This window comes from Curtobacterium sp. NPDC087080 (assembly GCF_044745105.1).
Taxonomy (GTDB): Bacteria; Actinomycetota; Actinomycetes; order Actinomycetales; family Microbacteriaceae; genus Curtobacterium.
Genome location: NZ_JBIUZP010000001.1, coordinates 804,170 through 858,264 on the forward strand (window position 1 = coordinate 804,170; position 54,095 = coordinate 858,264).

Here is a 54,095-nt window from a genome sequence, read left to right on the forward strand (position 1 = left end):
ATCGCCACCGGTGCCGCGATCCCCGCCCCGGCCCCGATGCCGTCGGTGTTCCCCGGGACGCCTGCTCCCGCTGCCGGGACCACCGCCGGCACAGCAGCCACGTCGCCCGCACCGGGCGCCCCCACCGAGCCGACCGCAGCCGGAGCGCCGGCGGGACGCCGCAGGTCCGGCTCCCGCGGCCGGACCCGTGCGTCGGAGCCGGCCACGGCGCGGACCGGCGCCGGAGCCGAGGTGGGCGAGCGCGACGGAGGCGAGGAGCGCCTCCAAGCCGGACGCGGAGCCACTCGCGACCGCAGCCGCACCGCGATCGGCGTGACGCCGGCGGCCGTGCTCGGGGCCGTGACCGGTGTCGCGACGATCGCCCTCGCCGCGTGGTGGTTCACCGCGCCGGCGACGGTGCACGCCACCGGACTGGTGCTCGGGGTGCTCGCGCTCGCACTGTCGGGGACCGCGTTGCGGAGCCCCGCGGCGACGTGGCAGCGGCCGGTGGCGCTCCTCGGCACGGTGCTCGGTGGGGTCGGGACGCTCGTGCTCCTCTGGGCGGTGGCCGCGGCGCTGCTGGCGCCGGCGGGCGTGACGCTGCCCGACGTGACGGGGACGGGCACGACGCCGACCCTCGCCCCGTAGCGCTCAGACGGCGCGGACGACCCCGCGGGACAGGATCGCGCTCGTCAGGGCGTCGATCGGCTCGCGCTGCACCGTCGGGTTCGCGATGAGCACGTAGTCGACAGCCGGCAGGTCCGGCAGCGAGAGCCGCTGCGACACCTTCACGAGGTCGGCCGGGATGAGCGAGTGCGGGAACACCGCGACCCCGATCCCCGCCCGCACCGCGGCGAGCACCCCGTTCACGTCGCGGGTGTTGCAGGTGATCCGCCAGGTGCGACCGGCGGCCTCGAGGGCGTCGATCGCCATCTGCCGACTGATGCTCGGTGCCTGGTAGGCGATCAGCGGGACGGGCTCGTCCGCCTCGAGCGCGATGCCGTCCTGCGCCATCCACACCATCTGGTCGGTCGCGACGCGGGTGCCCTCGGCGGACTCCCCCGCGGTCTGCTTGATGAAGACGAGGTCGAGCTGTCCGGCGTGCACCCGACGGAGCAACGGCGCGGACTGGTTCACCGTCAACTCGAGGTTCACCTGCGGGTGCAGGCGGCGGAAGTCCCGCAGGATGCGGGGCAACTGCGTGATCGCGAGGTCGTCCGCGGCACCGAAGCGGAGCCGGCCGCGGGTCGCCGCCCCGGAGAAGTACGCGTCGGCGGTCGCGTGCGCCGCGAGGATCGAGCGGGCGAAGCCGGCCATCGCGTCCCCGTTGTCGGTGAGCGCGACCCCGCGGGTGTCCCGGGCCACGAGGGTCCGGGAGACGGCGGTCTCCAGCCGACGGACGTGCTGGGAGACCGTCGGCTGGCTGATGCCGAGACGCTGCCCGGCGAGCGTGAAGCTGCCGGTCTCGGCGACGGCGAGGAACGTGCGGAGCAGCACCGGGTCGAGCACGAGACCTCCTCCGGCGGCCGGGCCGCCGCCATTCGACATCGCAATGGAGTGATAGCCACCATAGGGGTGTCGAATGGCCGAGCGCGACGTAGTTTCGGAGAGGTACCGGATCGTTCCGACCAGGTACCGAGTCCACCCCCGACGATCCGGAGCCCCACGACCGTGAGTGCGTCATCGACGACCCTCCCTCCGCCCACCGAACCGCTGCCGATCCAGTCCGAGCGCCCGCCGTGGCGGCACACGCTCATCGCCCTCTCCGTCCCGAACTTCCGGCTCTTCACCGCGACCAACCTGGTGGCGATGACCGCCGGCTGGATGCAGCGGATCGCGCAGGACTGGCTCGTCCTGCAGCTCACCGGCTCCGTCGCGCAGGTCGGCATCACCGTGGCGTGCCAGTTCGCACCGATGCTGTTCTTCGGGCTCTGGGGCGGGGTGCTCGTCGACCGGTTCTCGAAGCGCGCGCTGATGATGCTCACCCAGGGTGCCTTCGCGGTGCTCTCCGCCCTGCTCGCCGTCCTGACCCTCACGGGTGTGGTCGAGGCGTGGCACATCTGGGTCATCGCGTTCCTGGTCGGGATGGTCACCGTCATCGACAACCCCGCCCGGCAGGTCTTCGTCACCGAGATCGTCGGGCACCAGCACCTGCGGAACGCGATCAGCGTCAACTCGAGCGTGTTCCAGCTCGGCGGGATGATCGGTCCGGCACTGTCCGGTGCGCTGCTCGTGGCCGTCGGGGCGGGGTGGTCGTTCGGGGTGAACGCGGTCGCCTGCGTCGCCGTGGTCGTGACGCTCGGGTTCCTCCGCACCTCGGAGCTCCACCGGACGCCGCCCATGCCGCGCGCCAAGGGGCAGCTCGTGGAGGGCCTCCGGTACGCGGTCCGGAAGCCCACGATCCTGGTGCCGGTCGTGCTCATGGCGTTCTTCTCGGTGTTCGCCCTGACGATGCCGGTGCTGCTCTCGGCGTTCGCGTCCGAGGTCTACGACGTGGGCGCGGGCGGCTACGGCGTGTTCAACTCCGCGGTCGCGGTCGGGGCCCTGACCGGGGCGCTGCTGTCGACCCGGCGGGCGACGGTGCGGCTCCGGACGATCGTCGGCGGGGTGTTCTGGACGGGGGTGCTGCTCGTCGTGAGCGGCTCGATCCCGGTCATCGCACCGTTCACCGTGGCGCTCGTCGCGGTCGGGATGTCGCAGCTGCTCTTCATGACGGCGTCGAACTCGCTCGTCCAGCTGTCGTCGAACGTCGCGATCCGCGGACGCGTGATGTCGTTGTACGTGCTGGTGCTGCTCGGCGGCCAGGCGATCGGTGGGCCGATCATGGGGCAGGTCGTCGACCACTTCGGCGCACACGTCGGCATGGTCGTGGCCGGGGGCGTCCCCGCGCTGGCGGCGGTCGTCGCCGGGGTGGTGCTCGCGCGGCGCGGCGGGCTGCACCTGGCGGTGCGGATGCGGCACCACGTGCCGCTGCCCGCGATCGAGGCGCGGTAGCGCGGCGCGGGGGGCGGGGCGCGCGGGGCCGGGCATGGCGACAGCACAGCCGGAGGCACGTCGCGCCACGGGAACGCGTGGCGCGAGGCGCCTTCCGTTGTGCGGGAGCACGCCGCGCCACGCGCCGGGCGGGAGGCGCGGGCCGGCCGCGCACCGCGCCTCCCGTCCGGCGACGGATCGCGCGCGGCGGCGCGGCACAACCGGAGACACGTCGCGCCACGGGAAAACGCGGCGCGACGCGCGTTCCGTTGTGCGGGAGCACGCCGCACCACGCGCCGGACGGGAGGCGCGGGCCGGCCGCGCGCCGCGCCTCCCGTCCGGCGACGGATCGCGCACGGCGGCGCGCCTCCCGCCGCCAGCGGGTTGCGGCCGGGGCACCCGCGCACAACCGCAGGCACGTCGCGCCACGGGAACGCGTGGCGCGACGTGCGTTCCGTTGTGCGGGAGCACGCCGCGCCCCGTCACGGATGCCGCACCCTTGTACACCGGGGCGCAACGTCCGTGACGGGGCGCGACCGCAGATCCGGACGCCGCACCACGCGACGGACGGGAGGCACGGTGCAAGCCCGCACCGTGCCTCCCGTCCGTCAGCCGGTCCCGCCGGCCGCTCGCGTCAGTACGCGACGCCGAAGCGGGCGCGGTGGTGCGCCGGACGCTCGATCTCGTCGACGATCGCGATCGCGTAGTCCGCACCGGAGATGTCCGAGTTGCCCTCGGCGTCGGTGAGGAGCAGGTCGTCCGTGGTGCGGTAGGTGCCCCGACGCTCACCGGGGTTGTACCCACCGAAGGCCGCGGCCGGGCTCACGTAGAACCAGTCGACGTCGCCGGTGTACCCACCGGAGCGCAGGCGGTCGAGGATCTCGCCGTGGCTCTTCGCCTCGCCCTTGAAGGCGTCCGGGAACTCCGCGGTGTCGTACAGCGCCGGGCCGCCCTCGGCGACGAGCAGCGAACCCGCGCCGCCGACGATGCCGAGTCGGGCGCCGGCAGCAGCAGCCGCGTCGACGAAGTGCTGGAACCTGTCCTTGAGCTCGCTGCCGTCCACCTGGACCGCGTGCAGCGAGACCACGACGACGTCGGCGTCCTTCGTGACGTCCGCCACGAACGACGGGTCGAAGGCGTCGCCCTGCGCGAGGGTGAGCCCCTCGGCGGCGTCGAGCTTGGAGGTGTCGCGGGCGACGGCGGTGACGGCGATGCCGCGGGACAGGGCCTCGCGGACGATGGCGGAGCCGGCGTACCCGGTGCCGCCGAAGACGACGATGTTGGTCATGAGTGTCCTTCCGTGACTGGTGCGACCGACGGTACTCGCGTTACTCTCTTCTGGGAAGTAGGCACCTCACGGTGCGTAACGGAGGTCGGATGTCAGCGCTCGAGTACAGCCCCTACGCGGCGGACTGCCCCTCTCGGCAGCTGCTCGACCGGATCGGCGACCGGTGGAGCGTCCTGGTGATCGGGTCGCTCGTGGACGGCCCGCAGCGCTACTCCGCCGTCGCGGAGCGGGTGCAGGGCGTGTCGCAGAAGATGCTGACGCAGACGCTGCGCGCCCTCGAGCGGGACGGGCTCGTGACGCGCACGGTCTTCCCTGAGATCCCACCGCGGGTCGAGTACGAGCTCACCGAGCGGGGGCGGTCGCTCCGCAGCGTGCTGGCGCCGCTCGAGGACTGGGCGACGTCGCACATGGCCGACGTGAAGGACTCCCGCGACGCGTACGACGCGCGCTGAGCCGGGCGCGGCAGCGCCGCGGCACTCGCGACCCCGGTGACGCACGCAGCCGCCGGCCGGGAGCCCCGGACACGCGCGACCCGCCGCCGCTGACCGTCGCCAGGAAGACCCGGGGACCCACGGTGGTTGCCTGGACACATGCGATCGATCGTCTACACGAAGCCCGGTGACAGCAGCGTCCTCGACCTGGTCGAGCGGGAGGTCCCGCAGCCCGGCCCTGGCGAGGTCCGCGTCCGCGTCGTCGTCTCCGGTGTGAACCCCACCGACTGGAAGGCCCGCGCCGGCGGCACCTACGGCGATGGCCTCCCCTTCCCCGAGATCACCCCGAACCAGGACGGCGCCGGCGTGGTCGACGCCGTCGGCGAGGGCGTCGACACCCTGCACGAGGGCGACCGCGTGTGGCTGTACATGGCCGCCGCCAGCCGTCCGACCGGCACCGCGCAGGAGTACACGGTCGTCCCGGCAGCGCGTGCCGTCGCGCTGCCCGAGGGCACGAGCCTCGACGTCGGCGCCTCGCTCGGCGTGCCCGCGATGACCGCGCACCGCGCGCTCACCACGCACGAGGACGGCCCGTCCCGACTCGCGCCCGGAGCCCTCGAGGGCCGTACCGTCCTGGTCGCCGGCGGCGCCGGGGCCGTCGGCCACGCGGCGATCCAGCTCGCCCGCTGGGCCGGCGCGACCGTCATCAGCACGATCAGCTCCGACGAGAAGGCCGCCCTGGCGACCGCCGCCGGCGCCCACCACACCGTGAACTACCGCGACGAGGACGCCGCCACGCGCATCCGCGAGATCGCCCCGGACGGCGTGGACATCGTCGTCGAGGTCTCGATCCCGCAGAACGCGCAGCTCGTCGCCGACGTCCTGGCGAACCACGGCGTCGTGTCGATCTACGCGAACAACGGCGGCGACGAGGCGACGCTTCCGATCCGCCCGAACATGTCGGTGAACGCCCGGTACCAGTTCCTGCTGCTCTACACGATCGGCGACCGGGCGCTCGCTGCTGCCGCGGAGGACGTCACCGCCGCACTGCGCGACGACGTCCTGCCCGTCGGCGAGGACGCGGGTCTCCCCCTGACGCGCTTCGCGCTCGAGGACACCGCGGCTGCGCACGACGCCGTCGAGGGCGACGCGGTCGGCAAGGTCCTGATCGACGTCGCGTCCGAGTAGGACCGTCACGCGGTCCGTGCTGACCGGCCGACGGACGGGAGGCGCGTGGCGGGATCGCCACGCGCCTCCCGTCCGTCTCGGTGCGGCGCATCCGCCAGGTCGCGTGCGAGGATCCCGTTACGCTGTCCCCGTGTCAGAGCAACGCCGCAGTCCCGGGAACCAGACTTCACTGCGTGAAGCCAACCGGGGCCGGGTCATCGCTGCGGTGAAGCGCCACGGCGGCCTGACCCAGGTCGAGCTGGCGGGGGTGACCGGCCTGTCGCCCGCGACCGTCTCGAACATCGTCAAGGAACTCGTCGCCACCGGGGCCCTGCACGCCACCCCGAGTACGTCGAGCGGCCGTCGGGCCCTCCGGGTGACGCTTCCGCACGGCCTCGGCCTGGTCGCCGGCGTGCACGTGTCGCCGCGGCACCTCCGGGTCGCCCTGTCCGACCTCAACGCGACGGTGCTGGCCGAGCGGCACATGCCCCTCGCCCGCGACCACCGAGCCGACGCGGAGCTCGACAAGACCGCCCTCCTCGTCATGGACATGGTGGAGTCGATCGAGTCCTCGATGGACGAGGTGCTCGCGGTCGGACTCGCCGTCGCCGCGCCGATCGACCGCCGGTCCGGGATGACCGCGCGGGGAGGGATCCTGCGCGGCTGGGACGGCGTGCCGCTCGGGGCGTCGCTCGCGCGGCGACTGGACAAGGCCGTGCAGGTCGACAACTCGGCGAACCTGGCAGCCCTCGCCGAGCACCGCAGCGGAGCCGCTCGCGGGCGCAGCACCGTCGTGACGCTCGACGTCGGGAACGGCATCGGGGCCGGACTGCTGCTCGACGGGCGACTCTTCCGTGGACACCACGGCGTCGCAGGCGAGTTCGGACACACGCCCGTCGTGCCGCACGGCCCCGTGTGCCGGTGCGGGAACCGCGGCTGCCTCGAGGCGGTCGCGGGCGCCCCCGCGGTCCTGGCGGGCATCCGCGACGAGGTCGGCACCCTGAAGCTCGCGGACCTCGTCCTGCGCGCGATGGCGGGTGACGACATCTGCATCCGGGCGATCGCGGACGCCGGACGGACGATCGGCACCGCGGCGGTCGGGCTGTGCAACCTGCTCGACCCGGAGCGCGTCGTCGTCACCGGGGAGTTCGCCCGCGCCGGCGAGCTGCTGCTCGGGCCCATGCGGCACGCCCTCGAGTCGTCGCTCGTCGTCGAGGTGGACGGCACACCCGACGTGGTGCAGGGGCAGCTCGGGGAACGGGCGGCGGTCACGGGGGCGCTCGCGCTGGCGATCGAGTCGGTGGACGTCACGCAGGCACGCTGACATCGGCGTCGGCCTCGGTCCGCGACGTCTGCGGTAGATAACGTTTTCGGTACCACCCGCGCATCGCTTGCGTTCAAGTCTTGCAGCCAAGGACGTCCGCTGCCACACTCAGCACACCGCCACCGTGGGCGGTCCACCCGTTGGAGGACGTTTCAATGAAGAAAGCCACCACACGCGCCATGCTGGGCGCCGGAGCCCTGCTGCTCGCGATCACCACACTCGCCGGTTGCTCGAACGGAGCGGACGCGAACAACGGCTCCGGAGGAGGAGGCGGGGACGCGTCGAACGCGAAGATCGGGCTGCTCCTGCCCGACTCTGTCACCGCCCGCTACGCCAGCGCCGACCGCCCGCTCTTCACCGCCGAGGTCAAGAAGCAGTGCCCGGACTGCTCGGTCGTCTACGCGAACGCCGACGGCGACGCATCGAAGCAGCTCCAGCAGGCCCAGTCGATGCTCACCCAGGGCGTCAAGGTCCTCGTCCTCGACCCCTTCGACGGCGAGGCAGCGGCCTCGATCGTGCAGCAGGCCAAGGCCAAGAAGGTCCCCGTCATCTCGTACGACCGTCTCATCAACAGCCCCGACCTGAGCTACTACATCTCGTTCGACAACGAGAAGGTCGGCGAGCTGCAGGGTCAGGCACTCGTCGACGCGCTCAAGGCGAAGAACGTGCCCGCCGGCTCGGGGATCATCATGGTCAACGGCTCCCCGACCGACAACAACGCCTCGCAGTTCAAGAAGGGCGCACACTCGGTCATCGACAAGAGCGGTTACAAGGTGCTCGCCGAGTACGACACCCCCGGGTGGGACCCCGCCAAGGCGCAGGACTGGGCAGCCGGGCAGATCAGCAAGCTCGGTACGGACGAGATCGCCGGTGTGTACGCGGCGAACGACGACACCGGCGGCGGTGTCATCGCGGCGCTGAAGGCAGCCGGTGCGAAGACGCTCCCGCCGGTCACCGGACAGGACGCCAGCCTCGCCGGCATCCAGCGCATCCTCGCCGGTGAGCAGTACATGACCGTCTACAAGGCGTTCAAGCCCGAGGCCTCGAAGGCGGCCGACCTGGCGATCCAGTTCGCCAAGGGCGAGGACCCGAAGGGCGAGACCACGGTGAAGACCGCCGGTGGCGCCTCCGTGCAGTCGACGCTGCTCGAGCCCGTCGCGGTGACGACGGAGAACGTGCAGGACACCGTCGTGAAGGACGGCCTGTACGAGGTCGGCCAGATCTGCACCGCGCAGTACGCCTCGGCCTGCACCACGGCCGGCATCAAGTAGCCCCACCGCGGGTCCGGGGCGCTCCGGACCCGTCACGACACCGCCCGCCCGGTCCCTCCTCGGACCGGGCGGGCCCCACCTCGGAGAGGACGCTCCCGTGAGCAACGAGGCACCCGCACCACACCCCTCCGCCGAGCCGGTGATGTCCCTTCGTGGCATCACGAAGCGGTTCGGCGCCGTCCAGGCCCTGAGCGACATCGACTTCGACGTGTACCCGGGCGAGGTGGTCGCGATCGTCGGCGACAACGGCGCCGGCAAGTCCACGTTCGTGAAGATCCTCGCCGGGGTGTACACACCCGACGGCGGCACCATCACGTTCGGCGGTGACGAGGTCACCGTGCCGAACCCGGCCGCCGCGCAGGACCTCGGCATCGCGACCGTCTTCCAGGACCTCGCCCTCGCCGACAACCTCGACGTCGTGTCGAACCTGTACCTCGGGCGCGAGATCGTGCACCCGTTCCTCGACGAGGAGGAGATGGAGCGCCGCTCGTGGGAGCTCCTGCAGCAGCTCGCCGCCCGGATCCCCTCGGTCCGGATCCCGATCGCATCGCTCTCCGGTGGTCAGCGGCAGACCGTCGCGATCGCCCGCTCCCTGATCGGCGACCCACAGGTCGTGATCCTCGACGAGCCCACCGCCGCACTCGGCGTCGCACAGACCGCCGAGGTCCTCAACCTCGTCGAGCGGCTGCGCGAGCGGGGCCTCGGGGTGGTCCTCATCAGCCACAACCTCGCGGACGTGCAGGCCGTCGCCGACCGGGTCGCGGTCCTGCGCCTCGGTCGGAACAACGGGACCTTCCGCATCGACGACGTCTCCTACGAGGAGATCATCGCCGCCATCACCGGGGCCACCGACAACGCCGTCACGCGTCGCGCGGCTGCCCGGAACGAGCAGGAGACGACAGCATGAGCAAGACCGACGAGACCCTCACCGCGGCGACCCCGACGGCGTCGGCGGCGGACCTGCAGGACGAACGACTCCTCCGCGACCAGGGACTCGGTGGCGCCGCCAGGGCGTTCGTGCGCCGGGTCCGTGGCGGCGACATCGGTTCACTGCCGGTCGTCGTCGGACTCGTGGTCATCTGGGCGGTGTTCCAGGCGCTCTCCCCCGACTTCCTGTCCCCGGGCAACCTCGTCAACCTCGCGCTGCAGTGCGCCGCGGTCGGCACCATCGCCATCGGGATCGTCCTCGTGCTGCTCCTCGGTGAGATCGACCTCTCCGTCGGCAGTGTCAGTGGTCTGGCCGCCGCGATCCTCGGGCAGGGGCTCACGTCGCTCGGGTGGCCGCTCTGGCTCGTCCTCCTGGTCGCGCTCGCGGTCGGCGCGGCGGCGGGCCTGCTCTACGGGCTGCTCTTCACCCGGTTCGGCGTCCCGAGCTTCGTGATCACCCTCGCCGGCCTGCTCGGCTTCCTCGGCCTGCAGCTGCTCATCCTCGGGCCGAACGGGTCGATCAACCTGCCCTACACCGACCCGATCGTGCAGTTCGCCTCGGCGTCCTACCTGCCGCCCTGGCTCGCGTACCTGCTGGCGGCCGTGGCCGCGGGCGGGCTCTTCGTCACCGAGGTCCGCCGCGCCGCCCGCCGTCGGAAGGCCGGGCTCTCGACGGGCGCGATCTCGTTGACGATCACGAAGTCGGTGCTGCTGTTCGTCGGCCTCGCGGTCATGGTCTGGTACCTGTCGCGCGACTTCGGTACCGGCACCTCGTTCGTGTTCTTCGTCGTCCTCGTCGTGCTGATGAACTTCCTGCTCAAGCGCACCCGCTGGGGTCGGTCGGTCTACGCGGTCGGCGGCAACGTCGAGGCGGCGCGACGTTCCGGCATCCGGGTGAACCGCATCTACATCTCGGTGTTCGTGCTCACGTCGCTCTTCGCCACGGTCGGCGGCATCCTGGCCGCGGCACGCCTCAACTCGGCGAGCCTGTCGTCGGGCGCCGGTGACACCAACCTCAACGCCATCGCCGCCGCGGTCATCGGCGGGACGAGCCTGTTCGGCGGCCGAGGGAGTGCGTGGTCGGCGCTCCTCGGCATCGTCGTGATCCAGTCGATCTCGAACGGGCTGACCCTCCTCAGCCTCGACTCGTCGATCCGCTACATGATCACCGGTGCCGTCCTGCTGCTCGCCGTCATCATCGACTCGCTGTCGCGGCGGAGCCGCGCCAGCCACGGGGCGGCCTGACCGAGCGCGTGCGACACCGGACGGGAGGCGCGTGACCACACCGGCACGCGCCTCCCGTCCGTCACGTCCACGGTTCGTCGACGCGACCTGGTATGCAGGACGCATGACCGACGTCTCGACGCCCACGCCCGGAACCAGAGCACTCGTCCTCGGCGGCGGCGGCGTCGCCGGCATCGCCTGGGAGGTCGGGGTGCTCTCTGCCCTGCAGGACGCCGGGGTCGACCTCGACACCGCGGACCTGGTCGTCGGGACGAGCGCCGGCAGCGTCGTCGGGTCGTTCGTGCGCGCCGGCGCCGTGGCCCACGCGTACGAGCAGCAGCACGCGCCGCTGCCGAGCACGTACGTCGAGCCGGAGCGGATCGCCGGCGAGGACTTCCAGGACCGCCTGCTGCAGGTGCTCGCCGGCGCGACCTCGGAGCAGGACGCCCGCGCGCGGCTCGGAGCCGTGGCGCAGCAGGTCGTCACCGGGCAGTCCGACGACGAACGGGTCGCGACGTTCAGCGAGACGCTGCCGTCGACCGAGTGGCCGGCGAAGCCGCTCGCGCTGACCACGATCGACGCCCTCGACGGTGCGTTCCGGGTGCTGACCGCCGAGTCGGGCGTCCCGCTCCCCCGCGCCGTCGCAGCGAGCTGCTCGGTGCCGTTCGTGTGGTCACCCGTGCACATCGACGGGGTGCCGCACTACGACGGCGGCCTCCGCTCCGCCACGAACGCGGACGTCGCCGCCGGGTACGAGCGCGTGCTCGTCGTCGCCTGCGGGCCGGAGGGACCGTCACCGCTCGGGCCGTGGCTCGACGTGGCGGTGGAGTCGCTCCGGGCCGGCGGGAGCTCGGTCGAGACGATCGTGGCGGACAGCGGGGCGCAGCACGCCTTCGGGGACAATTCGTTGTCGCTGTCGACGCAGGCGCCCTCGGCGGCCGAGGGTCGGCGGCAGGGCGAGGCGGCGGCCGAGGCGATCGCGGCGTTCTGGGCGTAGGCGGCGCGGCGGGCGTCGGCGTCGGCGCAGCGGACGCTCCTAGACGAACGCGGCCTGCCCGGTGATCGCCCGTCCGACGATGAGCGTGTTCACCTCGCGCGTGCCCTCGTAGGAGTAGATCGCCTCGGCGTCGGAGAAGAACCGCGCGACGCCCTTGTCGAGCACGATGCCGTTGCCGCCCTGGACCTCGCGGCACCAGCCGACGGTCTCGCGCATCTTCGCCGTCGCGAACGCCTTCGCCATCGCGGAGTGCTCGTCGGAGCCGACGCCCTGGTCCTGCATGGCAGACGCCTGCGTGCACAGTGCGATCGACGCAGTGATGTTCATGAGTGACCGCACGAGCAGGTCCTGCACCATCTGGTGCGCCGCGATCGGCTTGCCGAACTGGATGCGCTCGCGGGCGTAGTCGAGCGCGGCCTCGTAGGCACCGATCGCGATGCCGATGGCCTGCCAGGCGACCTCGGTCCGGGTGAGCCGGAGCACCGCCGCCGTGGTGCGGAAGGAGTCCGCACGCTGCAGCCGACGCGACTCGGGCACCCGGACGCCGTCGAGCACGATGTCCGCGTTCTGCACGGTGCGCAGGGCGATCTTGTCCTCGATCTTCGTCGCGGTGAAGCCCGGGGTGTCCGTCGTGACGAGGAAGCCCTTGACCTGCTCGTCGGCGACGTCCTTCGCCCAGATGACGACGACGTCCGCGAAGGTCGCGTTGCCGATCCACCGCTTCTCGCCGTCGAGCACCCAGGTGTCACCCTCGCGCCGCGCGGTGGTGCGGAGCCCGCGGGCGGAGTCGCTGCCCGACAGCGGTTCGGTCAGCCCGAAGGCCCCGACGACCTCGCCTCGGGCCATGCGCGGCAGCCACTCCTGCTGCTGCTCGTCGCTGCCGCCGACCGCGATCGAGTTCATCGCGAGACCGGACTGCACCCCGATGAACGTCGAGACGCCGGCGTCGATGCGACCGAGCTCGAGCGCCGCCCAGCCGCGGTAGACGGCCGAGTTCTCGAAGTGCCGCACGAGCGGGATGCCCGGCCCGTACATGCCGAGCTCGGCGAGCGGCGCGATGGTCTGCATCGGGAACTCCGCCCGCGCCCAGTACTGGTCGGCGATCGGACGCACCTCGGCCTCGAGGTACGCGCGCAGCTGCCCGAGCGACTCCCGTTCGCGGGGCGTGAGTCCCTCTTGGAAGCGGTAGAAGTCGGATTCGAGCAGGGGCGTGTCGGTGATCGACGTTGACATGGCACCAACGATGCATCATTCTCGAAAACGTTGCAAGACCGGCGTCGGCACTCAGGGGGAACGGTGAGGAACGAACCACTCGGCACGCTCGGCTCGACGCTCGTCCCGAGCGCGCTGGCCACCAGACTGGAGGCGCACGGCGACTCCCGACGCGCGTTCCGTTCCGCACGTCGTGCGTTCATCGACGGCGCAAGGATCGACATGGGCTCGCTCGCCGCGTCCCTCGGTGTCGACCGCACCTCGCTGTTCCGCTGGGTCGGCAACCGCGACCAGCTGCTCTCGGAGATCCTGTGGTCGCTCGCCGTGCCGACGCTCGACGCTGCGGGACGGGCGGCGGCTCCGTCCGGCGCCGCGCGGATCGTCGACGTGCTCGACCACTTCACGGCGGACCTCATCCGCGCGCCCTACTTCCGCGCCTTCCTGACGCGCGAGCCGAGCCGCGCCCTGCGACTGCTGACGACGGCGGACAGCGACGTGCAGCGCCGCTTCGTCGCGGTGGTGACCTCCGTGATCACGACGGAGCACGAGGCCGGCGCGTTCGACCCGACACCCCTGTCCGCCGGGGAACTCGCACGGCTGCTCGTCCGGGTCTCCGAGTCGTTCACGTACGCGGACCTGATCTCCGGCGAGACCCCGGACCCCGAGCGCGCCCGGACGACGTTCGAGTACATCCTCCGGCCTTGACGCCCGGGGTCCGTGCCCGCGAGGTCACTTCTGCGCGGCGAGCTCCAGGTTGATGTCGTCCGGGTCCTGCACGGACAGGATGACCATGCCGGCGTCACCGAGGTCGGTGACCTCGCCGTGCTCGATGCCGGCGGCGTCGAGACGCTCCGCGGCGGCGTGCAGCTCGTCGACGGAGCCCACGACGAAGCTCACGTGGTCGAGGCCGACGGTGTCCGGGTCGAAGCGCTGACCGCTCGGGGCTACCGGGCGCAGCCCGAAGAGCTGGTCGCCGACCGGGAAGATCGCACCGCCGTAGAGCCGCTCGCGGTCCTCGGTGATCCCGGGCTCGTCGATGTGCCCGCTGAAGTCCATCGCGGGGGCGGTGCCGAGCAGCTGCTCGTAGAACGCCTTGCTGCGGTGGATGTCGGTGACGGTGACCCGCACGTGTGCGAGGCCGAGGGGCTTGACGATCTGTTCGCTCATGCACCAGAGCCAACGCCGGAGGCCTGAGCAGCCCCGGGCAGCGTGCGGGTACCGGCCAGCCCGGCTGGCGCCCAGCGGGTCAGGCGTCCGACGGTCGCGGTGCGGCGAGCTCGAGGTTGATGTCGTCCGGGTCCTGCAGCGAGAGGATGACGAGCCCGAACGGTTCGAGGTCCGTGACCGCTCCGTGCACGATGCCTGCTGCGTCGAGTCGTTCGACCGCACGGTGGAGGTCGTCGACGGATCCGACCCGGAGACTCAGGTGATCGAGACCGACCCGGTCGGGGTCGAAACGATCGCCCGCCTGCGCCACGGGGCGGAGTCCGAGTGTCTGCCCGTGGAAGGTGAACGAGCACCCGCCGTAGGTGCGCCACGGGTCGTCGTGGATCGTCGGGTCGTCGACCTCGTCGCTGAAGTCACTGCCCGGAGGCCGGCCGAACAGCTGCGTGTAGAACGCCTTGCTGCGGCGGATGTCCGTGACGGTCAGTCGGACGTGCGAGAACCCCTGCGGGTCGACGATGCCGTCGTCAGCCGTGCTCACCGGAACCCCGCGGTGTCGAAGACGTGCCGAGGGAGCCCGTGGCCCGTGCAGCGGTCACGACGTCGGACGCCGCGGAAGACGTCGCGGACGTGGTCGCCGCAGCCGGTCCACGAGGTCTTGCCGCACACGGGGCACTGGGCAGACTCGCACATGTCCCCGACGGTACGCAGCGTGGGCGCCGCCCGGTACGGCGTGCTGCCTCCCGCACGTCCGACGGTCCGGAACGCGCACGGTTGGCTTCGCGCACCGAACCACGGATGCGACATCGGACCAGCGCGTGGTGCTGGTTCGATGTCGCATCCGTGGTTCGACTCTCGCCGCCCGCCGGTCAGATCAGCGCGTCGGTGAGGTGGTTCGGCGTCCCGAAGCGGTGCGCCGTGATCGACACCGCCTGCTCGCGGAGGAACGGCAGCAGCTCGATGCGGCCGGCCTCGGTGACGGGTTCCCCGTACACGGCGACGTCCGGTCGCCCGCCGATCGCGGTCGTCAGCGCTGCGGTCTCGCCGCCGATCAGTCGGACGCGGGTGTACTCCCCCCGCTCGACGCGCTTCGCGAACGCCTCGTCGGACTGCCCCTCGGCGACGGAGCGCACGTTCGGCAGCGCACGGATCGCGGATGCGAGCGCCGACGGCAGCGCAGCCACCGTGGAGACGTCGATCGTCGTGCCGGCGCGGACGGCTGCGGCGAGGACGCGCACGAGGTCGGCGACCGCGGACTCCTCCGCCGATGCCAGGCGGACGTGCACGCCCGGGTACGGCAGGTACCGCGCGATGTTCCGCTCGGCCGAGAGCGCCGACACGTCGACCGCTGCGCCGAAGAGGGACGACCAGGCCTGCTCGTCGGACGCGGTGGCCCGGTCGATCGACTCGGACGCGATCCCGGTGGCGCGGAGGAACGAACGCACCGGGGCGGACACCGTTCCACCGGCCGACGCCTGCGCCGGCGTCCACGACCCGAGACCGAGCAGGTAGTTCAGCCCGCCGGCCTTCGTGCCCGCACCGACGGCGGACTTCTTCCACCCGCCGAACGGCTGCCGCCGGACGATCGCACCGGTGATCCCGCGGTTCACGTAGAGGTTGCCCGCCTCGATCCGGTCGAGCCAGGTGCCGATCTCGGTGGCGTCGAGCGAGTGCAGGCCCGAGGTCAGGCCGTAGTCGACCTCGTTCACGATGTCGATCGCCTCGTCGAGGGTCTTCGCGGTCATGATGCCGAGGATCGGGCCGAAGTACTCCGTACGGTGGAAGGCCGACCCGCGCCGGACGCCGTCGCGGACACCGGGGCTCCAGAGCTTGCCGGTGTCGTCGAGGCGTTCCGGCGCGACCGCCCAGGACTCCCCCGCTCCGAGTGTCGTCAGCCCCTCGAGCAGCTTGCCGGCCGCGGGCTCGATGACCGGGCCCATCTGCGTCGTCGGGTCGGTCGGGTACCCGACGGTGAGCGACGACACGGCGTCGAGGAGCTGCGACCGGAACCGGCGCGAGGTCGCCACGGACCCCACGAGCACCACGAGCGAGGCGGCCGAGCACTTCTGCCCGGCGTGCCCGAACGCCGAGGCGACGACGTCCTTCACCGCGAGGTCGAGGTCGGCCGACGGCGTGACGATGATCGCGTTCTTGCCGGAGGTCTCCGCGAGCAGCGGCAGGTCGGACCGGAACGACCGGAACAACTCGGCGGTCTCGTACGCACCGGTGAGGATGACCCGGTCGACCTGCGGCGCGGCGATGAGCTGCTTGCCGAGGTCGTCCTCGGCCACCTGCACGAAGGCGAACACGTCGGCCGGTACCCCGTGGGCGTCGAGGGCGGTCTCGATGACCGATGCGAGCACGGCGCCGCACCGCTCGGCCGGCGGCGCTGGCTTCAGCACGACGGCAGAACCGGCGGCGAGCGCCGCCAGGGTCGAGCCGGCCGGGATCGCCACCGGGAAGTTCCACGGCGGGGTGACCAGGGTCAGCGCGGCGGGCGTGAAGGACGCGCCGTCGACGTCGTCGAGCTGCGCGGCGAGCTCGCCGTAGAAGTGCGCGAAGTCGATCGCCTCGGAGACCTCGACGTCGGCCTGGTCGATCGTCTTGCCGGCCTCGGCCGCCATGACCTCGACGAGCGCGGCGCGGTTCGCCTCGAGTGCGTCGCCGACGGCGTGCAGGACCGCACCGCGGGCAGCGCCGGACCACTGGCCCCACTCGGTACCGGCGGCGCGCACGCGACCCAGGACGGACTCGAGCTGCTCGGCGGAGGTGAGCCGGGCCTCCTGGACGGCGCGTTCGCCGAGCGTCGACGTGGCGACGCGGGACGTGATCGCGGCACCCCACTCGCGGACCGTCGCGACCGACGGGTCGCTGTCCGGCGTGTTCTCGAAGTGTCCGGGGCGGGGCCGCTCGACCGCCGCGTACCGGTCGGCGACGCGGTACGGCGCCGGGGCGTCGAGACCGCCGGGCTGCGTGAGCGGGGCGAGGGAGTCGCGGAAGCGGGACTCCTCGCGAGCGAAGAGCTCGGGCGACGAGGCCAGCGAGAACACCGCCGACATGAAGTTCTCCTGCGACGCACCTTCTTCGAGCCGTCGGATCAGGTAGGCGATCGCGACGTCGAACTCGCCCGGGTGGACGACCGGCGTGTACAGGAGCAGCGAACCGACCGTGCGGCGGACCGCCTCGGCCTGCCCCTGAGCCATGCCGAGCAGCATCTCGAACTCGATGCCGTCACGGACGCCGCGCTCCCCGGCGAGCAGCCAGGCGTGCGCGACGTCGAACAGGTTGTGTCCCGCGACGCCCACGCGGACGTTCGCGATGCGCTCGGGCGTCAGCGCCCAGTCGAGCACGCGCTTGTAGTTGGTGTCGGAGTCCTGCTTCGTGTGCCAGGTGGCGAGCGGCCAACCGTGCACCGAGGCCTCGACCTGCTCCATCGGCAGGTTCGCGCCCTTGACGAGCCGGACCTTGATGTCGGCACCGCCGCGGGCACGACGCGCGGCCGACCACTCCTGCAGGTGCTGCATCGCGGCGAGTGCGTCGGGCAGGTACGCCTGGAGCACGATGCCCGCTTCGAGGTCGGTGAACTCCGGCTCGTCGAGGAGCTTCGTGAAGACCGCGATCGTCAGGTCGAGGTCCTTGTACTCCTCCATGTCGAGGTTGATGAACTTGCGCGGCGAGCTCTGCACGGCTCGGCGGAAGAGCGGGCGGAGCTTGGCGATGATGTCCCCGACCGCGTGGTCGAAGGCCCACGGGGAGTGCGGGTGCACGGTCGACGAGACCTTGATCGAGACGTAGTCGACGTCGTCGCGGGCGAGGAGCCGCTGCGTGCCCTCGAGTCGGCGCGAGGCCTCCTTCTCGCCGAGCACGGCCTCACCGAGCAGGTTGACGTTCAGGCGCACGCCGTCGCGCTTGATCTTCGCGATGGCCGGGCCGAGCTTGGCGTCGGTCGCGTCGACGATGAGGTGCCCGACCATCTCGCGGAGCACCCGGCGCGCGATCGGGACGACGACCCCCGGCAGCACCGGGGCCATGCCGCCGCCGAGCCGGACGAGTCCACGGAGCGCCGCGGGCAGGAAGCCGGGCGCGCCGGGCGCGATCTGCCGGAGCTTCCGGGCGGCCACCCCGAGGTCCTCGGGTCGGACGACGCCGTCGACGAACCCGACCGCGAAGTCGAGTCCGGCCGGGTCGGCGAGGACTCCGGCGAGCTGCTTCGCCGAGCCGTCGACCGGGTAGGTCTCGGCTTCGGCCAACCACTGGCGGACGAGGGCGACGGACTGGTCCGCCAGGTCGTCGTGCGGGGTCGGAGCGGCGTCGGTGTCGCGTGCCTGGAGGTCGGTCATGGGATCAGTGTGGAGTTCCGGAAGCGTAAGCGGAAGCAACTCCTGCTGACGCGTACCGTTCAGTTCAGCTACTGTTTTGTCATGCTCGACGTCCGCCGTCTCGTGCTCCTCCGGGAACTCTCGATCCGGGGCACCGTCGCCGCCGTGGCCGGAGCGATGAACTTCACCCCCTCGGCGGTCTCGCAGCAGCTCGCGGTGCTCGAGCGGGAGGCCGGCGTGCAGCTCCTGCGACGCTCCGGTCGGCGGCTGCAGCTCACCCCGCAGGCCGAGGTCCTCGTGGCCGCGGCGGGCGAGGTGCTCGACGTGCTCGAACGCGCACAGGCCAGCGTCGAGTCGACCCTGACGTCCGTGCAGGGGCGCGTGCGGGTCGCCGTCTTCCAGTCCGCAGCCCTCGCCCTGATGCCGACGGCACTCCGCGCGATGGCACTGGAGCACCCCGACGTCCGGGTCGAGATGGTGCAGCGCGAGCCGGAGACGGCGCTGAACGAGACCTGGGCGCGGGACTTCGACATGGTGATCGCCGAGCAGTACCCGGCGCACGCGGCACCGCGGTTCCCCGGGCTCGACCGTCGCGACCTCACCACCGACTCGGTCCGCCTCGCGCTCCCGCCCGTCGACGTCTGCCTGGTGCCGCTCACCGACGACGACCCCGGTGTCGCCCTGCTCGACGCCGCGGACATGCCGTGGGTGATGGAGCCACGCGGGGCCGCGTCCCGGCACTTCGCCGAGCAGACCTGCCGCCGCGCCGGCTTCGAGCCGGACGTCCGCTACGAGACCGCCGACCTGCAGGCGCAGATCCGCCTGATCGAGTCGGGGAACGCGGTCGGCCTGATGCCGGACCTCGTCTGGGCGGGTCGCTCGACGTCCTGTCGGCTCCTCGACCTGCCGGACCCGGCACGCCGCACGATATTCACGGCACAGCGGATGTCGAGCGCGGACTCGCCCGCCGTGACGGCCCTCCGGGTGGCCCTCGAGGGCGCAGCGAGCGCTCAGCGCGATCACGCGTGATGCCGCGCTCCGGCGTCGTTGCCGGATCGTGACCTGACGTCGGTGAGATCGGTCGCCGTGCTGCACACCTCCAGGTGAGGAGCCATCACGGCTCCACCGCACACCAGGGAGACGACATGCAGCACGACGACCGGCCGACCCTCCGGCACACCGCGGCGTTCCGACCGGGCGCGACGATCGTGTCCGCCGTCGCCGCACTCCTGCGGGCACCCTCCGTCCGGAGAGCCGCAGACGCCCCCAGTGCAGGTCACGATCCGGCCACACGCGCCCGCGTTGCGCTCCTGAGCGCTTACGATCCAGGAACGCCGGACATTCACGGCAGATTCTCACGATCCGGCACCCGACCGGACCTGATCCCTGGGGGAACAGTGCACCGCAGCACCTCCACGACCCGACGCGCCTGCGCGCTCGGGACCACCGTCGCACTCATCGGTCTGACCACCGGTCTGGGCGTCTTCACCTCGACCGCCGCGTTCGCCGACACGCCCGCTGCCGTCTCGTCGACCGACCCGTCGCAGCCGACCGCCGCGCCGACCGGCGCCACCACCGCTGCTCCGGCCGACACGACGACCGGCGCACCGGCCGACCAGTCGACCGACGCCGGGACGACCCCGACCGCGGACCCGTCGACCCCGACCGACTCCTCGACGAGCCCCTCGACGCCGTCGGGCACCGAGACCGCGGCGCCGACGTCGTCGGACGCAGCATCGTCGGACGCGGCATCGACCGACGCCGCATCGACGCCGTCCCCGGCCGCCACCGCCCCCGCAGCGACGGACAGCCCGACCGCCGCCGCCGTGGCCGCACCGACGGTGACCATCGTCGGCACGCCCACCGTCGGCAGCACCCTGGGGTACGTCTCCACCGGGTTCACCGCTCCGATCGACGCGGTCTGGAGCGTCGACGACGAATGGGTGGGGCGCAGCTCGACCTTCGTCGTGCCGAAGGAGCTGGTCGGCAAGACGATCACCCTGACGCTGCTCGGCAGCACCCAGGAGCAGTACGCGAAGGACACCGTCGTCGTCGCCCAGGCCCTGACGCTGACGACCACCGCCGGCGAGGCGTTCTCGCGCTCGTTCGCCGTCCCGGCACCCAGCGGTGCCGTGACGTACTCCGTCGGCTACGCCGACCCGTCGACCGCCGACCCGACGGACCCCGAGGACGACCCGGCGTTCCGCCTGCCCTACGACCTGGAGCTCGACGCGACGACCGGTGTCCTGAGCGGCACCCCGATCATCGCCGGCGACTACGAGTTCACGATCGTCGCCACGGACGGGACGACGACCTCGACCCAGTACGTCGAGATCACGGTCGACCCGGCCGCGGCGGCCGGTGTCCTCGCGTACGCCACGGACACCTCGTCGGCGGAGTACTACGACTCCATCGACGAGAACGGTGACGCCCACCTGACGCACCCGGTCAAGACCTGGATCATCCACCCGGACGGCAGCATCACCAGCTTCACCCAGCCCGCGGACGACTCGCAGGAACCGACGATCGTGGAGGGCGGCAACCCGACCGTGGCCCAGGGCGGGTCGCTCTGGATCAGCGGTGAGCTGGTCGACGAGTTCGGCAACTCGACGACGCAGTACGACGCGGACGGCAACCGCCCCGAGCCGACCGTGACCAGCGACGTCGCCACCGACCAGATCGCCTTCGACGAGGACGAGTACGCGACGAAGGTCACGTTCCCGCACGCCTCGACCCACCGCCTGACGGTGGCGCAGGACGGCATCTCGGTCTCCTTCCCGGTGACGGTCGTCCCGACCGCTGCGACGGTCGGCACCACGCCGACCGTGCCGACCGCGACGACGGGCCAGCTCGCCTTCACCGGTGCCGACGAGACCGCGCCGATCGCCTGGGCCCTCGGCCTGATCGCCGCCGGTGCGGGTCTGGCAGGCGCTCGCACCATCGGTCGCCGTCGCACCCAGCGCTGACACCGCCGTCCGGCACGGCCGTCGGTCCCGTTCGTCGGGCCGCCGGACCGGACCGGACGGGAGGCGCCTCCCGCGGCCCCGCCGTGTCCCGCCCGGACACGACGGGGCCGTCGGCGTCCGTGCGGACACGACCGGTCGGCTGCCCGGCCGCCGCGGCCCGGCATCGGTAGCGTGGGCTGCATGCCCTCCCTGCTGCACATCGACTCGTCGGCCGACCTCGCCCACTCGCGTTCGCGCGCCCTGACCGCCGCCTTCGCGGACGCCTGGCGCGCCCGCGGTCCCGAGTACACGGTGGTGCGGCGGGACCTCCACGTCGATCAGCTCCCGCACCTGGAGTCGTCCGCACTGCACTGGGCAGCGGCGGACCGCACGGCCGAGGAGACCGTCGCGCCCGAGGCCGAGGCGCTCCGCCAGCAGGTCATCGACGAGCTCCTCGCCGCCGACGCCGTCGTGGTCGGTGCGCCGCTGTACAACTACACGGTGCCGTCGACCCTCAAGGCGTGGATCGACCGCGTCCACGTGCCCGGGGTCCTGGCCGGCGACGTGCAGCCGCTCGCTGGGCGCCCCGTGGTGACCGTGGTCAGCCGTGGGGCGACCTACGACGCGGGCTCCCCGACCGAGACCTGGGACCACGGCTCGCCGGTGCTGCACCTCATCCTCGGCACCGCGCTCGGCATGAAGCTGTACCCGGTGACCGTCAGCGCCACCCTGGCCGACCGGATCCCGGACCTCGCGCCGCTCGCCGAGCACGCGGCGGCCGAGTTCGCCGACGCGCGCACGACGCTCGAACGGCTCGCAGCGACGGTCGCCTGATCCCACTGGTCGCCTGATCCGACGATCGGACAGGCCCCGCCGGTCGGACAGGCCCGTCGTCAGGCTGGTCGGATCTCGTCCGACCGGCCGAGCAGGTCCGCGTGGAAGGCCGTCTGGGTCAGCGCGCTCGCGAGCAGGAACCCCGACATCGAGCCGATCCCGCCGCTGAACGGCACGCGCGACGCGACCTCGAACAGCGTCGGGGACGTCAGCGCGTCGAGCGCACCGGCGACGTGCCGGGAGCGCTCCTCGCGGTGCCGTGCCAGCGTCCGCGCACGCGTCACGACGTCCCGGAAGCGGTACTCGTGCCCCGGGCAGACCTCGAGGTCCGCGTACCCGTCGAGCCGCGCGAGGGAGGCCAGGTAGTCCCCCAGCGGGTTGGTCGCCGTCCGCCCGCCCAGGCCGATGCCCGGGTTGATCCGCGGCAGCACGTGGTCGCCGGTGAAGAGCAGCCCGTCGCCCTCGTCGACGAGGCACAGGTGCCCGGCGGTGTGCCCCGGCGTCGAGAGCGCCCGGACCTCGCGCCCCGCGATCGGCAGCACGTCACCGTCCTCCACGAGCAGGTCCGCGAAGGGCTCCGCCGTCCGCCCGAGCCCGATCCGTCGTCCGCTCCCCCAGGCCGCGACCACGCCGGCGACCAGCTCGTCGGGCAGCCCCCACCGGGCGATGTCGGCGTCGTTCGCCGCGGCGTCCTCGCGCTCCCGACGCAGGGCGTCGACCTCGAGCCGGTGCATCGCGACCCGGGCCCCGCTCGCGTGCCGGAGCGCTGCGGCGGCGCCGAGGTGGTCGGCGTGCAGGTGCGTCACCACGACGAGTCCGACCTGGTCGACGGACCGCCCGACCGCTGCGAGGCCCGCCCGGAGCACCGTGAGGTCGTCGTCCGCCGCCCAGCCGGGATCGACGACGGTGAGCGAGCCGTCGGTCCCCTCGACCACGTAGGACAGGGTCGCGTCCGGGACTCCTCCCCGGAACGGCACCGCGACGGTCCAGACCCCGGGGCGGACCTGCTCGACGGGCGGCAGGGCACCGGCGCGGAGCGCGGCGGCCTGCACGGGGCTGATCGGTTCCGGTGCCGGCGCTGCCGGCGGGGGCACGGTCGTCACGCGACCACCCTAGTGACGGAGCCGACCGACCACGGCGAGCCGCGCCTCCCGTCCGTCCACCGGAGCACCCGCGAGTAGACAGGCACCATGGAGATCGCACCGATGCTCGCCAAGGCCGTCGCCACCGTGCCCGACCCGGACAGCGTCCGCGGCGGCCTGCGGTACGAGCCGAAGTGGGACGGCTTCCGAGGGATCGTGACCGTCCACGGCGACGACGTCACCATCGGCAGCCGCGGTGCCAAGCCGCTGACGCGGTACTTCCCGGAGCTCGTCGAGGCGTTCCGCGCGCAGTTCGGCGGGCGCGACCACCCGGTCGTGCTCGACGGCGAGGTGGTGCTGCGGAGCGGCGAGCCGGGCGCGGAGCACCTCGACTGGGAGGCCCTGTCGCAGCGCATCCACCCCGCAGAGTCACGCATCCGGAAGCTCAGTGTCGAGACCCCCGCACAGTTCGTCGCGTTCGACCTGCTCGCGGTCGACGGGGCGGAACTGGTGGACCTGCCGTTCGACGAGCGGCGCGAGCGGCTCGAGGCCCTCGCGGACGGCATGACCGACCCGCTGTTCGTCACCCGCACCACGCTCGACGTCGACCTCGCCCGCGAGTGGCTCACCACGTTCGAGGGCGCCGGTCTCGACGGCGTCGTCGCGAAGCCGCGGGCGAAGGCGTACGAGCCGAACAAGCGCACGATGCTCAAGGTGAAGCACCACCGGACCGCCGACGTCGTCGCGATCGGGTACCGCGTGCACAAGAGCGGCAGCGGCGTCGGCTCGCTGCTCGTCGGGCTGTACGACGAGGACGGCGACCTCCGCCAGGTCGGCGGCGTCTCCGCCTTCACCGACCGTCGGCGTCAGCAGTTGGTCGAGGAACTCGAGCCCGTCGTGCTCCGCGACGCGGACGGGAGGCCCGTCACCGGTGACGGGGAACGGTCGCGGTTCTCGTCGGGTCGCGACACCTCCTTCGTCCGGCTCGAGCCGTCGCGCGTGCTCGAGGTGCGGTACGACCAGATGGAGGGCGACCGGTTCCGGCACACGGTGCAGTTCGAGCGCTGGCGACCGGACCGTGACGCCCGGTCATGCGGGTTCGAGCAGCTCGATGTCCCATCTGCGTACGACCTGCGTGCCGTGCTGTCCTAGCGCTTGCACCGGCCGTCGCGCGTCAATATGCTCGCAGTAGTTAGGCTAACTAGTGACTTCCGGACGGGGATCCGGGAGCACGCAGCAGACGGGAGCGGGACATGATCATCGACGGCATCAGCGACGCCAACCGAGGCACCTGGTCCCGCCTGACGCGCCTGCACACGGCGAGCGTCACGCTGCCGATGCACACCAGCCGGGTCGCGAAGCCCGAGCACCGCGCCGAGGACGTGGCCGCGGCCTGAGCCGAGGACGTGGCCGCGGCCGCGGCCTGAGCCGACGGGGGCTGCCCAGCCCCTCAGGCCTTCTTCGCCCGGGACGGCTGCACGCGCGGCGGCTCCCCCGGCATCTTCGGGAAGTCCGGTGGGAACGGCAGCTCGCCGAGGCCGTCCGCCAGGTCACGCTCCCACCAGCCGAGGAGCGGCGCGATGTCGCCCGGTTCCTCGTGCATGGTCTCCCACGGGTCCCCGACGCTCCGCAGCCGTTCCTGCACGGTGAGCACCGTCAGGGTCGTCGGGTCCACGCTGTCGAGCTCGTCCCAGCTGACGGGCGTCGAGACGCTCGCGTGCGCCAGGGCTCGTGGGCTGTAGGCACCGGCCATGGTGCGGTCGCGGTTCGCCTGGTTGAAGTCGACGAACACGCGCTGCCCACGCTCCTCCTTCCACCACGCCGTCGTGACCCGGTCGGGCATCCGCCGCTCGAGCTCCCGCGCCGCCGCGATAACCGCGTGCCGGACGTCGAGGAACTCGTGCTCGGGCCGGATCGGTGCGAACACGTGCAGGCCGCGGTTGCCGCTGGTCTTGATCCATGCCGTCAGCCCCACCTCTTCGAGCACTCTCCGGAGTTCGTGCGCGACCGGCACGGTGTCGTGGAAGTCGGTCCCCGGCTGCGGGTCGAGGTCGATGCGGAGCTGGTCCGGGTGGTCGGAGTCCTCGGCGCGTGACGCCCACGGGTGGAACACGACGGTGTTCATCTGCGCTGCCCAGACCGCGACCGCCGGCTCGTCGATCACCAGCTGCGGGTGCGAGCGGGCGCTCGGGTAGGTCACGACGACGTCGCGCACGTACTCGGGGGCGCCCTTCGGCGGGTTCTTCGAGAAGAACGACTCGCCGTCGATGCCCGACCCGAAGCGCTGCAGCGAGATCGGCCGGTCGCCGTTCGCCCGGACGAAGGGCTGTCCGACCGCGACGAGGTACTCGACGAGGTCGAGCTTCGTGATGCCGACCTCGGGGAAGAGCACGCGGGACGGACTGCTGATCCGGACCTCCCGGTCGCCGTCCGGGCCCGGGACCGTCAGCGTCGTCGCCTCGCTCGCCATGCAGCGGACCGTACACGGGCGGACCAGCGTCGGGTCACATGGTGTTCCAGTGCAGGTGGCCGTTGGCGTCGGGCCCCTTGCCTCCGCACTGGTACGAGCGACCGTTGGCCGCCTGTGCGACTGCGCCGCTCTGCGCGTCGGAGCAGAACGCCCCCGGGGTGATCGTGCCCTGGGCCGGGGCCTGCTGCACGGGCGCGGGAGCGGCCGGAGCCTGTTGGACCGGTGCCGGAGCAGGCGCTACCGGAGCAGGAGCGACGTACGAACCGATGGCCGTCACTTCGGCGACCGGAGCACGGGTCACTTCCTTGCTCACCTCGACACGGTCGGTCTCCACGCCGTCGGTCGTGGTCACGCGCCAGGTCGTCGTCTCGACGCCGTCGACCCCGGCCGTCGTGACCTTCGACTGTCCCTTCGGCAGCGCAGGGTCGTCGACCGAGGTCCGTTCGAACGGGATCGCGGCGTCCTCGGTCTCCTCCGAGACGGCGACGACGGGCGTGGGAGTCGGCGTCGGCGTCGGAGTGCGAGTGGCCTCGGGGCGTGCGGTCTCGGCGGCCGCCACGGCCGTCACGGGCCGTGCGTCGGCGGCGTTCGACGCGACTGCCCCGACGAGGGCTCCGGCCGACCCCACTCCCCCGAGCCAGATCGTCGCTGCGACCGCCACGACGATCGTCGCCTTGGTCTTCGTCCTCAGTGCTGCCCACCGCATGCCATCTGCCCCTTCCGGCCGGTCGGAGTAGATGGTGACGACACCTCAGCGTCACCGCGAGTCCCCCGAACGGGGCTCCGCGCCCATCGGATGAACCCTCGGCGGTGCCGGACGCCCGTCCGCCCGCTCCCGCTCCCACTCCCACTCCCGCTCGCGCTCCCGCTCCCGCCGAGCGGGCCAAATCTGTCACGCTCACCGCCTGCGGCCGACGGATTCCACCCGCTCGGCGCACCTCGGGCGGCATGTCGTGCCCGCTCGGTGCACCACGGGCGGCATGTCCTGCCCGCTCGGCAACGGCTGCTCCGCGTCGGCCGGGCCGCTCGGCGACGGGTGTGGAGCGTCGACCGAGCGACAGCGGGCACGATGGACCGGTGACGGCGTACCTCGGGGTGGACCTGGCGTGGGGACTCGGCAGCGACCGGAAGCCCGCGAACGAGACCGGCCTCGTCGCGATGGCCGACGACGGCACGATCACCGACGCGGGGTGGGCCCGCGGGGTCGACGCCGTGACGGACTGGATCGCGGAGCACCTCGGCCCGCGGACCCTGGTCGCCGTCGACGCCTCGCTCGTGGTGACGAACCCGACCGGCATCCGCGAGGCCGAGCGGCAGGTCGGGCAGCGGTACGGCCGGTGGAAGGTCGCGGCGAACCCGACGAACCTGGCCTCGGCGGCGAGCGCCGGCGCCCGGCTGCTCGACCGGCTGACGGCGCTCGGCATCGGCTACGTCAGTGACACCGCCGCGATGCGCGAGCGCACCGGGCCGGCGGCCTTCGAGTGCTACCCGTACACGACGCTCGTGGGTGTCGAGGAGCTCGGTTACGACGACGAGCGTCCGCGGTACAAGCGCCTCGACCTGACGGTGCCGGCAGCGGTCGCCCGGCAGCGGCGTGCCGAGGCGTTCGACGAGCTCGTGCACCGGCTGCGCACGACCCCGCTCGACCCGCCGCTGCTGCTCGACTCGCATCCGCTGACGGCCGGGCTCGCCGAGCCCTCGGTGCTGCACGGGCCGACGCACAAGCACCGGGAGGACCTGCTCGACGGTGGCCTCTGCGCCTGGACCGCCGCGTTCTGGGAGCGGCACGGCGACGGACGGGTGCAGGTGCTGGGAGGTGATCCGGGCCTCCCGTCCGACCCGCCGGACGAGGCGGGCCGCCGGCCCGTCGTGGTGGCGCCCGCTCGTGGGTCCCAGCGGCGGCCGCGCGGCTAGGCTCGACGCCGTGAGCACCACGACCGAACCCCTGCGCATCGGGCTGGTGTCGCTGCACACCTCCCCCGGCGACGAGCCCGGATCCGGCGAGGTCGGCGGCATGAACGTCGTCGTCCGGCACCAGGCCGAGGCCCTGGCCGACCGCGGTCACCTGGTCGAGATCATCACGCGGCGGTCCGCGCCGACGCAGCCGGACAGCGTGTCGCTGGTGCCGGGCGTGTGCCTGCGGTTCCTGTCCGCCGGCCCCGCCGAGCCGGTGCCCAAGGGCGAGCACGACGCGTTCATCGAGCCGTTCCGGGCGGGCCTCGAGGAGCTCGGCCCGTACGACGTGCTGCACTCGCACCACTGGTTCTCCGGCGTCGCAGCATTGCCCGTCGCCCGCGAGCGGGGCATCCCGCACGTGCAGTCCTTCCACTCCATCGCGGCCGGGTCGGACACCCCGCTGTCCGAGGGCGAGCGCCCCGAGTCCGCCGGCCGTCCCGCCGGCGAGCAGATGCTCGCACGCGAGTCCGACGCCGTGGTCGTCGTGTCCTCGGCCGAGGCGTCGACCGTCCGCACCCGCCTGGGCGGCGACGAGTCGCGCACCTGGATCGTGCCGCCGGGCGTCGACGGGTCCGTCTTCCGCCCCGCGGGTGCGGGTGCGCGCCGCGCGGAGACCCCGTACGTCGTCGCGGCCGCGCGCGTGCAACCGCTCAAGGGGCTCGACCTGGCGATCGAGGCGGTCGCCGGCATCGGCCGGGAGGCCCGCCCCACCCTCGTCATCGCGGGCGACGCCTCGAGCGAGGCGGGCGACTACGTGGACGAACTGCGTCGGCTCGCCGCCGCGCACGGCATCGCCGACCGCGTCACGTTCGTCGGCCCGCAGTCGCGTGCCGACCTGGCCTTCCTGTTCCGCGGCGCGGCGGCCGTGCTCGTGCCGTCGCACTCGGAGACGTACGGCCTCGTCGCGCTCGAGGGTTCCGCTTCCGGGGTGCCCGTCGTCGCCGCAGCAGCCGGTGGACTGCGGGAGGCCGTGGTCGACGGGGAGACCGGGGTCGTGTTGGAGTCGCGGGACCCGGGCGACTGGGCCGCCGAGATCGAGCGGATCCTGACCGACGCCGCGTACGCCGCCGGGCTCGCTGCCGCAGGGCGCGAGCACGCCGAGCGCTTGAGCTGGGAGCGGTCGGCCGCCGGACTCGAGGACGTCTACCGCCGGGTGCTCGGACGCTCGTGACGGGCCTCGGGGCGTTCTGGGCCGCACTCGACGCCGTCCCGGTGGCCGACGACGCCGAGGCGCTCTACTCGACGGACTCGGCGGAGGGCCGGCTCCGACGGGCGAACCTGTCGGCCTACCTGTCCCACGTCGGGGCCGCTGCCGACACCGTGCTCGTCGCCGAGGCCCCCGGGTGGCGCGGCATGACGAACACGGGCATCCCCTTCACGAGCATGCGGGAGCTCGACTCGCTCGGGTTCGACGTCCTCGTACCGCCGGCACCGACGGCACCGTGGGAGGCCTCGTCGCGGGTCGTGCACGCTGCGCTGCAGGACTGGTCAGGGCCGCTCCCCCTGGCGTGGGCGATCTTCCCGCACCACCCGTTCGTCGCGCCCGACCGACTGACGAACCGGACGCCGCGACCGGCGGAGGTGCGCGCAGGAGCACCGGTCGCGCTCGCGCTGCTCGAGGCACTCCGGACGGCTCGCGGTGCCGGACAGCCGGTGCGGGTGGTCGCGGTCGGGCGGAAGGCGCAGGGAGCACTCGCGCTGGCGGGCATCGACGCCGTGGCGGTGCGGCACCCGGCGCAGGGCGGCGCAGCGCAGTTCACCGAGCAGGTGCGGGCGCTGCAGCGGTAGCGCGGGCTGCGCTGTGCCCGGCGCCGAGCAGGGTCAGGCGGAGCGGACCTCGACGCCCTTCGCAGCGAGGCGCTCGGTCACGTGCGCGGGCAGCGGCGCGGCGGCGTACACGGTCGTCAGCGCCGGGAGGTCGAGCACGTCGTCCCAGTTCTGCGGGTCGTACCGGTCGTCGGAGCCGTCCCAGCCGGGGTGGACGTCCTGCAGGACCTCGAGGTCGGAGTCGACGGTGAGCTCCGTCACCAGCGCCAGGTGTGACGGCAGCAGGTCGAGGTCGTCGTAGTACTCGCGGGCGCGGTCGTCCTGGCCCTCGACGTCGAGGTCCTCACCGCTGTCCTCGTCCTCGTCACCGTCGTAGGGCTCGAGGACGCCGAGGTCGTAGCAGAGGACGTCGAGCACGAGCAGCTTGGCGTTGAAGTCGGCGAACTCGACGGGTTCTTCGGTGGTGTCGGAATCGTCGTGCATGTCCCGGAGCGTAGCGACCGGCGCCCGTGAGCGGCCGCGTGATCAGGAGACGGGCGTGTTGCAGGCAGCGGCAATCTTCCTGTGAGAGTAGACAGAGTGCCATCCCTCGGGAAAGGCTGACGTATGACCACCACCAAGTCGGACGCGACGCAGCAGGAGCAGCCCACGCTCAAGCGCGTCATCGGGCCCAAGCTGCTGCTGCTCTTCATCGTCGGGGACATCCTCGGCACCGGTGTCTACGCACTCACCGGTCAGGTCGCCGCGGAGGTCGGCGGCGCGGCGTGGCTCCCCTTCCTCATCGCGTTCGCGGTCGCGCTGCTGACGGCGTTCTCGTACCTGGAGCTCGTGACGAAGTACCCGCAGACGGCGGGCGCCGCCCTCTACGTCCACAAGGCGTTCGGGATCCACTTCGTCACCTTCATCGTCACGTTCATCGTGATGTGCTCGGGCATCACGTCAGCGAGCACGGCCTCACGGGCGTTCGCGGCGAACCTCGGCGCGGGCTTCGGCCTCGAACTGCCGAACGGCGTCGTGATGCTCATCGCGATGGGCTTCATGCTCGCGGTGATGGCGGTCAACTTCCGCGGCGTCAGCGAGAGCGTGAAGACGAACGTCGTGCTCACCCTCGTGGAGCTGTCCGGTCTGGTGATGGTGATCCTCATCGGCTTCTGGGCGATCGCGGGTGGCAACGCGGACTTCTCGCGCGTGGTGATGTTCGACACCCCCGAGGACAAGTCCCTGCTGCTGTCGGTGTCCACCGCGACGTCGTTGGCGTTCTTCGCGATGGTCGGCTTCGAGGACTCGGTGAACATGGCCGAGGAGACGAAGGACCCGTCGCGGATCTTCCCGAAGGTGATGCTCACCGGCCTCGGCATCACGGCGGTCATCTACGTGCTCGTGTCCATCTGCGCCGTCGCCGTGGTTCCGATCGGTGAGCTCGCGGGCAACGAGACACCGCTCGTCACGGTCGTGCAGACCGCGGCACCGGACTTCCCGATCGCCGACCTGCTGCCGTTCATCTCGATGTTCGCGGTGGCGAACACGGCGCTGATCAACATGATGATGGCGTCCCGACTGCTCTACGGCATGAGCAAGCAGGGCGTGCTGCCCGGGTTCCTGTCGCGGGTGTCGCCGGCCCGCCGCACCCCGTCGACGGCCATCGTCTTCACCACCGTCATCTCGCTGCTGCTCATCGGCTGGGTGTCGCTCGACCCCGACTCCCCCATCGTCGTGGTCCTCGGCGGCACCACCTCGCTGCTCCTGCTCTCGGTCTTCACGGTCGTGAACCTCTCGGTGCTGGTGCTCCGTCGCGACCGCGTCGGCCACAAGCACTTCCGGGCCGGTGTCGTGATCCCCGTGATCGGTGTCGTGACCTGCCTGTGGCTGGTGCTGCCGTTCTCCTCGGGCCGGGACCCGCAGCAGTACCAGATCGCCGGAGCCCTGCTCGGCCTCGGCGTCCTGCTCTGGCTCCTCACCTGGTTCACGCACGGTCGGAAGCAGACCGAGAAGGCACCGACCGGCCTCGTCACCGAGCCCACCGCGGTGGTCCGCCCGGGCACGGGTCACCGGCACCACGAGGACGGCGACCACGCCGAGCGCACCGACGGGCGGCGTGACGACGGTCGCGACGGCTGATGGAAGCGAGCGAGATCATCCTGGCGGTGTCCGTCGGGGTGATCGCCCTCGTCTCGCTGTCGGCCGCTTTCCGCTCCGGGCGACGGCGAGACTGAGGTCCCGAGGCCGGGGCCGATCCGCGGACAGTGAGCGGCAGGCCGAGTGAGCGGCGGGCGGCGGGCCGGGTCCTCGGCTGCCGACACCCCCGATCGGGCGGCTGCGGTTCCCAGCCGACGCCCGTACGCTCGTCGTGCTCTGCACCCGACCGTCCGGCCCCCGCGACGGACCACCCGCCCGGAAGGACCCGCCATGCGCCGCGCCGGCATCACCATCGCCTCGGTGTTCGGGGCAGGGGTGGTCGCAGCCGTCATCGGTGTGGTGGTCGTCGTCATCATCGCGGTGCACTCGCTGACCGGTGCAGCCAGGTCCGTCACCGCCGAACCAGCATGCCCGGACGTCCCCTCGCGCACCGTCGGCGGCATCGTCGTGCCCGCTGGACCGATCGCCGGCTTCTGCCAGGACCGTCTGGTGAACGCGGCGTACGTGATCGAGGCCGCCCAGGCGCTCGGCATCGGCCCACACACCCAGGCCGTCGGCGTGATGACCGCGATCGGCGAGTCGAGCCTGGTGAACCTCGACCACGGGGACGCCGCCGGGCCGGACAGCCGCGGGCTCTTCCAGCAGCGCGACAACGGCGCCTGGGGCACCTACGAGCAGCGGATGGACCCGTACACGGCCGCGACGATGTTCTTCACGAAGCTCGTCAAGACGCCGGGGTGGAAGACGATGACCCCGACCCAGATGGCGCACGCGGTGCAGATCAACGCGGACCCGGACCACTACGCGAAGTCCTGGCCGGAGGCGAAGGCCGTCGTCGAGGGGCTGACCGGTCAGACCGTGCCGGACACCGCCCCGCAGGGCTGACGTCACCGCAGCACCGGCCCGAGTTCCTCGGCGTCGTGGAGCTCGACCATCGACGCTCCCGTGGCGTTCACGACGACCTGCCCCCGGAGGCGCACCGCCCGCTCGGCGAAGGCGCACGCGCAGGCGTCGATCCACTCCCAGTCGACCGGGAACAGCTGGGTCTCGCCCGGCCGTTCCCATGCGAGCACGACCTCGGCCGCGGAGTTGTCGACGCAGACCTCGGCGACGAGCGTGGCGAAGTCCTCGACATGCTCGTCCGGCTGCAGCGGCAGGTCGGACACGGGGAGCAGGAACGGCACCGGGATCGCCCGTTCGTCGAGGAAGAGCACCCAGCACTGCCTCCGGATCGGGCGTCCGACGACCCCGGAGACGAGGGCGACGACGTCGGCGTCGGTCCGCGCGGACGTGGTGAACAGCTGGTCGAGCACATCGGTTCCTGACATGCCCCGAGCCTGCGGGACGACCCCGGCAGCGAGCAGCGCCGAGCAACGATCTGTGGACGCCGTCGCCGAAGTCGCCCACTGTGCAGGAGGACGGTCAGAACCCGTGCTGGACCGCGGCGTCGACGAGCAGCAGCGCGGCGAAGAAGACGACGACCATCGCCGCGATCCCGACGAGTGCCAGGGGCCAGGCGAGCCGTCGACGGACGAGTCGCAGCACGCACCCGACCACCGTCCCGACGAACACGAGCGCGACGATGACCGGTCCGACGGTCACGACCCCGGTGCCGAGGCCGGCGTCGCACGTGGTGCCGGGAGCGGCGCACGAGTGGAACGCCATCGACAGGAAGACGATGCCGCCGCCGGCGGCCACCGCCTCGACGGCGAGCAGGGCGAGCAGCAGCACCGTCGCCACCACGTCGACGACGTGACGGGGCGTGCGGGCGGCGCCCCGAGCCTCCCGGCCGGACGACGCCGATGACGCAGACGGAGCCGACGACGCAGACGGGGCCAGCGACGCAGATCCAGCCGGAGCCGCCGACCCAGCCGACGCAGACGCACCCAGCGACGCCACCGCCGCGTCCGACCCGGCCACGTCGACGGGCCCGGACGACACGTCCGGGTCCTGCGACGCAGCCGGGGTGGACATCAGCGCCCCGTACCGGACCCGCGCGTCGACCAGAGCGCCGCCCAGATGAGCAGCGGCTGCCCGAACAGGCGGGCGACCCGCTTCTCGTCCGAGTCGAGCCCGAACGCATCGCGCCGGTTCACCCACTGCGACAGGTTGCCGGGGAAGATCACCGTGAAGAACAGCGCCGCGATCGTGCCGACGGTCTTCCGGCGGCTGCGCGGCGTGAACAGGAGCGCGCTGCCGAGCCCGATCTCCGCCACGCCCGAGGCCAGCACCGTCGTGTCCGTGTCGAGCGGCACGAAGTCCGGCACCTGGGCGCGGAAGTCACGGCGGGCGAAGGTGAGGTGGCTGGTGCCGGCGAAGACGAGCGCGGCACCGAGGAGGACACGGACGAAGGAACGCATGCCCCCATCGTGCTCGCTCCCAGGAGAACCGTCCGGCGCGTCGGACGGCAGCGCGCAACGCGGCGGTCGGGGCATGCTGGCACCCTGACCGCCACGTCGGTAGGTTCAGACCCATGGCAGCCGTCGCTCGCGACCACGAACCGCCCGCCGTCCTCGCGACCGTCGCCGTGCTGCTCGCTCCCCTCTCGCTCTGGATGGGCATCATCGTGCCTGCCGCCGACATGGTGCGGCACGTGCTCCTCGAGGCCGTGTTCGGGATCGTCTGCGTGCTCTGCGGCCTCCGCGCGGTGCGGCTCGCCGGTCGCCGGCGTGCGGTGCGCGTGTGGGCGTGGATCGGGCTGGTGCTCGGTGCGCTCGGCCTGGTGATGATGACCTGGCAGCTGCTCGCCTTCGCGACGGACGGCGGCTTCCCGCCGCCGTTCTGGTCGCCCTACGCGCGTCGCTGACGGCGGGCGGGCAGCACCGGTCGACGGTCTGGAGGCGCGGCGGACGTCCACCCCGACGGTCCGGCTGGACGGTCGGTCACCAGCCGAGGGTGCCCGGCCCGCCCTTGAACGGTCCGACCACCCGCGAGGTGATCCACCCGCCGTAGAAGTCGCCCTCCTGCGCCTGCACGACCTCGCCGCCGACCTCGCAGGAGTCCACCGCCGACGGGTAGATCGCGATCCGGTCGCGCAGGTCCTCGTACCCCGGCTCCGGCGTGGGGTAGTTCCAGGCCGCCCGCGGCGCGACGACCCCGTCCCCGCCGACCACGTCGAAGTAGCGTGCACGCCCCTTGAACTCGCACATGCTCGACCCTTGCGCCGGGCGCAGCTCGACCCCCGCCATCGGCAGGTAGTAGACCGGCGGGTGCGAGGTCTCGAGCACCCGCACCGCATCGGTCGTGTCGACCACGACCGCACCCCCGAGCCGCACCACGACCCGTTCCGGGACGGCCTCGACGGCGGGAGGACGCGGGTAGTCCCAGACGGACTCCTGACCGGGACCGGGTTCGACACGAGCTGCACGACGCATGCTGCCGGGTCTACCACCACCACCGCAGAAGGAGCAGAGTGGGCGCGTGACGACGACGACACAGGGGATCTTCCGGCGCAAGCCCATCGAGACCATCGACGACGGACCCGAGGGCGAGGGCGGCCTGAAACGGCACCTCGGCCTGTGGCAGCTGACGGCCATCGGCATCGGCGGCATCATCGGCGCGGGCATCTTCACGCTCGCCGGCACCGTCGCGAACGGCGTCGCCGGGCCCGCCGTCCTCATCAGCTTCCTCATCGCCGGGGTCGCGAGCGCGGCAGCCGCACTCTCGTACGCGGAGTTCGCCGGACTCATCCCCAAGGCCGGCAGCGCCTACACCTACGGGTACGCCGTGCTCGGCGAGGTCGTCGGGTGGTTCATCGGCTGGGACCTGCTGCTCGAGTACACGGCCATCGTCGCCGTCGTCGCGATCGGCATCTCCGGCTACGTCGGGTTCCTGGTCGGGCAGTTCGGCATCGACCTGCCCGCGTGGATGCTCGGCGCGCCCGGGACCGGTGACGGGCACGTCGTCGACGTGTTCGCGATCCTGCTCTGCCTGCTCACCGCCTTCGTGCTGACCCGGGGGATCCGGAGCGCCGCCCGCTTCGAGCTCGTCGCCGTCGCGATCAAGGTCGGGCTCGTCGTGCTCATCGTCGTGCTCGGCGTGTTCCACATCAACAGCGCGAACTACTCGCCGTACTTCCCGTTCGGCTTCGGCGGGGTGATGACCGGCGCTGCGACCGTGTTCTTCGCCGTGTTCGGCTACGACGCGATGTCCACCGCCGCCGAGGAGTCCACCGACGCCCGGAAGCACATGCCGAAGGCGATCCTGCTGTCCCTCGGCATCGCGATGGTCCTCTACGTCCTGGCGACCCTGGTGCTCACCGGCATGCAGAAGTACACCGACATCGACCCGGCCTCGGGGTTCTCGTCGGCGTTCGCGTCGGTCGGGCTCGGCGGGGTCGCGAACGTCATCGCCATCGGTGCCATCGTCGGCATCGTGACGGTGCTCGTGACGTTCATGCTCGGTGCCTCACGCGTCTGGTTCTCCATGAGCCGCGACGGGCTCATGCCGAAGTGGTTCGCGAAGACCGACCCGAAGCGGCACGTGCCGACCCGGGTCACCTGGATCCTGGGCATCGCGTCGGCGGTGCTCGCGGGGGTGCTGCCGATCGGCGTCGTCGCGGAGCTGACGAACATCGGGATCCTGCTCGCGTTCGTCGTGGTCTGCTCGGCGGTGATCGTGCTGCGCTACCGGCAGCCCGACCTCGACCGGCAGTTCAAGCTGCCCTTCATGCCCGTCGTGCCGATCATCGGTGTCGTGGCATCGCTGTGGCTCGTGACGTTCCTGCAGTGGGAGACGTGGGTGCGGTTCGCGATCTGGTTCGCGATCGGACTCGGGGTGTACTTCGGGTACTCGCGGAAGCACAGTGCCCTCGCGGATCGCGGGGCCTCTACGCCTGTTCAGTCCGCAGACGGTCCGCAGAATCCTCCGGTGAGTTCATGAGTGTCGCCGCTGCGGCGCGAGTGCGGTCCGCAGCGTCGGGCCACAGGTGTGCGTAAACCTTGAGCGTGATCGACGGCGAGCTGTGCCCCATTGCCTTCGCGACAGCGACCGGGTCGAGGCCCGCGCGGATGAGTCCTGACGCGTCGTGATGCCGTAGGTCATGCGGGGTGACGCCAGCCACACCGGCAGAGCGACACGCGTTGACGAAGTAGTGCCGCAGCGCCGTGGGCGACGGCGGGCTACCGGACAGCCAGCGCGCGTCGCCGTACACTCCGATGGTCTCGACGTGCCGGGAGAGGCGCAGCAGGAGCTCGTCCGGCACGGGCACGACTCGCTCCGAGCCGTGCTTCGGCGGCAGGATGTCGAGGCGTCCCACTCGGTTCTGGATCTGCCGCTGCACGTGGATGCTCCGTGATGGAAGGAAGTCAACATCGTCGAGCTGCAGACCAGCAGCTTCCCCGATGCTGAGGCTGGCGAACGCCATGACGTCAACGAGCGCCCGGTACGACGGGACAAGGTGTTCGCGGATCAAGCGCACCTCGGCGGACGTAGGCACTCGCATGGCGTGCTCGGTCTTACGGATCGCCGGGAGCTTCACACCATCGAGGAGATCCTTCACCAGACGACGATCGAGCATCGCCGCGCGTAGCGCGATCCGCACGAACGCGACTCGGGTCTTCACGGTTGACGGCGCGAGCGTGCTCGCGAGGGCCTTCACGTACCCCTCCCCGTGCGAGCGCCGCAGCTTGCCGAATGGCACCGCGGCAAACGTGCACCCGGCGATCGCTCGGTCAGCTACCCGACGTGTTCCCTCGGCCCACAGCTGGTGCTCGACCCAGTCGGCGTAGAACTCCGCGAGAGTCCCCCGCTGCGCGGCTGGTGCAACGTACGAGCCCGTCAGTCGAGAGGAGGCAACCTCGTCCAACCAGGCCTGCCGTCGCGCTTCAGCTTGAAGTGGCGGGCGTGCTCTTTCCCGTCATCATCGCGGTATCGAGCTCGCCAGCTTCCGTTACTGCGCTGCCGAATGCTCGCCATCGGCATACTCCTTTGCGATCGTGGCGTTGTACTCCTGTAGCCACTCACCGTCCGCGGCTGCTAATCGGCCCAGCGGCGAGCCGTCCTCGCGTCGATGCTCGCGATGCTGCTGCACGAGGTCCTCGACTGAGGTGGACAGCCAACCACCGACGTTGTGGTGCCTGTTGGTGACCTCCTCCGGCAGCTTCTTCTCCTGGAACGCGAGGTCGAAGCGGGCTTCCTCGAACCGCGTCAGCGCAGCGTCAATCACCTGCGCGGCCTGGCTGCACTCGCGCATCGCGGCCTCGATGTCCGCTGCGCCATCATCGGCAGCAAAGTTGAAGAAGGGTCGCCCCATGGCTTGCGCGGCTACTTGAGCTTCACCGACGCGCAGGGGACGTTCGGCCCTCTCGATGGTCCAAACGGTCGCCTGGAACCAACGAAATCCGCACTGCCGCATCAGGTCGGCGACTTCCTTCTGCGACAGGTCACCCCGCAGGCGTGCGAAGTTCTTCCCGATCTGGACGTCGTCAACACTATGGAGGGCCCAGTGGGCAGCAACCGGCGGGAGGTCGTCGCCGGCTTCTCCCGCGGGCTCAAGATCCTCGCCCGCAACCTGCAGGTCCCCGTCATCGCGCTGTCGCAGCTGAACCGCAACAGCGAGTCGACCGTGTCCGGACGGCCGAAGCTCTCCGACCTTCGCGAGTCCGGCGCGATCGAGCAGGACGCCGACCTTGTCGTCCTCCTCCACCGAGAGAAGGACCCGCAGACACAGAAGCTCGACGAGTACTCGATCTACTTCGACGTCGCGAAGAACCGCCACGGCGAGACCGACGTCGTCCGCCTCGACTGGAACGGCGGCCAGTCCACCATCACCGACGGCCAGCGCTACTGACCACCCACCGCGGCGAGCGCCGACCCCACTCCTCCGGGGCACGGCGCTCGCCACTTCTCACTCCCAGGAGAAGACCTTGTTGCAGATCACGAAGCGCCTGATGAACTGAGCATCGATCCTCGAGCCAGACACCCGCGAGCAGGCGCAGAACAGGATCCACGCCGAGCAATTGGGGAGACGATATGGCTAGTCAGTGTTGCCAGCTCCCCATGCGGCGTCCTGCTCCGCTTCCCTTCGCCGCCGTTCCTTGACGCGATCACGTTCTGCTTGAACGCGAGCCTGCTGCGCTTTCAGGGCCACCTGTTCCTCTTCGGCGAGTGCCCCTCGCACGTCGGCGATGAGGACGTCTGGGTCGTGCTGTCTACCGATGACTGCCGCGAGACTGCCTGCGAGTCGGCCAGCGACCATGACACGAGCCCTGTTCCACTTGCTGAACTCGCTTGCCTCGAAGGCTCGGAATATCTCTGTGGTCATGCGCTTGTCGTCGTCTTTCGCGATTGCGTCGACTAAGAGCAATCGGGACAGTGCATCGGAGCGCGCTGCGCCCTCAACGTCGACGGCACTCAGGAAGTTACTTCCCGCCAGCGCCCCGTACTTCACGAGGCTGCCGATGGCCGGCTCGACCGCTCTGATGAGCTGATCGCGATACCGATCTTCGGCGTCCGCTGATGCCCGGAGCCCTGCCTCCTCGGCAACCTTGTTCGCGAGGCGGTGCGAGCGCCAAGCGACGGCAACCGTCGCACTGCCTACTACAACGGCCGCGGCGAAGCTCAACAGCCCGGTTCCGAACTGACTCCACCACTCGAATGAGAACAACACGGGCCATCCGGCCGGCAACTGCAACACACGCTGACGGTACCGCGACACCGATCACATCTCAGAGGAGCTCATGCTCGAACCCCCTCATCGGCCCGGGGAGCTCTGCACTACCCAGGGCAAGGAGCTGCCCGAGCCATGCTCCGCCAGCGCTCCACCACGACGGCGAGCGCTTCAACAGCGGAGGGCCGACGTCGTCAGGTGGGGTCGAGCTGAGGCCAGTCAGACCGCATTTGGTTAAGGAACGCCTGAGGATTGGTGACCCAACGTTCGACCGAGAGCTTTATGGTCGTCACCATCACCTGCATCTGACCAACGTTCGCGGGCTTGATGATCTCCTGGATGAGGTTAAGCGCCCAGTCAAAGCCGAGCCGATCGTCTTCATCGAGAGATGCGGCGAGTGTTGTCGCAGCAGAGATGATGTCCTGCTCCTCGCGATCGTCACGATGCCCGATCGTCCCGGGCCGAATTTCTGCGAGACCGAGAGGGCCAATCTTCGGGCCAGGATCGGTGAGGACCCACTCGCGAACGCGCACGAGATCCAGGAGCTCCGCGGCGGCCCTGTTCCGCGCCTCGAACCTGCGCGACCGGGACTCCCTAGAGTCTGCCTCCGCAGCAAGCTGATGTCCACGTCGCGCCACCCGTAGCGCGGCGACACCGACCACCACGGAACCGCCGCCAGTCAGCAGCGGCAACCCGATGTCTTTCACCCAGTCGTACCAGTCATGCACGCCTGGACCCTACCCACCACCAGTCCGCACGGCGAGCCCTCCAACCAGGGGGCGCTCGCCGTCGTCGTTCCCAGACCAGGAGAGCTCCATGACCGAGAACAGTCCGGGAATCGATCAGCAGGGCCGACCGCTCGGCACCACCGCACACACCTGACCCCGCAGTCCCTGTCAAGCGGCCGCACCCGAACCGGCTCAATTCACCGACGTCGTCATCGTTGCACGCGGGGCCGAGACCACCACCGATCAAACCCAGCGCTCGTCGCACGCCTCGAAGGAAACCCCGTGAGCCCAATCGACTCCCACAACACCGACCGCACAGCCGAGGACGGCGCGATATTCGCCGCCGTCACAGCGGCCTGCGCCAGGGCAAAGCTCGTCGACGCCGCGGATGTGGTCGCGCACGTCCGCGCGCTAGTTGTCCCCGGCAGTGCGCAGCCGTCCGACGGTCAGCCGCGCGCGAAGAGCACCGAGGCCCCGCTGCCCATCCGTGTCGACCCGCTTGGAGCCTCCGACCGGATTCACGCACACTTGCTGAATTGGGTCCGCTACTGGGCTGAGGTGCTGCAAGCACAGCCCCCCGTCCTCGCGACGTATGCCTGGTCGACCAAGGAAGGCCCCCGGGGCTTCCGATTCACAGTCACCCCGGTTGGTGAGTAGGGTCTGACACAGACTCTGTCGACATGGCTACTCCTGCGCCACGACGACATCCGACGGCAACCCGATTCCAGCGAGTACTTCACCGCGGTCGACGACATGCTCGGGCAGCTGCGCGCCCAGTTCCCCATGAAGGGCCGGCGCTCACAGCCGGCGGTGGATCGCGAATGCCCGGTGTGCAGCGAGCCGCGCATGAACATCGAACGCCGGGGCGAGCAGCAAGGTGGCGAGGCGGCGGCCATCCTGCTCATCTGTGGGCACTGCGGCCTCGCGGGCGACGTCAAGGCGCTGACGAAGGACCTCGGCATGCGGGCCCTCGTGTTCGGCGACATACGAATCGAGGAGGCACCCGAACCCACCTAGTGGTGGACAAAGAAGCAGGCGATCGCCGAGATGGGGGTTACCCTGCAAACCCTGAACCGGTACATCCGCGAGGACGGCCTGAAGACGCACACGAAGGACGGCACCGTGTACGTGCCCGCGAAGACGATGCGAGACATCTGGCGCGGGAAGCAGGTGCAGCGCCTCGCGACGAACACGCGTCGGCCGGTCGGCGTGGAGGCCACGCCCACCGGGGAGGTCAGCGGCTAGAGGCGGCGGGCGGCGCGGCGTGCAATAGCCGCCGCCGTCTCCCGCTCCACCCGGTGCGCAACGCCCGCGAACTCAGCGAGCACGTCCAGACGTTGCACCAGACCGACCAGCAGCTTCCGGTGCCGGATCCGGGGCCAGGGCCAGGGCCAGGGCCAGGACATCGACAACTGCGAGCGGATGTCCGCCTCCTTGCGGCGATCGTTCCGCGGGTGGCCCTCCTCGAATGCAAGCCGACACGCACTTCCCCGGCCCGCAGACACACCACCGTCCCGCTGCGCCGAGCTCGGGGATCCCTTTCCTCGTCGTGACCTGCTCGGGTCAGGGCGCGACGAGGACCCCAATATTGGGGGAGAGCGCTCTTTAAAAACCGATGCTGTGTCATGCTGAGTCCTCATTCATCTGGGGTGGGGCAATGGCAGGCAAGGCGCGCACGGTCTTCTTCTACAGCGCGGTAGAGATCGACAAGGACGGGACAGCACACCAGTTCGGGAAGGACTGGTGGAGTAGTTTCCTCACACACGTCGCGTCGCTGGACGAGGCAGACAGGCAGACCTACTACCACCGTCGCCACTTCACGGGCGAAGTGGCCGAAACCACCTCACCGGCCGTCCAGTACCTTCGGGTGGGCAAGCAGCGCCCTGGGTCCGACTGGCCAGACATCGAGTTCGACGAGGGCGATGAGGGTGCCAGGATCGCCGCAATCGTCGAGCCCCTCTATATCGTCCCAGTGACGGGCACGGCGTACGTCGCGATCGTTCGTACCTCGGGCGCAGCCAATTGGGAAGCGCTCACTGACTGGATCTCAACCGTGGGTAAGTTCATCGACGGCGACACTGCGTTTGCCCTCGAGCCGTACACCAACCGTGATCAACTAGACAGGCTGGCGAGTGCAGTCGGCGCGTCCAAGGTGTACCTCAAGGTCGATCCCGAGGGGCTGGACCGCCTTCCGGGGAAGTCCGAACTTGGCCAGGCCGTTGCGCGCGCTGCAGACGCTGGCGCAGGCGCAGTCTCGGTCGAGATCACCGTGAGCTTCGGCCGGAGTCGCGCCGAGGAGGCAGGAGCCGAAGGTCTCATCGAGGGCGTCCGAGAAGTCATCTCGTCGGGGAGCTACTCCCACGCGAAAGCGACGCTGCTTCAACCGTCCGACGACGGGGCCGGCGTGTCGAAGGACCCGATCGACTTCGTGATGGACCGAGTCACCTTCAGGGAAGCAGTAGGAGACTCCGAGGACGAGGTTCTCACTCCGGAGGACGTTGTCAGCGCGATGTCCGACGCCATCACTAGGTTCAGGGAACGACTTCCGAAGGGGTGACACACATGCGCAGCCAGCTCAACGTGGTTGATCACCCCATTCTCGTGGATGGCGCGCTCCTCGTCCTCGTCCTGGCCCACGCTGTCCTCACATGGCTGACACCACTTCCGGACATATGGGAACCGCTGGTGCAGTTCGACGCCGGAGTCCAGTCAGCGCTCTACCTGGGGTTCTTCGGTGCTGCTGCTCTAGTGAGTAGCTTCGCTGGAGTCGTCATCATCTTCGGACTCACGCCGCAGAGCATTCGGTGGCAACGCTTCCGAGTCGAGGCAGGCGAAAGCCTCGCGCGAAACTGGACTTCGACGTCCGCTTCGGGATTCATCGGTGCAGGTTTGGCGCTGGCAGCTGGCGTCGCAGCCCTAAGTGGTGGTGCATGGCTCGCGCCTTGGCTCTTCGAACTAGGCATCGGCCTCGTGGCGCACAGCTCCGTTCGCTTGATTTTCCTGATGCGCAAGCTCGTCGACGTGATTCGTGGTGACGACGTTGAAGCGGTGCGCAAGGCCGATAATCGCCCCGCGTCGGAAGCGCCCTGGAACCGGAATGCGAGCGCGCAGGACTGAGTCGGACCCCGGACGAGGGCGTCCGACCATGTCACTGACATCAGTGAGTCGAACTGACGGAAGCGAGTGCACCAGCACTCCGGCCGCGTTGCATGTGCACATGAAGCAAGCACGTGGCGATGGATCGATCTTCCGAGTGCCAAGCTCGACCTCTCCTGGCAGCTCCAACGACTCACCTAGCAGCACGGCTGCGGACAGCTCTGCGGACGACTGCGCGGATCCGAGTGCCCCGACCGACGCATCCTCGCGCCCCCAGACCACGAACGCCGGCACCTCGTCGGCGGCTTCTGGTTCACCCGGCCCAAGTCCGTCGCCGGGTCAAGGCGCATTCCGCTCGTGGAGCCGCTCCGTTCTCTGATCCTCGAGCGGGTCGAAGCCGCATCCGCCGAACCGAACCCCTACGGGCTGCTCCGGACGTCGGGATCGCCGCGGTCGTTAGGGCAACCCATCGACGCGTCAGCGGACTCGAAGGCCTGGCACGCTCTTGCGACGCGCGCAGGCCTGAACGGCGTCCGCCTCCACGACGCCCGACACTTCACCGTCGACCTCCTCTACGTGGCAGGCGTCCCAGAAGTGCTCGCCATGAAACTCATCGGCCACTCGTTAGTGGCGATGACGCGGCACTACCGGTCCGGCGCATCGCCAGAGGCATTGCGGTGCACAATACTGCGGTCGAGTGCTCAAGTTGAAGCACCCAGTTGACAGAGCGTTCGCTCGGATGGACACCTTTCAGGCGCGAGTGCCATGAATCACACCCCGAAGGGTGGGCACGCGACCTGTGCATTCAGAGTCGCCTGACGATTATTCATGAACACGTCGTAGCTCGCTAGGGTGCCGTTATGTCTTCTAACGCTGCAGCAGCGAACCCCCTTTTGGATCTCGTCTCCGCTTACGACCCCACCGGAGACGACAACACGAATGGGCGCGCCTTCGAAGCAGCTTTCGCTCCTGCCAGTGACGCCGGCATCATCCGCATCGGTGGACGATGACGGAAGCGTGAAGCTCAACATGACGCCCCTTTTGGTCGGGTCGGGCTGGAACCACCGTTGGCTCCTCGACCAGCTATCGCGTGCCAGCGGGAAGGACTGTGACACCCTCATCTTTGAACTTGGCGAAGCCATCGCGCGTTACGAGAATTAGTCCGCAGCCAGTCCGCGAAACCCCTACGTCACGGCATCACCCGGCACGCGGTGACATCCCTTAGATCCGCGCCAGACCAACCTTCGCACCACCCGCCACCGCCGCACTGATCCCGGTGTCGTGTAATTCGGGTACTCGCGGAAGCACAGCAAGCTGGCGCTCACGAGTCAGTTCCGCGCTGACGCGCGAGGTGCGCGTCGCGGGGACCACTCCGAGACCTCAGCGCCAGGTTCGCGGTTTCCGAGCAATGGTCTCATCGATGAGGCGCCCTCGCAGTCCGCTGAAGTGAGGACTGCGGAGGCGCACGTTAATACGCCAGTTTTGCTGTGTGAAAACACAGAAATCAGGGGGGCTGTCACGAAGGATGCTCCTGACCGGCGCAGCCGGCGTGGCAGCAGCAGCCTCCGTCTCGGAGATCTTCCGATCAGTCCCGGCCTTCGCGGCCCCGTCGTTCGTGTTCCCGTTCACGCAAGCCTGGGGCGTCTCATCCCCCTACGGCATGCGGACACATCCGATCACCGGTGAGTACAAGATGCACTACGGCATCGACTACAAGGCCGGGTCCGGGGTCCCGATCCACGCCTGCGCGGGCGGCAAGGTGGCCTTCGCCGGCGCGAACAGCGGCTGGGGCAACCAGGTCAGGATCGACCACGGCGGTGGGTACGTCACGAGCTACAACCACATGACCGCAGGCAGCATCACCGTCAAGACGGGCCAGACCGTCGAGCTCGGCACACTCCTGGGCACGGTCGGGGCCACCGGGGACGTGACCGGAGCGCACCTCCACCTCGAGTACCTGGTGAACGGGACGAACCAGGACCCCGCCAGCGTGATCAGTGCATCCCGCCTCAACCCCGGCAAGCCAGCTCCGACACCCAGCAACCCCAGCACAGGAGACGACGACGACATGTTCAAGTTGATCAAGGCGAACGAGACCGGTCGGGTGTGGATCATCGGCCCCGTCGGGAAGGTGCACGTCAGCAATCCCTCCCACGCTTCGCTGCTCGAGCGTTTCCAGAAGTCGGACGACCTGCTCACGGTCGAGATCGACATCTGCAAGAACTACATCCGCCAGGTCTGGCCCGCTGCGGCCTGAACCGACTGAAGGGCACATCATGTACAAGATCATCAAGTCGGCGGAGACCGAGCACATCCACATCGTCGGTCCCGCCAACCGGGTCCGCATCGGCAGCCCGTCGCACGTGCAGCTGCTCCAGCGGTTCCTGCGCCAGGACTCGCTGCTGACGGTCGAGATCGACATCTGCATCAGCTACATCCGCCAGGTCTACTGAGGGCCGCAGGAACACGATGAGCGCGAGACCCGCCGGATCCGTCCGGCGGGTCTCGCTCGCTCGCTCTCAGCGCGCACCGCCGGTCCTAGTCGAGCCAGCGGACCTTGGTCGGATCGGGCACGAGTCCTTCCGCCCAGTCGACGTCCTTCGGTTCTCCGTCCCCCGACGGGTCGGTGATGTCGGACACCCACGCTTCCGTCGCAAGCCACTGCGCCGTCTCGCCGCCGAAGAGCGCCGAGTACTCCCGCAACAGGTAGCGCCGACCGAGCACCGGACCGCCGGGCCGATCCCGGTAGAGGATGATCGCTGCATCCGGCGACCGGACGCCGCCGGCCACCCACTCCATGCCGTCACGCAGCAGTTCGCTGTCGCGGAAGCGGGCGCGCACCGCGGCCACGAACTCGTTCGCGAACGGCTCGTCGATCGTCTGGGATGTGCTCATGACCTTCTGGGTCTCCCTCGCTCAGTCGGTCGGGAACGACTCGTCGATCCCGGACGGTACCGCAGCCAGCGGCTCGTAGGTCAGCGTGGCCCGCTCCTGCGCTGTCGACGACGCGTCCGAGGACGTCTGGGACCTCGCGCCGAAGTCGGTCGGAGCAGCAAGTGCCTTGTCCACCCATGACGGGCAGTCCTTGGCCTTGCTGTCACTCAGGCAGTACGCCGTACTGATACCGATCTTCTGACCGCGGAGTTGCACCCCGTAGTAGTCCGACCGCTCCTCGTTGTTCATGATCACCCGCACCGGGATGCTGTCCGTGTACTTGCACTTGCCGTCCACGCACTCCTGGCGGTTCGCCCACGCCTCGTACTTGCGGTGCAGGCCCTCAGCCTCGCCGCCGTTGGGGTTCGCCACCACGAACTTGAGCGAACTGATCTTGTGCAGGTTGTGGCGGTCGCGGATCTTCTGCATCCCGAAGCCCTTGCCCGACGTCGCGTCGTAGGTGCCCTCGCGCACGAAGACCTGGCGTCCCTTGGCGTCCTCCCACGAGTCGAGGATGACGTTGCTCGCGGTCGCCGCGCTGGCCGCTGCCGCCGGCACCACCACCCCCGCCAGGACCACTGTGGCTGCACCGATCGCGCTCATCAGGCGGACGGACCGCTTCTGCCTCGAAGCCATGTTGCTTCTCCCCTCCGAGGCCGCTGCGGGGAAGCCCCTCTCCCCCGTGTGCCCCGTTCGAGGGACAGTACGGCAGGGTGGACGCGCTCGGTGTAACGGAAGCCTGACCCATGCTGAACGCTCGTGAAGGCGGGAGCGTCCCGGCTCGGTAGTGTCGACCCGTGGTGGGGGAAGCAGCACGGGTCGCCGATGACGTGCGTCCGGTGACGGTCCGCGGCAGTGTCGTCGCGCCGATCGCCTGGACGGCACTGTGCACGGGCGTCCTCGCGGTCGGTATCTGGCTGGCGTCGACCCGAGCGGTGTTCGGCGGCGACTGGTTCACCCACGTGTGGACCAGCGGCCTGCTGCTCGCCTTCGGCGTGCTCGGCCTGGACATGAGCGTCGGGAGCATCCGGAACCGCATCCGCGTGTTCCCGGATCGACTCGAGGTGGTGCCGTACCTGCGGCGGACCCGGACGATCTCGTCCGGGGAGCTCGTCGAGTTCAGCGCATCGGGAACGGGCAACACCACCATCCGCGGCCGGACCGCGCGTGGTCGAGGCTTCTCCACCGACCGGTTCCACCGCAACCACGACGCCCTCGTCCGCTGGCTCGAACAGAACGCCACGGAGCCGTGGACGGAGTTCACGGCCTTCTTCGGCAAGCTCACCGCGGACCGGAAGCCGAGACGGGTGCGCAACGTGCTGTTCACGCTGTTCTCCGTGGCCTTCTTCGTCACGACGCTGTCGACGTTCCCGGGGCTGTTCGTCATGGTCGCCTACGACGACGCGCACCAGGAGCAGGTGACCTGCACGATCACGTCGGCGCGAGCCGTCACCGTGTCCAATCGGTCGGTGAAGGGCGTCGGCTCCTCGCACCCGGCCGTGTCGCTCGAGACGACCGACTGCGGGCACCTGACCCTGACGCGGGGGATCTACGCCGACAACCGCGACGCCGTCGCACGGCGCTACGACCGGGCTCCCGGCCCCTACCGGCTCACCGTGGGCGGTGGCAGCTTCTGGCTCCGGCAGCACGCGTCCGTGCCCGTCCCGGAGCCGACGGTCTACAGCATCGACGGGCACGCCACGGGCGCAGCCGGCTACTGATCAGCGATCCCGCGCTACTCCGCCACCACCCACACGTGCTGCGCCTGCCACCCCTCAGGCACCGTGTTCCGGTAGGCAACCAGCGCCGCCTCGTAGTTCGGCCCTGACGCCTCGTGTTCTCGCGTCTCGCTCGACCGGGCCGTCGCCTTGATCGTGGTCTCCCCCGTCGCCTTGCTCTCGACCGCGTTCGTCTGCGTCAGCGCGAACCCGTCCAGGTCGAGTGCGGCGACCGCTGCCTCCTTGGCCGCCACGACGGAGTCCGCGTAGCCCTCGGCCTCGCGCGTCTCGGTCGAGCGGATCATGCCTCGCAGTGTCGTCACCGGACCAGTATGACCCGACCGATCCGGGTCCCCGAGCACGACGGAGGCAACAGCCAAGGCGTCAGGCGTCGCGCCGGTGCTTGCCCTTCGCTGCCGTCGGGTCCGCCATCGGGTGGTTCCGGAACCAGCGCAGCAGCTCACGCGGCCGACTCTGGTCGGCGCTCTGGTCGCCCTGGTCGAGGAACGTGCTGAAGCCCTCGGGCACCTCGACGCCGTCGGACTCGCGGTCGTACGCCATCGACCACTCCGGGAACCGCCGGGTGTGGATCGACTCCTCGACGAGGAGCCGGACCTCGTCGTGCCGCTCGTCCGCGACGATCCGTCCGTAGGTCGCCATCACCGCGTCGTACGGCCCCTCGAGCAGCTGCATGAAGCGTCCGCCCCGGTGCACGAGCATGCCGGTCAGCCCGTCGGCGGTGTTCCGCGTCCGGGCGTGGTCGAGCACCGCCTCGAGGTCGGCCTCGTCGAAGGGCTCGGTGGCGGAGCTCATGTACACCAGTGACTGCAGCACGCATCGATCCTGCACCTGAGCCGCTGTCAGCGACTCCCCCAGAACGGGACGTGGACAGTCGCCTCGGCAGAGCGGCGTCCAGTCGAGGACCTGACCGTCCCCGCTAGCAGCGGAGGGCCAGCAGCGGAGGTCGGTGGCGCCTGGCACGATGGACCCGTGCCCGCCGCCCCGATGATCGACGCCGTCGACGTCATCCGGTTCGTCGGGCCGCAGACCCTCGGCCGCGCGCGGGACGTGGTCCGCGCCGGCCTGGTCGAGGACGCCACCTGGCACGACGACGACGGCACGGTCACTGCGACCGTCTCCGGCTCCGCCGACGACCCCTACGAACTCCGCGTCGAGACCACCGTCGCCCGCGGCGAGTTCGTCCGCCCCGTCCGCAGCACGTGCTCCTGCCCCCTCGGCGGCGACTGCAAGCACGTCGCCGCCGCGCTCCTCACCATCAACGCGCGGGCCCTCGCCGCCGAACCCCGAGCAGCGACCCCCCCGGCCGCTCCTCCCGCCCCGGACTGGAGGCTCGACCTCGCCCGCCTCGCCGGTGACGACGACCGGGTGGTCGCCCCGCAGGGCACGCCGATGGGGCTGCAGTTCGAGTTGCGTGACGCCGTCCCGGCCGCGCTCGCCTCACGAGCGCGAGCCGCCGGCCGGGCGCTCCCGTCGCGAGCTCGCGGTGTCCGGCTCGGCGTGCGCCCGGTCACCCGGAGCGCCGCGGGCAACTGGGTGCGTGGGCAGCTCACCTGGGGCACGCTCCCCTACTCGATGAACCGGCTCGGCATCCCGCCCGAGCAGCACGCCTGGTTCCTGCAGTTCTCCGCGCTGCACCGCGCGGGGCAGCTCGCGGGACTGCCCGGCGAGAGCGACTGGGTGCACCTCGACGACTTCAGCAGCCCGCTGCTCTGGCCGCTCCTGCAGCAGGCACCCGGGCTCGGGATCGCCTTCGTGACCGGCAAGCGCGAGGGCGGCGCGGTGCTCGGGAGCGAGGCCCGTGTACTCCTCGACGCCGCGCGGCACGACGGCGCGTTGGTCATCGGCGCGAGCGCGGTCGTCGACGGGCGCCCGGTGCCCGAGGGGTCGGCGCGCACGATCGGCGACCACGGCGTCTACGCCTTCCGCGAGAGCCCCGAGTTCCACGTCACCCTGGCGCCGACCGCCTCACCCGTCCCGGCGGACCAGAGCCGGATGCTCGTCGAGGGTGCACGCATCACCGTCCCGCCGGAGTCGGTCGACGAGTTCCTGGCCGACTGGTCGCCGCGGCTCCGCGGTGCGCTCGGCCTCGTCAGCTCCGACGGCTCGGTCGAGCTCCCCGAGCGCACACGGCCGGAGCTCGTCCTGACGGCGACGTTCGAGCCGGCCCGGGCTCCCCGGACCGACGACCGCCTGCACCTGCAGTGGCGCTGGCACGTCGACGGACGGAAGGACCCGGTCACGCTGCACGGCCCGCTCCCCGACCTGTCGGGGGTGCGCGCCGCGGACGACCCGGCCGACCAGTCGACGCAGGCCGACGACGGCGGGCGATCCGCGCCTCCCGGCCCTGGTGGCGGTCTCGCCTGGTTCGAGGACGGCACGGTCGACGGTGCGGACGTCGCGGTCTTCGCGACCGAACTCCTGCCCGCCCTGCCCGCACACGGGGTCCGGACCGTCGTGCAGGGCGAGCCCGGCGACCACGAACGGTTGACCGGCCGGCCACACATCCGTGTCACGACGATGCCGTCGGAGAAGCACGACTGGTTCGACCTCGGCATCTTCGTCACCGTGAACGGGCGGCAGATCCCCTTCACCCCGCTGCTCCGGGCGCTGGCGAAGCGCGACCGCCGCATGAAGCTCATCGACGGGTCGTACCTGTCGTTGGCGGACCCGACGTTCGACCGACTCAAGGAGCTCATCGAGGAAGCCCGCGAGCTCGACGAGTGGGAGCCCGACCAGGCCCTGACGGTGACCCCGCTGCAGGCCGGGCTGTGGTCCGAGTTCGACCAGCTGGCCGACGAGACCGAGCACGACGAGCGCTGGCAGCGCATCGCCGCCGGCCTGCTCGACGCCGCACCGCCGGACGAGGTCCCCGTGCCGGACACCGTGCACGCCGACCTCCGCCCCTACCAGCACGCCGGCTACGCCTGGCTGCGGTTCCTCCGCGAGCACGGCATCGGCGGGGTGCTCGCGGACGACATGGGTCTCGGCAAGACCCTGCAGGTGCTCGCGATGATCGCCGCCGCCCGCGAGGCAGAGCCCGATGCACCGCCGTTCCTCGTCGTCGCGCCGACGTCGGTCGTCGGCAACTGGGCGGACGAGGCATCACGCTTCACCCCGTCGCTCCGGGTGACCACCGTCACGGCGACCTCGCTCAAGGACCACACCCGGGTCGCCCGCGCGGCCGCGGAGTCGGACGTCGTCGTGACGTCGTACGCGCTGCTGCGCCTCGACGCCGCCGAGTACACCGGGGTGTCCTGGTCGGCGCTGGTGCTCGACGAGGCGCAGTTCGTGAAGAACCCGCAGTCGCAGACGCACCGGGTCGCGGCCGAGCTGCCCGCGCCCGTGAAGTTCGCGATCACCGGGACCCCCCTCGAGAACGGGCTGACCGACCTCTGGGCGTTGTTCCACGTCGTCGCGCCCGGGCTGCTGTCGTCGTGGTCGCGCTTCGGTGACGACTACGTGAAGCCGCTCGGCTCCCCCGACCTGCGCGGGGACGCCCGCAAGGAACTCACCGCCCGGCTCCGTCGCCGGATCCGCCCGCTCATGCTCCGACGGACGAAGGAGAGCGTCGCGGCCGACCTGCCGCCGAAGCAGGAGCAGGTCGTCCGGGTGACGCTCGACCCCGCGCACCGTGCGCTGTACGAGCGGACCCTGAACCGGGAGCGGTTGAAGGTCCTCGACCTCATCGACGACCTCGCGCGCAACCGGATGATCGTCTTCCGGTCGCTGACGCTCCTCCGGATGCTCGCGCTGTCACCGGCACTCGTGCACCAGGCGGACCAGGACGCCGACGACGCCGCTGCCGAGCCCGTTCCCTCGGCGAAGCTCGACCTGCTGCTCGACGAGCTCGAACAGCTCGCCGCCGAGGGCCGCCGCGCCCTGGTCTTCAGCCAGTTCACGACGTTCCTGCGGATGGTGGCCGAAGCGCTCGACGCCCGCGGCATCGGCTACGAGTACCTCGACGGGTCGACCCGGAAGCGCCCGCAGGTCATCGACCGATTCCGGACCGGCACCGCGCCCGCGTTCCTCATCTCGCTCAAGGCCGGCGGCTTCGGGCTGACCCTGACCGAAGCGGACACCGTCTTCGTGCTCGACCCCTGGTGGAACCCGGCCGCCGAGTCCCAGGCGGTCGACCGGACGCACCGCATCGGGCAGACCCGCTCGGTGAACGTGCAGCGCTTCATCGCCGAGGACACCATCGAGGAGAAGGTGCTCGCCCTCGCGGGCAAGAAGGCCGAACTCTTCGCGACCATGATCGACGACGACGCCCTGTTCGCCGACGACCTGAGCGCCGACGACATCCGCTCCCTGCTCACCTGAGCCGCGACATACGAACTCCTTCGCGTCCGGACATCCGCGTCGGTACCGTCGCCGCATGTTCGTCGACGACAGCCGCTCCGCCCAGCCTCGTCCCGCACCTCACGTCCCGGTCGCGGACCTCCTGACGCGCAGTCACGCAGACCCGGACGTCGAGCCCGAGGCAGACCTCGACCTCGAGCGTGCTCGGACGGGAATCGTCCGCCGCGACCCCGCCACCGCGACGTCCGTCTTCCGCCTGCGCAACGGCGCCGAAGTCACCCTGGTCGGTCCGCTCGGTGCCTACTCCGGGATGTACCCGCGCGGCTACCTGCAGCGGCTCCGCGCGACCCCGACGACGTGATCGTGCTCGACGCGAACGTGCTCATCGCCCTGCTCGACCGCCGCGACGCTCTGCACGCGCGGGCCTTCGAACTCGTCGAGGACCACGCGTGGGACACCTTGTGCACCTCGACCGTCACCTTCGCCGAGGCGCTCGTCCGTCCGTCGAGACTCGGACTTGCATCCGCTCACGAGACGTACCTCCGGTCCATCGGGGTCCGGGTGGTCCCGCTGACCCATCGAGCGGCGCACGGAATCGCCGCACTCCGCGCCCGCGAGCGAGTCGGCGTCCCGGATGCGATCGCCGTCATCACCGCACAGCAGGTGGACGGGATGCTCGCGACCTTTGATCGACGGCTGAGCAGGCTCGCCCGGAGGCACGACGTGGACCTGGCCGAGCCGTACGACGACGGCGGGCTCTGGCCGTTCCCGACCTGAGCCTGCCGTCGCATCCGGCTCAGCCGGCGAGTCCGTCGATCCGCGACACCTCGTCTGCGGACAGCTCGAGGTGTGCCCCGAGCGCGTTCGATCGGATGCGCTCCGGGTTCGACGACTTCGGGATCACGACGAACCCGTGCGCCACGTGCCACGCGACGATGACCTGCGCACTGTCGGCGTCGTGCGCCTCGGCGATCTCGACGAGCGTCGGGTCCTGCAGGTTGCTCGCCTTGAAGGGGCTGTAGCCCTCGAGCACCACGCCACGCTCGTGCAGCCCGGCGGCGACCTCGGCGTCGTACTCGGCCGGGCTCCACCGGATCTGGTTCACGGCCGGGGTCGTCCCGGTGGCCTCGGTCAGCTCGTCGATCTGCGCGAGCGAGTAGTTGCTCACGCCGACGGCTCGCGTCAGCCCGTCGGTCCGCGCCTGGACGACCTGTTCCCAGACGTCGGGTCGGGCCTCACCGTTCGGCGGCCAGTGCACGAGCCACAGGTCCAGGTGGTCGAGTCCGAGCTGCTCGAGGCTCTCCTCGATGGTCTGTCGCACACGGTCGGCGTTGTCCGGCGGGAGCTTCGTCGTGACGAAGACGTCGTCGCGCGCCAGGCCAGAGTCGGCGAGCGCCTTCCCGACGCCGCGCTGGTTCGAGTAGCCCGTCGCGGTGTCGATGTGGCGGTAGCCGGCCTCGAGGGCGGCACCCACGGTGGCGGGGGCGTCGGCGTCCGGGATCTGCCAGGTGCCGAAGCCGAGGAGCGGCATCGATCCACCGGTGACGGGCACGGAGGGATTCGCGTGATCGGTCATGTCCCGTGTCTACGCCCTGCTCCGTCGGTGCCGCACGGGATGATCGTGGACGGTCCACCCGGGCCCGTTCCACCGCACCACCGAAGGCTCTCCCCATGACGTCCCGTCGACGCCGTCCGCGTTCCACCCGTTCGACCTCCTCGCGCCGCAGGGCTCGGGCCTCGCTGACCTCGCTCGGCCTCGTCGCGGTGGTCGCCCTGGCCGCCTGGCTGCTCCACACCACCGGCGTGACCGACGCGGACGCCGACGCGAGCGCGGACGGGGCACCCTCGTCGACGACCGCACCGACGATCACCGCTGCACCGACGAACGGCCCTGCCGGCGAGACCGACGCGCCCGCAGCGGAGACCGCCCGCCGCCAGCTCGCCGCCCTGCCCGTGAAGGGCAGGGCCCCCGCCACCGGCTACGACCGCGAGGCCCGCTTCGGCACCGCCTGGCTCGACGTCGACCACAACGGCTGCGACACCCGGAACGACGTGCTCGCCCGCGACCTCACCGACGTCGAACGGCAGGGCCCGTGCAAGGTCCTGCGCGGCACTCTCGTCTCCCCGTACACCGGCGAGCGCGTGGACTTCGTGCGGGGCAACCGGACGTCGACCCTCGTGCAGATCGACCACGTCGTCGCCCTCGAGAACGCGTGGCGCACCG

The 54,095-nt window shown here is 70.9% G+C and carries 60 protein-coding genes (2 of these 60 running past the window's edge); 36 read left to right on the forward strand and 24 right to left on the reverse strand.

What is annotated here, in order from left to right:
- Positions 1 to 627 carry the 3' portion of a hypothetical protein gene (locus tag ACIPEQ_RS03745; protein ID WP_402714106.1) on the forward strand. 471 nt of this gene lie to the left of the window's left edge, so 627 of the gene's 1,098 nt are visible here — the last part of the coding sequence; its start codon lies beyond the left edge, outside the window; the stop codon is at positions 625 to 627.
- Between the two features lie 3 nt (positions 628 to 630).
- Here the strand turns inward: ACIPEQ_RS03745 and ACIPEQ_RS03750 are convergent, their stop codons facing one another.
- A complete protein-coding gene (locus ACIPEQ_RS03750; protein WP_137767017.1) occupies positions 631 to 1,488 on the reverse strand; it encodes a LysR substrate-binding domain-containing protein in 858 nt (285 codons plus the stop codon).
- 162 nt (positions 1,489 to 1,650) lie between these two features.
- Here ACIPEQ_RS03750 and ACIPEQ_RS03755 point away from each other — a divergent pair, with 162 nt between their 5' ends.
- A complete protein-coding gene (locus tag ACIPEQ_RS03755; RefSeq protein WP_402714107.1) occupies positions 1,651 to 2,973 on the forward strand; it encodes an MFS transporter in 1,323 nt (440 codons plus the stop codon).
- 613 nt (positions 2,974 to 3,586) lie between these two features.
- Here the strand turns inward: ACIPEQ_RS03755 and ACIPEQ_RS03760 are convergent.
- Positions 3,587 to 4,240: an NAD(P)-dependent oxidoreductase gene (locus tag ACIPEQ_RS03760; RefSeq protein WP_402714108.1), complete on the reverse strand. Its 654-nt coding sequence runs from the start codon at positions 4,238 to 4,240 to the stop codon at positions 3,587 to 3,589.
- Positions 4,241 to 4,329: 89 nt separating this feature from the next.
- On the opposite strand from ACIPEQ_RS03760, the gene ACIPEQ_RS03765 reads away from it, so the two are divergent.
- From ACIPEQ_RS03765 to ACIPEQ_RS03795, 7 genes are all read left to right on the forward strand, one after another.
- Positions 4,330 to 4,692, forward strand: a complete 363-nt coding sequence (locus tag ACIPEQ_RS03765; RefSeq protein ID WP_402714109.1) for a winged helix-turn-helix transcriptional regulator — start codon at positions 4,330 to 4,332, stop codon at positions 4,690 to 4,692.
- 138 nt (positions 4,693 to 4,830) lie between these two features.
- Complete coding sequence (locus ACIPEQ_RS03770) at positions 4,831 to 5,859, forward strand: NADPH:quinone reductase (protein WP_402714110.1); 1,029 nt, start codon at positions 4,831 to 4,833, stop codon at positions 5,857 to 5,859.
- Between the two features lie 130 nt (positions 5,860 to 5,989).
- Positions 5,990 to 7,162: an ROK family protein gene (locus ACIPEQ_RS03775; RefSeq protein ID WP_402714111.1), complete on the forward strand. Its 1,173-nt coding sequence runs from the start codon at positions 5,990 to 5,992 to the stop codon at positions 7,160 to 7,162.
- 155 nt (positions 7,163 to 7,317) lie between these two features.
- The gene (locus ACIPEQ_RS03780; protein WP_126890394.1) at positions 7,318 to 8,433 is read left to right on the forward strand and encodes a sugar ABC transporter substrate-binding protein; all 1,116 of its coding nucleotides are present in this window, start codon (positions 7,318 to 7,320) and stop codon (positions 8,431 to 8,433) included.
- Between the two features lie 142 nt (positions 8,434 to 8,575).
- Complete coding sequence (locus ACIPEQ_RS03785) at positions 8,576 to 9,340, forward strand: ATP-binding cassette domain-containing protein (RefSeq protein ID WP_402714215.1); 765 nt, start codon at positions 8,576 to 8,578, stop codon at positions 9,338 to 9,340.
- Positions 9,337 to 10,605 carry a sugar ABC transporter permease gene (locus tag ACIPEQ_RS03790; protein WP_126890395.1) on the forward strand — a complete coding sequence of 423 codons (1,269 nt, stop codon included), beginning with the start codon at positions 9,337 to 9,339 and terminating at the stop codon, positions 10,603 to 10,605. The genes ACIPEQ_RS03785 and ACIPEQ_RS03790 overlap by 4 nt, the downstream gene beginning before the upstream one ends.
- A 103-nt stretch (positions 10,606 to 10,708) precedes the next feature.
- The gene (locus ACIPEQ_RS03795) at positions 10,709 to 11,581 is read left to right on the forward strand and encodes a patatin-like phospholipase family protein (RefSeq protein ID WP_402714112.1); all 873 of its coding nucleotides are present in this window, start codon (positions 10,709 to 10,711) and stop codon (positions 11,579 to 11,581) included.
- 39 nt (positions 11,582 to 11,620) lie between these two features.
- On the opposite strand, the gene ACIPEQ_RS03800 is transcribed toward ACIPEQ_RS03795, so the two are convergent.
- Positions 11,621 to 12,814, reverse strand: a complete 1,194-nt coding sequence (locus ACIPEQ_RS03800) for an acyl-CoA dehydrogenase family protein (protein ID WP_402714113.1) — start codon at positions 12,812 to 12,814, stop codon at positions 11,621 to 11,623.
- Between the two features lie 63 nt (positions 12,815 to 12,877).
- On the opposite strand from ACIPEQ_RS03800, the gene ACIPEQ_RS03805 reads away from it, so the two are divergent.
- Entirely contained in the window at positions 12,878 to 13,498 is a 621-nt protein-coding gene (locus ACIPEQ_RS03805; protein ID WP_402714114.1) for a QsdR family transcriptional regulator, read from the forward strand.
- Between the two features lie 24 nt (positions 13,499 to 13,522).
- Here ACIPEQ_RS03805 and ACIPEQ_RS03810 read toward each other — a convergent pair whose 3' ends face one another.
- The 4 genes from ACIPEQ_RS03810 to ACIPEQ_RS03825 form a co-directional block, all read right to left on the reverse strand.
- Positions 13,523 to 13,960 carry a VOC family protein gene (locus tag ACIPEQ_RS03810; RefSeq protein ID WP_402714115.1) on the reverse strand — a complete coding sequence of 146 codons (438 nt, stop codon included), beginning with the start codon at positions 13,958 to 13,960 and terminating at the stop codon, positions 13,523 to 13,525.
- Between the two features lie 79 nt (positions 13,961 to 14,039).
- On the reverse strand, positions 14,040 to 14,498 hold the full coding sequence (locus ACIPEQ_RS03815) for a VOC family protein (protein WP_402714116.1): 459 nt from the start codon (positions 14,496 to 14,498) through the stop codon (positions 14,040 to 14,042).
- Positions 14,495 to 14,650, reverse strand: a complete 156-nt coding sequence (locus tag ACIPEQ_RS03820) for a hypothetical protein (RefSeq protein ID WP_402714117.1) — start codon at positions 14,648 to 14,650, stop codon at positions 14,495 to 14,497. The genes ACIPEQ_RS03815 and ACIPEQ_RS03820 overlap by 4 nt, the downstream gene beginning before the upstream one ends.
- Before the next feature lie 176 nt (positions 14,651 to 14,826).
- Entirely contained in the window at positions 14,827 to 18,297 is a 3,471-nt protein-coding gene (locus ACIPEQ_RS03825) for a proline dehydrogenase family protein (protein ID WP_402714118.1), read from the reverse strand.
- 81 nt (positions 18,298 to 18,378) lie between these two features.
- Between ACIPEQ_RS03825 and ACIPEQ_RS03830 the strand changes: the two genes are divergently transcribed.
- From ACIPEQ_RS03830 to ACIPEQ_RS03840, 3 genes are all read left to right on the forward strand, one after another.
- Positions 18,379 to 19,305, forward strand: coding sequence for a LysR substrate-binding domain-containing protein (locus ACIPEQ_RS03830; RefSeq protein ID WP_250367479.1), 927 nt, complete (start codon positions 18,379 to 18,381; stop codon positions 19,303 to 19,305).
- 368 nt (positions 19,306 to 19,673) lie between these two features.
- Positions 19,674 to 21,242 (forward strand): putative Ig domain-containing protein, encoded by a 1,569-nt coding sequence (locus tag ACIPEQ_RS03835; protein WP_402714119.1) that lies wholly within the window; start codon positions 19,674 to 19,676, stop codon positions 21,240 to 21,242.
- 180 nt (positions 21,243 to 21,422) lie between these two features.
- Positions 21,423 to 22,055: an FMN-dependent NADH-azoreductase gene (locus ACIPEQ_RS03840; protein ID WP_402714120.1), complete on the forward strand. Its 633-nt coding sequence runs from the start codon at positions 21,423 to 21,425 to the stop codon at positions 22,053 to 22,055.
- Positions 22,056 to 22,114: 59 nt separating this feature from the next.
- Here the strand turns inward: ACIPEQ_RS03840 and ACIPEQ_RS03845 are convergent, their stop codons facing one another.
- Complete coding sequence (locus tag ACIPEQ_RS03845) at positions 22,115 to 23,158, reverse strand: MBL fold metallo-hydrolase (RefSeq protein ID WP_402714121.1); 1,044 nt, start codon at positions 23,156 to 23,158, stop codon at positions 22,115 to 22,117.
- 87 nt (positions 23,159 to 23,245) lie between these two features.
- On the opposite strand from ACIPEQ_RS03845, the gene ACIPEQ_RS03850 reads away from it, so the two are divergent.
- Together ACIPEQ_RS03850 and ACIPEQ_RS03855 are read left to right on the forward strand one after the other, a co-directional pair.
- Positions 23,246 to 24,289 (forward strand): ATP-dependent DNA ligase, encoded by a 1,044-nt coding sequence (locus ACIPEQ_RS03850; RefSeq protein ID WP_402714122.1) that lies wholly within the window; start codon positions 23,246 to 23,248, stop codon positions 24,287 to 24,289.
- A 101-nt stretch (positions 24,290 to 24,390) separates the two neighbouring features.
- Positions 24,391 to 24,534: a hypothetical protein gene (locus ACIPEQ_RS03855; RefSeq protein WP_153257421.1), complete on the forward strand. Its 144-nt coding sequence runs from the start codon at positions 24,391 to 24,393 to the stop codon at positions 24,532 to 24,534.
- 53 nt (positions 24,535 to 24,587) lie between these two features.
- Here ACIPEQ_RS03855 and ligD read toward each other — a convergent pair whose 3' ends face one another.
- Together ligD and ACIPEQ_RS03865 are read right to left on the reverse strand one after the other, a co-directional pair.
- Positions 24,588 to 25,607 carry a non-homologous end-joining DNA ligase gene (gene ligD / locus ACIPEQ_RS03860; RefSeq protein WP_402714123.1) on the reverse strand — a complete coding sequence of 340 codons (1,020 nt, stop codon included), beginning with the start codon at positions 25,605 to 25,607 and terminating at the stop codon, positions 24,588 to 24,590.
- Positions 25,608 to 25,641: 34 nt separating this feature from the next.
- Positions 25,642 to 26,313, reverse strand: coding sequence for a G5 domain-containing protein (locus tag ACIPEQ_RS03865; protein WP_402714124.1), 672 nt, complete (start codon positions 26,311 to 26,313; stop codon positions 25,642 to 25,644).
- A gap of 371 nt (positions 26,314 to 26,684) precedes the next feature.
- Between ACIPEQ_RS03865 and ACIPEQ_RS03870 the strand changes: the two genes are divergently transcribed.
- Genes ACIPEQ_RS03870 through ACIPEQ_RS03880 form a run of 3 tightly spaced genes read left to right on the forward strand, consistent with a single transcriptional unit; the run spans position 26,685 to position 29,351 of the window.
- Positions 26,685 to 27,521 carry a DUF429 domain-containing protein gene (locus ACIPEQ_RS03870; protein WP_402714125.1) on the forward strand — a complete coding sequence of 279 codons (837 nt, stop codon included), beginning with the start codon at positions 26,685 to 26,687 and terminating at the stop codon, positions 27,519 to 27,521.
- A 10-nt stretch (positions 27,522 to 27,531) separates the two neighbouring features.
- Complete coding sequence (locus ACIPEQ_RS03875; protein ID WP_402714126.1) at positions 27,532 to 28,734, forward strand: glycosyltransferase; 1,203 nt, start codon at positions 27,532 to 27,534, stop codon at positions 28,732 to 28,734.
- Positions 28,731 to 29,351 carry a uracil-DNA glycosylase gene (locus ACIPEQ_RS03880; protein ID WP_402714127.1) on the forward strand — a complete coding sequence of 207 codons (621 nt, stop codon included), beginning with the start codon at positions 28,731 to 28,733 and terminating at the stop codon, positions 29,349 to 29,351. The genes ACIPEQ_RS03875 and ACIPEQ_RS03880 overlap by 4 nt, the downstream gene beginning before the upstream one ends.
- A 33-nt stretch (positions 29,352 to 29,384) precedes the next feature.
- Here the strand turns inward: ACIPEQ_RS03880 and ACIPEQ_RS03885 are convergent, their stop codons facing one another.
- A complete protein-coding gene (locus tag ACIPEQ_RS03885) occupies positions 29,385 to 29,813 on the reverse strand; it encodes a DUF6892 domain-containing protein (RefSeq protein ID WP_402714128.1) in 429 nt (142 codons plus the stop codon).
- Between the two features lie 123 nt (positions 29,814 to 29,936).
- Here ACIPEQ_RS03885 and ACIPEQ_RS03890 point away from each other — a divergent pair, with 123 nt between their 5' ends.
- Together ACIPEQ_RS03890 and ACIPEQ_RS03895 are read left to right on the forward strand one after the other, a co-directional pair.
- Positions 29,937 to 31,448, forward strand: a complete 1,512-nt coding sequence (locus ACIPEQ_RS03890; RefSeq protein ID WP_402714129.1) for an APC family permease — start codon at positions 29,937 to 29,939, stop codon at positions 31,446 to 31,448.
- A 288-nt stretch (positions 31,449 to 31,736) separates the two neighbouring features.
- The gene (locus ACIPEQ_RS03895; RefSeq protein WP_402714130.1) at positions 31,737 to 32,351 is read left to right on the forward strand and encodes a hypothetical protein; all 615 of its coding nucleotides are present in this window, start codon (positions 31,737 to 31,739) and stop codon (positions 32,349 to 32,351) included.
- Positions 32,352 to 32,353: 2 nt separating this feature from the next.
- Here ACIPEQ_RS03895 and ACIPEQ_RS03900 read toward each other — a convergent pair whose 3' ends face one another.
- The 3 genes from ACIPEQ_RS03900 to ACIPEQ_RS03910 all read right to left on the reverse strand — a co-directional run bounded on the left by ACIPEQ_RS03900 (position 32,354) and on the right by ACIPEQ_RS03910 (position 33,826).
- The gene (locus ACIPEQ_RS03900) at positions 32,354 to 32,794 is read right to left on the reverse strand and encodes a hypothetical protein (RefSeq protein WP_126890411.1); all 441 of its coding nucleotides are present in this window, start codon (positions 32,792 to 32,794) and stop codon (positions 32,354 to 32,356) included.
- Positions 32,795 to 32,888: 94 nt separating this feature from the next.
- Entirely contained in the window at positions 32,889 to 33,440 is a 552-nt protein-coding gene (locus ACIPEQ_RS03905) for a DUF6264 family protein (RefSeq protein WP_402714131.1), read from the reverse strand.
- Complete coding sequence (locus ACIPEQ_RS03910) at positions 33,440 to 33,826, reverse strand: hypothetical protein (protein ID WP_209824864.1); 387 nt, start codon at positions 33,824 to 33,826, stop codon at positions 33,440 to 33,442. The genes ACIPEQ_RS03905 and ACIPEQ_RS03910 overlap by 1 nt, the downstream gene beginning before the upstream one ends.
- Positions 33,827 to 33,939: 113 nt before the next feature.
- Here ACIPEQ_RS03910 and ACIPEQ_RS03915 point away from each other — a divergent pair, with 113 nt between their 5' ends.
- The gene (locus ACIPEQ_RS03915; protein ID WP_126890414.1) at positions 33,940 to 34,272 is read left to right on the forward strand and encodes a hypothetical protein; all 333 of its coding nucleotides are present in this window, start codon (positions 33,940 to 33,942) and stop codon (positions 34,270 to 34,272) included.
- Positions 34,273 to 34,348: 76 nt separating this feature from the next.
- Here ACIPEQ_RS03915 and ACIPEQ_RS03920 read toward each other — a convergent pair whose 3' ends face one another.
- Positions 34,349 to 34,840: a DUF427 domain-containing protein gene (locus ACIPEQ_RS03920; RefSeq protein WP_402714132.1), complete on the reverse strand. Its 492-nt coding sequence runs from the start codon at positions 34,838 to 34,840 to the stop codon at positions 34,349 to 34,351.
- Positions 34,841 to 34,886: 46 nt separating this feature from the next.
- Between ACIPEQ_RS03920 and ACIPEQ_RS03925 the strand changes: the two genes are divergently transcribed.
- Positions 34,887 to 36,347: an amino acid permease gene (locus tag ACIPEQ_RS03925; protein ID WP_402714133.1), complete on the forward strand. Its 1,461-nt coding sequence runs from the start codon at positions 34,887 to 34,889 to the stop codon at positions 36,345 to 36,347.
- Here the strand turns inward: ACIPEQ_RS03925 and ACIPEQ_RS03930 are convergent.
- Positions 36,295 to 37,107, reverse strand: coding sequence for a tyrosine-type recombinase/integrase (locus tag ACIPEQ_RS03930; RefSeq protein ID WP_402714134.1), 813 nt, complete (start codon positions 37,105 to 37,107; stop codon positions 36,295 to 36,297). The genes ACIPEQ_RS03925 and ACIPEQ_RS03930 overlap by 53 nt on opposite strands.
- Positions 37,108 to 37,356: 249 nt before the next feature.
- The gene (locus ACIPEQ_RS03935) at positions 37,357 to 37,821 is read right to left on the reverse strand and encodes a hypothetical protein (protein ID WP_402714218.1); all 465 of its coding nucleotides are present in this window, start codon (positions 37,819 to 37,821) and stop codon (positions 37,357 to 37,359) included.
- On the opposite strand from ACIPEQ_RS03935, the gene ACIPEQ_RS03940 reads away from it, so the two are divergent.
- On the forward strand, positions 37,735 to 38,256 hold the full coding sequence (locus ACIPEQ_RS03940) for a DnaB-like helicase C-terminal domain-containing protein (protein ID WP_402714216.1): 522 nt from the start codon (positions 37,735 to 37,737) through the stop codon (positions 38,254 to 38,256). The genes ACIPEQ_RS03935 and ACIPEQ_RS03940 overlap by 87 nt on opposite strands.
- 186 nt (positions 38,257 to 38,442) lie before the next feature.
- Here the strand turns inward: ACIPEQ_RS03940 and ACIPEQ_RS03945 are convergent, their stop codons facing one another.
- Positions 38,443 to 39,102, reverse strand: coding sequence for a hypothetical protein (locus tag ACIPEQ_RS03945; RefSeq protein WP_402714135.1), 660 nt, complete (start codon positions 39,100 to 39,102; stop codon positions 38,443 to 38,445).
- Between the two features lie 167 nt (positions 39,103 to 39,269).
- Positions 39,270 to 39,803, reverse strand: a complete 534-nt coding sequence (locus tag ACIPEQ_RS03950) for a hypothetical protein (protein ID WP_402714136.1) — start codon at positions 39,801 to 39,803, stop codon at positions 39,270 to 39,272.
- Positions 39,804 to 40,085: 282 nt separating this feature from the next.
- Between ACIPEQ_RS03950 and ACIPEQ_RS03955 the strand changes: the two genes are divergently transcribed.
- The 8 genes from ACIPEQ_RS03955 (at position 40,086) to ACIPEQ_RS03990 (ending at position 45,352) form a co-directional block, all read left to right on the forward strand.
- Positions 40,086 to 40,460, forward strand: a complete 375-nt coding sequence (locus ACIPEQ_RS03955) for a hypothetical protein (protein WP_402714137.1) — start codon at positions 40,086 to 40,088, stop codon at positions 40,458 to 40,460.
- A gap of 189 nt (positions 40,461 to 40,649) precedes the next feature.
- The gene (locus ACIPEQ_RS03960) at positions 40,650 to 40,820 is read left to right on the forward strand and encodes a hypothetical protein (RefSeq protein ID WP_402714138.1); all 171 of its coding nucleotides are present in this window, start codon (positions 40,650 to 40,652) and stop codon (positions 40,818 to 40,820) included.
- Between the two features lie 30 nt (positions 40,821 to 40,850).
- Positions 40,851 to 41,048: a hypothetical protein gene (locus ACIPEQ_RS03965; RefSeq protein ID WP_402714139.1), complete on the forward strand. Its 198-nt coding sequence runs from the start codon at positions 40,851 to 40,853 to the stop codon at positions 41,046 to 41,048.
- Between the two features lie 412 nt (positions 41,049 to 41,460).
- Complete coding sequence (locus ACIPEQ_RS03970) at positions 41,461 to 42,360, forward strand: hypothetical protein (RefSeq protein ID WP_402714140.1); 900 nt, start codon at positions 41,461 to 41,463, stop codon at positions 42,358 to 42,360.
- Positions 42,361 to 42,365: 5 nt separating this feature from the next.
- Positions 42,366 to 42,920: a hypothetical protein gene (locus ACIPEQ_RS03975; protein WP_402714141.1), complete on the forward strand. Its 555-nt coding sequence runs from the start codon at positions 42,366 to 42,368 to the stop codon at positions 42,918 to 42,920.
- A 327-nt stretch (positions 42,921 to 43,247) separates the two neighbouring features.
- The gene (locus ACIPEQ_RS03980) at positions 43,248 to 43,622 is read left to right on the forward strand and encodes a tyrosine-type recombinase/integrase (protein WP_402714217.1); all 375 of its coding nucleotides are present in this window, start codon (positions 43,248 to 43,250) and stop codon (positions 43,620 to 43,622) included.
- 826 nt (positions 43,623 to 44,448) lie between these two features.
- On the forward strand, positions 44,449 to 45,156 hold the full coding sequence (locus ACIPEQ_RS03985; protein WP_402714142.1) for a M23 family metallopeptidase: 708 nt from the start codon (positions 44,449 to 44,451) through the stop codon (positions 45,154 to 45,156).
- A gap of 19 nt (positions 45,157 to 45,175) precedes the next feature.
- Positions 45,176 to 45,352, forward strand: coding sequence for a hypothetical protein (locus ACIPEQ_RS03990; protein ID WP_250367497.1), 177 nt, complete (start codon positions 45,176 to 45,178; stop codon positions 45,350 to 45,352).
- Positions 45,353 to 45,437: 85 nt separating this feature from the next.
- Here ACIPEQ_RS03990 and ACIPEQ_RS03995 read toward each other — a convergent pair whose 3' ends face one another.
- Complete coding sequence (locus ACIPEQ_RS03995) at positions 45,438 to 45,794, reverse strand: hypothetical protein (RefSeq protein WP_402714143.1); 357 nt, start codon at positions 45,792 to 45,794, stop codon at positions 45,438 to 45,440.
- A 21-nt stretch (positions 45,795 to 45,815) separates the two neighbouring features.
- Complete coding sequence (locus ACIPEQ_RS04000) at positions 45,816 to 46,469, reverse strand: hypothetical protein (protein WP_402714144.1); 654 nt, start codon at positions 46,467 to 46,469, stop codon at positions 45,816 to 45,818.
- Positions 46,470 to 46,633: 164 nt separating this feature from the next.
- On the opposite strand from ACIPEQ_RS04000, the gene ACIPEQ_RS04005 reads away from it, so the two are divergent.
- Entirely contained in the window at positions 46,634 to 47,554 is a 921-nt protein-coding gene (locus ACIPEQ_RS04005) for a hypothetical protein (protein ID WP_402714145.1), read from the forward strand.
- A gap of 14 nt (positions 47,555 to 47,568) precedes the next feature.
- Here the strand turns inward: ACIPEQ_RS04005 and ACIPEQ_RS04010 are convergent, their stop codons facing one another.
- Positions 47,569 to 47,856, reverse strand: coding sequence for a hypothetical protein (locus ACIPEQ_RS04010; protein ID WP_402714146.1), 288 nt, complete (start codon positions 47,854 to 47,856; stop codon positions 47,569 to 47,571).
- 79 nt (positions 47,857 to 47,935) lie between these two features.
- Positions 47,936 to 48,385, reverse strand: coding sequence for a BLUF domain-containing protein (locus ACIPEQ_RS04015; protein WP_402714147.1), 450 nt, complete (start codon positions 48,383 to 48,385; stop codon positions 47,936 to 47,938).
- 156 nt (positions 48,386 to 48,541) lie between these two features.
- Between ACIPEQ_RS04015 and ACIPEQ_RS04020 the strand changes: the two genes are divergently transcribed.
- The 3 genes from ACIPEQ_RS04020 to ACIPEQ_RS04030 are packed head-to-tail and all read left to right on the forward strand — an operon-like array spanning position 48,542 to position 52,648.
- The gene (locus tag ACIPEQ_RS04020) at positions 48,542 to 51,892 is read left to right on the forward strand and encodes an SNF2-related protein (RefSeq protein WP_402714148.1); all 3,351 of its coding nucleotides are present in this window, start codon (positions 48,542 to 48,544) and stop codon (positions 51,890 to 51,892) included.
- 55 nt (positions 51,893 to 51,947) lie between these two features.
- Positions 51,948 to 52,232: a hypothetical protein gene (locus ACIPEQ_RS04025; protein ID WP_402714149.1), complete on the forward strand. Its 285-nt coding sequence runs from the start codon at positions 51,948 to 51,950 to the stop codon at positions 52,230 to 52,232.
- Positions 52,233 to 52,234: 2 nt separating this feature from the next.
- The gene (locus tag ACIPEQ_RS04030) at positions 52,235 to 52,648 is read left to right on the forward strand and encodes a type II toxin-antitoxin system VapC family toxin (RefSeq protein ID WP_402714150.1); all 414 of its coding nucleotides are present in this window, start codon (positions 52,235 to 52,237) and stop codon (positions 52,646 to 52,648) included.
- Positions 52,649 to 52,667: 19 nt separating this feature from the next.
- Here ACIPEQ_RS04030 and ACIPEQ_RS04035 read toward each other — a convergent pair whose 3' ends face one another.
- Positions 52,668 to 53,447 (reverse strand): aldo/keto reductase, encoded by a 780-nt coding sequence (locus ACIPEQ_RS04035; protein WP_402714151.1) that lies wholly within the window; start codon positions 53,445 to 53,447, stop codon positions 52,668 to 52,670.
- Positions 53,448 to 53,542: 95 nt separating this feature from the next.
- On the opposite strand from ACIPEQ_RS04035, the gene ACIPEQ_RS04040 reads away from it, so the two are divergent.
- Positions 53,543 to 54,095, forward strand: partial view of an HNH endonuclease family protein gene (locus tag ACIPEQ_RS04040; protein WP_402714152.1) — the 5' portion only. 242 nt of this gene lie beyond the right edge of the window; the window shows 553 of its 795 coding nt (coding positions 1-553); it begins with the start codon at positions 53,543 to 53,545; the stop codon falls past the right edge of the window.

What these genes read in the sequence shown, in the direction of transcription:
- ACIPEQ_RS03760 (WP_402714108.1), bottom strand. Translation starts at nt 4,240, where the DNA reads ATGACCAACATCGTCGTCTTCGGCGGCACCGGGTACGCCGGCTCCGCC.
- ACIPEQ_RS03765 (WP_402714109.1), top strand. Translation starts at nt 4,330, where the DNA reads ATGTCAGCGCTCGAGTACAGCCCCTACGCGGCGGACTGCCCCTCTCGG.
- ACIPEQ_RS03770 (WP_402714110.1), top strand. Translation starts at nt 4,831, where the DNA reads ATGCGATCGATCGTCTACACGAAGCCCGGTGACAGCAGCGTCCTCGAC.
- ACIPEQ_RS03780 (WP_126890394.1), top strand. Translation starts at nt 7,318, where the DNA reads ATGAAGAAAGCCACCACACGCGCCATGCTGGGCGCCGGAGCCCTGCTG.
- ACIPEQ_RS03785 (WP_402714215.1), top strand. Translation starts at nt 8,576, where the DNA reads ATGTCCCTTCGTGGCATCACGAAGCGGTTCGGCGCCGTCCAGGCCCTG.
- ACIPEQ_RS03790 (WP_126890395.1), top strand. Translation starts at nt 9,337, where the DNA reads ATGAGCAAGACCGACGAGACCCTCACCGCGGCGACCCCGACGGCGTCG.
- ACIPEQ_RS03795 (WP_402714112.1), top strand. Translation starts at nt 10,709, where the DNA reads ATGACCGACGTCTCGACGCCCACGCCCGGAACCAGAGCACTCGTCCTC.
- ACIPEQ_RS03800 (WP_402714113.1), bottom strand. Translation starts at nt 12,814, where the DNA reads ATGTCAACGTCGATCACCGACACGCCCCTGCTCGAATCCGACTTCTAC.
- ACIPEQ_RS03810 (WP_402714115.1), bottom strand. Translation starts at nt 13,960, where the DNA reads ATGAGCGAACAGATCGTCAAGCCCCTCGGCCTCGCACACGTGCGGGTC.
- ACIPEQ_RS03820 (WP_402714117.1), bottom strand. Translation starts at nt 14,650, where the DNA reads ATGTGCGAGTCTGCCCAGTGCCCCGTGTGCGGCAAGACCTCGTGGACC.
- ACIPEQ_RS03825 (WP_402714118.1), bottom strand. Translation starts at nt 18,297, where the DNA reads ATGACCGACCTCCAGGCACGCGACACCGACGCCGCTCCGACCCCGCAC.
- ACIPEQ_RS03830 (WP_250367479.1), top strand. Translation starts at nt 18,379, where the DNA reads ATGCTCGACGTCCGCCGTCTCGTGCTCCTCCGGGAACTCTCGATCCGG.
- ACIPEQ_RS03840 (WP_402714120.1), top strand. Translation starts at nt 21,423, where the DNA reads ATGCCCTCCCTGCTGCACATCGACTCGTCGGCCGACCTCGCCCACTCG.
- ACIPEQ_RS03850 (WP_402714122.1), top strand. Translation starts at nt 23,246, where the DNA reads ATGGAGATCGCACCGATGCTCGCCAAGGCCGTCGCCACCGTGCCCGAC.
- ACIPEQ_RS03855 (WP_153257421.1), top strand. Translation starts at nt 24,391, where the DNA reads ATGATCATCGACGGCATCAGCGACGCCAACCGAGGCACCTGGTCCCGC.
- ligD (WP_402714123.1), bottom strand. Translation starts at nt 25,607, where the DNA reads ATGGCGAGCGAGGCGACGACGCTGACGGTCCCGGGCCCGGACGGCGAC.
- ACIPEQ_RS03865 (WP_402714124.1), bottom strand. Translation starts at nt 26,313, where the DNA reads ATGCGGTGGGCAGCACTGAGGACGAAGACCAAGGCGACGATCGTCGTG.
- ACIPEQ_RS03885 (WP_402714128.1), bottom strand. Translation starts at nt 29,813, where the DNA reads ATGCACGACGATTCCGACACCACCGAAGAACCCGTCGAGTTCGCCGAC.
- ACIPEQ_RS03890 (WP_402714129.1), top strand. Translation starts at nt 29,937, where the DNA reads ATGACCACCACCAAGTCGGACGCGACGCAGCAGGAGCAGCCCACGCTC.
- ACIPEQ_RS03895 (WP_402714130.1), top strand. Translation starts at nt 31,737, where the DNA reads ATGCGCCGCGCCGGCATCACCATCGCCTCGGTGTTCGGGGCAGGGGTG.
- ACIPEQ_RS03900 (WP_126890411.1), bottom strand. Translation starts at nt 32,794, where the DNA reads ATGTCAGGAACCGATGTGCTCGACCAGCTGTTCACCACGTCCGCGCGG.
- ACIPEQ_RS03905 (WP_402714131.1), bottom strand. Translation starts at nt 33,440, where the DNA reads ATGTCCACCCCGGCTGCGTCGCAGGACCCGGACGTGTCGTCCGGGCCC.
- ACIPEQ_RS03910 (WP_209824864.1), bottom strand. Translation starts at nt 33,826, where the DNA reads ATGCGTTCCTTCGTCCGTGTCCTCCTCGGTGCCGCGCTCGTCTTCGCC.
- ACIPEQ_RS03915 (WP_126890414.1), top strand. Translation starts at nt 33,940, where the DNA reads ATGGCAGCCGTCGCTCGCGACCACGAACCGCCCGCCGTCCTCGCGACC.
- ACIPEQ_RS03920 (WP_402714132.1), bottom strand. Translation starts at nt 34,840, where the DNA reads ATGCGTCGTGCAGCTCGTGTCGAACCCGGTCCCGGTCAGGAGTCCGTC.
- ACIPEQ_RS03935 (WP_402714218.1), bottom strand. Translation starts at nt 37,821, where the DNA reads ATGCGGCAGTGCGGATTTCGTTGGTTCCAGGCGACCGTTTGGACCATC.
- ACIPEQ_RS03960 (WP_402714138.1), top strand. Translation starts at nt 40,650, where the DNA reads ATGAACATCGAACGCCGGGGCGAGCAGCAAGGTGGCGAGGCGGCGGCC.
- ACIPEQ_RS03965 (WP_402714139.1), top strand. Translation starts at nt 40,851, where the DNA reads ATGGGGGTTACCCTGCAAACCCTGAACCGGTACATCCGCGAGGACGGC.
- ACIPEQ_RS03970 (WP_402714140.1), top strand. Translation starts at nt 41,461, where the DNA reads ATGGCAGGCAAGGCGCGCACGGTCTTCTTCTACAGCGCGGTAGAGATC.
- ACIPEQ_RS03975 (WP_402714141.1), top strand. Translation starts at nt 42,366, where the DNA reads ATGCGCAGCCAGCTCAACGTGGTTGATCACCCCATTCTCGTGGATGGC.
- ACIPEQ_RS03990 (WP_250367497.1), top strand. Translation starts at nt 45,176, where the DNA reads ATGTACAAGATCATCAAGTCGGCGGAGACCGAGCACATCCACATCGTC.
- ACIPEQ_RS03995 (WP_402714143.1), bottom strand. Translation starts at nt 45,794, where the DNA reads ATGAGCACATCCCAGACGATCGACGAGCCGTTCGCGAACGAGTTCGTG.
- ACIPEQ_RS04000 (WP_402714144.1), bottom strand. Translation starts at nt 46,469, where the DNA reads ATGGCTTCGAGGCAGAAGCGGTCCGTCCGCCTGATGAGCGCGATCGGT.
- ACIPEQ_RS04010 (WP_402714146.1), bottom strand. Translation starts at nt 47,856, where the DNA reads ATGATCCGCTCGACCGAGACGCGCGAGGCCGAGGGCTACGCGGACTCC.
- ACIPEQ_RS04025 (WP_402714149.1), top strand. Translation starts at nt 51,948, where the DNA reads ATGTTCGTCGACGACAGCCGCTCCGCCCAGCCTCGTCCCGCACCTCAC.
- ACIPEQ_RS04035 (WP_402714151.1), bottom strand. Translation starts at nt 53,447, where the DNA reads ATGACCGATCACGCGAATCCCTCCGTGCCCGTCACCGGTGGATCGATG.